This window comes from Microbulbifer maximicatervae (SeqCode) (assembly GCF_056232625.1).
Map to the genome: position 1 here is coordinate 3,748,872 of NZ_CP174324.1, position 57,671 is coordinate 3,806,542.

Consider the following 57,671-nt stretch of genomic DNA (forward strand, 5'->3'; position numbering starts at 1 on the left):
TGCGCCTTCACTGCCTCTGCAAACTGAGGCAGACGGCCATTTCAGCCGTTGGCTACACCAGCAAGGGGAGAAATCATTGTGATTGATTTCTTGATACCCGGCCTGTGCCTGTTGGCCTGCTTAGCATCACTCGTACTATTGCGCCGCCGAGGCGCCAAGCCGTTCGACTATGGCCTGCAACTGGCGATTTGGTTGAGTGCCTGGATGCTCTGGCAGCCGCCGGCAATCATTCCCGCCGAGCGCAATATCTCTATCGACAGCAAACAGCTGGCGAGCTCACAACCAATAAATCTCAATGGTGTGGAAAATATCTCTCTCAATGGGGAGCCACTCGGCCGCGACAAACTTCGGGACCTGGCACCGGTACGTCTGGAGTTATCGAAGATCCTGGAATCTGATGGCCGCTGGGAATTGGACTGGCAGCGGCAAATTACCTTGGGTGATTCTTTAAAGTTAAAGGTTCACAACAGCCAGCCACTGACTGAAAACGTAAAAATTAGTCTGCTCAATCCCTACGGCCATATTGAAGACAGTCTTGAGCTAAAAGTGGGAGAAACAATTCAGGCACAACTCACTGCCACTCCAAAACTCGCAGGCCCCCAGCTATACCGAGTACGGACGGAAAGCGAAGCCGGCGAAACCCATACAGATCCTTTACCCATCCTGGTGCGTGAACCGCTCCAACCCAAATTGTTACTGTGGCTGGCACGCCCCTCTTTTGAGACGGCCGCCCTCTCTCGCTGGCTGCGCCAATCCGGTGTAACAGCACAAGTGATGACCCAGTTGGCACCTGAAATTAGTAGAAAAGAAACTCTCAACGGCCTTCCACTTACCGAGTCTGCGGATTTATTCACGAATGAAAGTCCCTTCGATTTAGTGATACTCGACAGCAGTTTGTGGCCACAATTTTCTGCTCTGCAAAAGCGTCAGCTCAACGAACTGGCCACTACAAAGTCACTGTTATGGTTAGTCAGTGACGATAGCTCTGAAGAGTTTCTCCAATACGCTGCTGCCCAATCCATGCCTCTACAAAAGGAAGAAGCCACCCACTTACATTCCGGCTTTGGCTACCAAAAAGCGGACAATCCGGAGATTCCCCCACTGCGTAATCTTGGCTTCAAAGTCACACAGCCCGGCTCCTACGACTTTTTACTGGGCAATGGAGAGCCCCCACTTTTCTGGGGGCGTTCGACTGAGACACAACACCTCGGGTTTATCCTATTTAGTGACAGCCATCGCTGGCTAACCAGTGGCTTTACTACTGAATTCGCCAGCCTGTGGAAGTCCATTATTGATTACCAACTCAAGCATTTGGGTAGTCAGCAGCCAGTAATCCTCTCCAATGAGTTACCGCGTACACAAGAACGCATCACCCTATGCAGCCCACTTTTTTCTGATCAGAGTCCATTCTTATCAGAGTTTCAAGATAGCTCCCGCTCTACCAAAGGAATCGCCGCAAGCAGAAGTTCCCGGGGTCAGTGCTACAGCTTCTGGCCCCAAAATTCAAGTTGGCACCAGCTTTGGACTGAATTGGAAGGGGAGTCGGTACTAGACTTCTATATCTTTGCCAAAGAGGACTGGCCTCTATGGCAGCAGTCCCTGAATGCCAGGGAAACCCAACTAATGGCTGCCGCACGTTTGGGGCCAGAAGCAAATAATCACGCAAACAGGGTTTTGTTGGGGCGCCAATGGCCGGCCCTTATATTGCTGTTACTAGTGTGTATAAGCTGGTGGCGGGAACGCAGGCTTTTGAATAGATCACGACCCTGAGGGCTTCGCCGTAGGTTTATTTCCCGGCTTAGCCTCTTGCTTGGGAAATATCATCTGGTCGACGGGATACCCCAAAGCTTTGGCCTTCTGTAAAAACTGCTCCAACACATCCTTGGGCATGGTTGGGGTGCGGGACAATATCCACAGATAGGATTTATCGTAGCCAGATACCATCGCGTATTGGTAGTCATCCGATAGAGCAATCACGATATAGGATGAGTAAAAGGGGCCAAGAAAAGAGACTTTCAAATGGCCCACATTTTTCGGGCCGACAAACTCGGCCCTCCCCTCCGCCATTTGCCAGGCATCACGCGCTTTTGAATAGCCGGTATTGATCACCGCGACAGAACCATCATGGTTGAGACTGTAGTCGGCAGTTACCTGGGTCAGGCCGCGCTCGAATGAGTGATCCAATCGAGCAATCTCATACCAGTGACCTAAATATCGCTGTAGCTGGAAGTTTTGGACAGGCTCAACCCCCTCCGGCACCCGGGTACAGGCACCCAGCCAGAAAAAGGAAAGCAGTAATACACCCAGTGAAAACAGCTTCATCTACCCACTCCCAGCAAGCTCCCCTCAAGTCAGAATAGAAGGCAGGGGTTTCACAAGATCAGGATAGTTTCGGGAATCTGTATTTCACCCATAAAAAAACCACCGCGAGGGTGGTTTTTTTATCGCTGGACTGACCAACTTATTTTTCGACGAAAGCGCGCTCAATCACATACTCGTGAGGTACACCTGCGCGGGTCTCCTTGAATCCCCAGTCATCGAGGATATTGGTGAGATCCTTCAGCATTGCCGGGCTGCCGCACAGCATAAAGCGATCTTCCTCAACACTCGGCTTGGGCACACCCAGATCGGTGAAAAGCTTTCCGGACAGCATGAGATCAGTCAGGCGGCCAGTATTCCGATAGGGCTCACGGGTCACGGTTGGGTAGTAAAGCAGTTGCTCGCGTACCATCTCGCCAAAGTACTCATGTTCCGGCAATACGTTCTCGATCTGCTCCTGGTAAGCCAGCTCAGAAACATAGCGAACACCGTGAGTAAGGATTACCTGGTCAAAACGCTCGTAGACCGTGGGATCTTTGATGATGCTCATGAAAGGTGCCAAGCCAGTACCCGTGGACAGCAACCACAGGCGTTTGCCCGGCAGCAGGTGGTCCGCCACCAGAGTACCGGTGGGTTTTTGGCTCACGTAGATCTCATCGCCCGGCTTAATCTTCTGCAGGCGGGAGGTCAGGGGGCCATCGGGAACCTTGATACTGAAGAATTCCAACTCGTCTTCGTAGTTGGCACTAGCAATAGAGTAGGCGCGCAGCAGTGGACGGCCATTGTCCTGCTGCAAACCAATCATCGTGAAATGTCCGTTCTCAAAGCGAAAACCCGAATCCCGGGTGGTCTTGAAGCTAAACAGTGTGTCGTTCCAGTGATGGACTTCCAACACCTTCTCTATATTCAATTTGGACATAAACTTAAAACCGGTTATTCCACGAGTCTCTTGATAGTTGAATTTTAGCCCTAGAAGATCTATTGGCAAAGTGGGATATTTCGATATTCCTTATCTATTTTAACGATCAACTGGAGATATCCCTTTGCGCTACACGCTCCGCCAGTTAGAGGTGTTCCTTGCCTGTGCCCATCACGAGAATGTCAGTCGTGCTGCGGAGAGCCTGAGTATGTCCCAGTCCGCAGCCTCCACAGCGCTGAAAGAGTTTGAACAGCAGTTTGAGTTGCGCCTGTTCGAGCGCACCGGTAAGCGATTGCGTCTCAATGAACTGGGACGGCAATTGTGGCCAAGGGCGGAAGAACTCCTGGAGCGAGCCCAGGAACTTGAGCAGACACTGGCCACTCACCGGGAACTGGGAAGCCTGAAGATCGGAGCCACCCTGACCATTGGCAATTACCTGACAGCCAGCGTGATGGCTCGTTATATGGAAGAGCAGCCCGGTACTCAAGTACAACTGGAAGTTGCCAATACCGCAGCGATTGCCGAGAGGGTGCTCAATTTTGAATTAGACCTGGGATTAATTGAAGGAGAGATCAATCACCCGGATTTGGAAATCATTCCCTGGCGCCATGATGAGCTGGTTGTTTTCTGTGCGCCCAACCACCCTCTGGCAAGCCGCAAGCGCCTCGCCGATAAAGACCTGATCGGTGCGACCTGGATCACCCGGGAATCGGGCTCTGGAACACGACAGACTTTTGAAAGAGCCATGGCTGGCATACTCCCCAAGCTTCACATTTTACTTGAGTTACAACATACGGAAGCCATAAAACGAGCTGTAGAGACCGGACTTGGTATTAGCTGCTTATCCAGGGTTTCATTAGCTGAGGCGTTTAAGAGAAACTCCTTAATTGAGCTCCCTGTACCACAGAGAAATTTTCAGCGAGAGTTTTATTTTGCCCTACAGCGGCAAAAATATAGAAGTGCAGGAATTGAACGATGGATTGAGCTGTGTAAACAAGCTTAATTAAAAAAAAGCCACCTCAAGGGTGGCTTCCTAACAACTGGCAACGATATTACTTAATTCGTACCAACTGTGATTTAGCCTCTTCCGGCACTTCGTCAATAGAAGCTATATTTAACCCACCGATCGGAGCAACAGCGGTATTTGACTGCAGAGTAACATGCGCAGACTCTGGCAGTTTCCACATTGCACCAGTTGCTGGGTCAACGATCAACCAGCCAATTAAACCACCAAAAAGAATATTACCGATGTACCAGCCATCCATACCCGCTTCAATCAAAAAGCTCTGTTCATTGTAACCAGCCATTTGGTATTTCACCGTATAGCTTGCAGAAGAAAAGAACCCATTAGATGCAGGCAGGGTAATTGTGTCAGGGGTTACACCACTATGAACATCCAAGCCCGCTTCATTAATGATAGTGAAGTTTGCACCGTTCGGAGTGCTGTTGATAGTTACCGGGTAGGAACTTTCACTCACGATACTTGCACAGCCAGTTACTGTCACCAATCCAGCAACAACAGCCCCCAAAGCGTATTTCTTAAACATATTTACTCCTAGTGTTATATATTTTAATTATCGGTAACTAGCCGATAGGTTGCGCAATTTAACATAGACCTATATTCATCTTACAAAAATTACGCACAATTCTTTCACAATTGAACTGTTAGTCGCTAATATCTAATTAGTACCAAATAGTTCTCCAAAAAAATCCCCTTCATACCAATATGGCCTAGCTTCAGAGTCAGCCACTTCCCTGGCAATCAGGTAGTTCACCTCGGTAAACTGTTTGGCCGCTTCATAGCTAATCTGCTCGTCAGCAGCATCTCCTGGCTTGTGGTATCGCTCACGTAAGAAAGCCATCTGTGCAGCAGTACCATCGATGCTGGAATCTTTGGCCTCCCTTCCAGTAATCAAGTAAATAGAAGGAACTCCGCGACGAACGAAATTATAGTGGTCACTGCGCACGAAGATAACTTCCTCAGGCATGGGGTCGGGACTGAGTTTTAGCCCGGAGCGATTTGCAGCCTGCTCCGCAATTTTCCCCAAAGATGAATGTTCAGCACCGAAAGCAATAATGTCTCGGAATGGATAGAGTAACATGGGCATGTCAAGGTTGATGTTGGCTACGATAGACGCCCGTGGCACTGTGGGGTACTCAGCGAAGTAATCCGATCCCAGCAAACCTTTCTCTTCAGCGGTAACAGCAACGAACAGCAGTGATCTGCGAGGACTCTGACCAGATTCAACAAATAAGCGTGCAGTTTCCAACATAACGGCAATACCGGCCGCATTATCCTGAGCGCCGTAATGAATTTTGCCATCTTCTTTTTTTCCAACATGATCCAGATGTGCGGAGAAAACAACATATTCATCTTTAAGGTGTGGATCATTCCCTGGCAACACCGCCACCACATTGGGGCTGGTTAGGTGCTCATGCTTAGAGCTGCTGATTAATTCTGCACGGTACTCAAGCGTGAAGCCTTTCGGGATCTTTCCTTGCTCAATATCGCTAAAAATACTTTCTAAGCTGCGCTCTGCGCCGTTAAACAGCTTGCTGCCCGCAGCGATACTCAGCATAACTCCCGGGTGCATGCCCGGGATTGCACTACCCGGTATATTGTTCTTTCTCACCCAGTCAAAAGTATCATCAAGGCGATGCTTAGCGTAGTAATCAAATGGGCGGCGCTTCTCCCGCTCAGGCGTATACAGGCGAACATAACCTACAGCACCATGTTTTGCTGCGACTTGACGCTTGGTGCGCGGAGAGGAGTAGTGAGCCCCCACTTCACTGGGCAAGCTCTGCGGGCGCCCGGCAAGTGCAACCACAATCTTTCCCTGCACATCTAGATCGGCATAATCATTAATATCGTAGTCAGGGGCCTCGATACCGTAACCGACAAATATCAACTCAGCGTTGAGTCCCGAGTGTTCACTCAACGTAGAGGGGGATGCGAGGAAGTCCTCACCAAATTGCATGGAGATTTCACTGTCTGAGCCTATCAGGACAAATTTAGGTTCATCCCCGTTCCAGCTGGCGCTACGAAAAGGTACTTCCTGAAAATAGCCTCGCTCTCCCGCTGGGATCAGTCCCATTTTTTTATACTGATCTGCCACATACTGTGCTGCTTGGCGATAACCCTCACTGCCAGTATCACGCCCCTCAAGCTCCGCTGACGCAAGGAAATTGATATCCTGGCGAATGTAATCACTATCTGCTGTGGGACCAGTGTTTTCAAAGCTTGAGGTGGTGCAAGCCACCAGAAGTGCCATAGCCAAGGCACCCAATAGACTCTTTATTCTCATGGGGAGTGTTACTTCTCAGGAAAAAAGCGTGATTGTTGATACGGACAGGTCGAATAGAATTGCGCCACAAACGTTAACATTGAGGTGCCTGCGAACCGTCGAGCAATTACCTATCTTACCACGATCTAGGGCAAACTTAGCCGAGCTATCTAAACAGTATCCTTATAGCAGTTGCTAATTTCGCCTATGCGGCTTTCTCAAAACCGGGGAACACCCGCCCCACCGCACATGCTACTTTTTCGTAGGCATTATCCGCACAAAAATCTCCATGAGCGGCAAGAAAATGCAAAAAAGGCCGTCTTAAGATTTGCTCGAAATCATTCCGCATCCAACACCTTGGATCTTTATCACTTGGTGTCATTCTCGCCCGCCAAGAGGGAGCTATCTGCATGCCCTGACGTATACCTGAAAACCTCAATAGGTTTTTACCAAGCCAATTGCACCCATGCCATGACTGCCAATACTGCAAGGCATCACAACTGACCAGTAGTCCGCCACTAAACGGGAGCCACAATACGGCCTCTGGAAACTGACTTTGGGAAAAGACAATAAATTGCCCCCCCGGTATTGGACAAACACCCTCCTGTCGCAACACCTTATCTGCTTTCGGCGGATAAAAATCTGAGCCGCGCTGTGTCCAAAAGGTAAGATCAAAGTGGTCTCTGTAGTAGAGATCATCACGTCCATGGTGATAGCCAAGCCGTATCGCGTGACTCACACGCCCGAGATCTTTTAACTTTTCCTCCTGCTGTGGACGCAATCTGATGGGATTAATCAAGGTAAGGTGATCCTGCCAGCGAGCGATTCCCATATTGCGATTGATAGTGACCCCCGGCGCTAGTTTGATAGTTCCGGGAACATAAAAAAAATTAGGCAACAGTTGGCGAATCTCACCATGAGGCTCTGTGGGGGGGTAGTTGATACGCACTGGCAGGCTACATATCAGCTATATTGAACTCGATTTCGAATACCGCGCAGAATTTTTACTGCAAATTCCGCGCGCTCATCAGGGACAAAAATGTGGTCACGGTGTAGTGTGGATACCACGCTGGTATCTATTCCAGCCTCCATTAATTCCTGGGCGACCACAGGAATAACCCGCACCGCATCAAGACCAGCCAGGATCTGCAAAGTGATTTGGCGAAAGGGGGCGCTTGCGGCAATATCTAATTGCCGAGCCGAACGTTGAGGCAGTATCACACTCATTCCCTCACCTTCTCGGAAGAAACACAAACTCTCTGACAAAATATCTGTAAACCGACTATCTGAAACCTGACAAAACACATAGATTTCATCGTGCAGCTTGGGATACAAAGTTCTCAATGCTCTCACTACGGATAGATCAGCTTTCATGCTTTCTTTGCCGTCTGGAAGTTTTCTCCAACCTGATTAATACGACCGGTTTCTACACGGTCGCACTGCTTTTGGATCAATCTTTCTGATTAATACCTGTTTTCAGGTGAAAATAGTCCAACTCTAAAACTACTTTTTGTGGGCTCTCTATTACCCGGCAGAGTATTTTAATTTGGAAAAAATAAGATCACGCATTTTTTTAGAATTATTTTCCTAACAGAGCTGGCAGTTTAATAACTAAATATTTTTAAGAGTTTTCCTGAAGCTTAGAGAAGTCGGATTTTAGCTGGTGGAAAGTTAAAAATATATTGATGGGATTAATTCTTATTGAGAGAAGTTGACCCAATGACTGTGAGAAGTTACGGATTTCTCAGCTCTTCACCATCAAATTCCGGTTCATTGGGTGCCGGAGTTGTATCCACTTCCGACGAATCCTGTTCAACCTCCCAGCTCTTCAGCACCGCATCAATATCCTTTTCCAGTCGCACACGGGGAAATTTGGGGCAGGGTGAATCTCTATCTGGATCATGCCATGCGGATAGGGGGGCTACAAAAACTACGTAGGATTTATGCAGGCGATTTCGCCCAATACTCACTTCTGTCCATGTTGTTTGCCAGGCAAACTTTCCCCTTACCGCATAGTCGCTTTCGTAGGATTTTAAAGTGAGAAAATAGGGGTAAATCTTCCCTCGCTTGCAAATAATTCTGCGTCCGGTCTTTATATTGGCCATTTGAGTAAATGGATCAAAATACCAATTAATATCGTATCCAAATACGAATTGCATCTCTCCATTTTGCCTTAAAAAAGCGTAGGATCTCCCAGTGCCATCGGGCTTGAGACTCCAGACATGCCGCGCTTCACCATCGCGGGAAATCAGCCAGGCCCCAACCCATTGACTGGCATCGTAGCGTGATTTTGCATGCCAGCCTTCATTGAGTGTTTTTCGTTTCTCTTCACTGGCATTTGCACTTACGGCAAAAATTAGCAGTGGCAGGAAGAGATAGAATTTTATCCATTCCCACCCACTACTCATCTTTTCCACGCACGGATTAAACAGCGTTCGCACGGAAGTAAACTGCTAGCGACTGACAATATCCGGGCAACTTGCACCGGCCTTGGGGGTTCGCCAATCAGCCAACCGACGCTGAAAGCTCAGAAGTCCACCGCCCGCCTGCAGCCAATGACGGCCATCAATCACTGCAAATAGGAGGGTGGCACGGCTCCAATCTCGAAATGCGACAGAAACAACCCCGCCCTTACAGCGCACCGAGGTTCCCGTTTTAACTCGCACCCGGTCACCATCCAATTGCCAGTTAATGGCAAAACCATGGGTCAATAGGCCTTTGGCATTAAATCCATAGGCATATCCGGAGCCATCGGCATGCAGTTGCCACACTAATTGATCATCGCCTTCACTTACAACCAGCCAATTTCCCGCCCACTTTTGCTGGGCGGACTCCGCCGAGGCCCACATTGGTATCGCTAGGAAAATTGCTGTGACAAATGGAACAACCGGCTTGATAAAATGCCGCTTTGGTAAAAGACGCAAAAACTTCATGCGCTGCCCTACGGTATCGGCCCCAGTGCATTACAGGGGGCGGGTTATTCAAAAGACGACTGGGGAAGTCGCCAATTTTCCTTTCCGATTACGGGGCTAAAGCCTCACTTATCGGCGTGAAAAAACGCTTCGGCGCTATTTTTCACATCCCTCGAAAAGTAAGGCTAGACGCAATTTACAACGGTGGCAGGTTAAACGTTAAAAATATTCAAATTTACGACAAATTCACAAAAAGAATGCCAAGTCATTTTTACCGGTAGTCCAACTATCTGGATTTTGCTTCGGAAAAATTCTTGTCTGCTCTCCACACCCGATACTTTAACTGCACGCCCTGAGGCAGATATATAACCATTGGCAACTTACTGCTATAAGGCAGCATCAAGCCATCACCGCGCACGGTGATAAATCGCCGGGATTCACTGCCTTGGGCACAGACCTTTTGCGTATCTGTGGTCGGGGTCAGGTCGGACAGGACATAGAAGGGGTAACCCCAGCCTGGGAGTATGTCCTTGCGCAATGGGGCGCTAAAGCTTTGCAAGTTGCATTCCGCGACTTGGCTTTTTCCCGGTATCAACTCAACCCTAAAGCGACTTTCATCGACAACCTTGGGCAGCTTGATAACGTGACGTAACTTGCCATCAACCTCCTCTGGAAATGCATCCAGAGGCTCAGAACTGTGGCAATCCAGGGCCAGTAACAACATGAAGGCAGTGGCAACTAATTTTGACATGGTATGGCCTCACTACTGCGCCGGGAAATGGCGGACAAAACTTTTTAAAGTCTAGTTCGCTTTTGTCTTCGCAGTCCCCACCAGAGCAGCGCCCCCAAACCGATTGCCAAAGCAAACAGAGCGGCAGTCCATAGGTATCGCCCCTCCCCCATCGCTGGTGGCTCCAACTTGGAGTGGGCCAGATTGAGATCCGCCCGCAGATTTTGAAACGCGGCAATAACTTCTGTGGAACTGGCACCACCAATCAAGTCACCCCGCAATTGCTGCCACTGGACCTGAAGCTGCTCCACCAGTACCTTGTCACGAACCAGCAGCTCCTGGCGTAACGGCCTATACCCATCACGATAAGCCAGCATTAACTTACCGTATGCCGCTGTTATATCTCCTCCTCGATAGTCCGTCTCCGCCAGCTGCAGCAAGCCAATTGCGCTGATAAGAGGGGGGATCAAAGTGCGTACAAGGTGGGGATTTCCGCGCCACCACATCAATGCTTGTTGCAGAGTTGGATCAAGTTCCGCCGGTTTAGTGGTCGCCATTCCCGGGAGTCCCAGTAAGCCGGGGTAACGGGTCGCCAAGTCGGAAGAGGGTGGTAACTGATTCGCCACTGGAAAAGCAGCGACAGTCACCGCTAATGCCCAGCGCTGTAGGCCGGTCAGATCTCCATCAATGTCGACTGTGTGAATAGAGTCAGTTTCTGGGTCCAGGGTGTTATAAAGATCATAAAGACTGAACCCCGCCATTCTCTCAAGATCATTGAGGGCTGGGCCTTCATTACTACCCTCACCGTCGACACCGTGACAGATGGCACACCGCTGCTGATAAACAGGCATCATAAAACCCGGCGAGGGCAAAGAGTAACTGGGTGACCGCTGCAGCTGATACAAAGCAGCAAGGCGATCGGCGATTGCATTGGCTCGACGGCGCACCTCTGCGCTGGAATCCTTATCCTCAATCGCCTTACGCAAGTCCGAGAGGCTTTTCTGCAAACCCTGCCGACCAGGCCGATCGGGGAGTTGAGTGACCAGACGCAGTACTTCTTCTACCTGTTGCTTCTGTAGCTCATACAGAGGAGTGTCCAGTCGCTGCCCGTTCTCTACAGCGTCGCCGTAGTCTACCGCTATATAGGAGAGAAGATTGCTGGCCTGAGCGGCCACAGTATTGCTGCTTGAAGTGTCCTGGGCTGAAACAGGTGCGATTAAGCCAGCTAGGAGGGTAAACAGTAAAATCCATTTGAATCCCATTAGTGGCTTCCGGATCGGGCAAGGTTGATCGATGTTAGGAGCCTCTCGACAGATTGCGGGGCACCTTTCTTAGGGTAGAAATAAAAAACCCCGCTCGAGGCGGGGTTTCTTCAATCGGAAAGCTTAGCCGCGATCCGCTCGCTCTTTGGCAATCAGGTAATCCGCCACTTGCAGCATCAGCTCCTGGCCATTGCTCTTACCTTTATATCCGGGGAAGGAGGAACTGATGCGGTATTTACCCGCAACAACAACTTCCGGGGTACCAGTCATTTTGTAAGCGCGCTGATTGGCCATACCTTGCTTAACTTTGCTGTTGATAGCGAAGGAATTCATCAGCTTCGCAGCTTTGGCACCATCTTCACCATGCTTGTTAAACAGAGCCTCGATAGCCTTTAAGTCAGGCACCCAGTTGCGACCTTCGCGGACAGCCAGCATCTGGCGCTGAGTGTAGATGGTGTTAAAGATAGGCGTGTGCATCTTTTCCAGAACACCCATGGAATCTGCTACGTAGTAAAGACGAGCGTGTACATCCATAACCGGCTGCCAAATTGCTGGCAATTTCAGCAGCGCAACATCGCTGGGCATCTTTTCTTTCCAGCGCTCCAGAGTTGGCTCAAAAGTGAAGCAGTGGGCACAGCCGTACCAGAACATCTCAGTCACTTCGATCTTGTCGTTGCTCTTTTGTGGTACAGCCTGCGGCAATACTTCATAGTGCTGGCCCGCTTTGAACTCGCCACTTTCCTGGGCGCAGGCAACGAGGCTGAACATTACAGCAAAAACCATCGTGATCGGGGCGAGAAATGCTCTCATAAGTCTTCTCCAACTTTTATTTAGTGGTGCGAACGCCATCTAGCGGCGGGCTGTCGAGCCACTGAGGACACAATAGACAACGCAGATTATTTAAGTTCCCGGACCCTCGTGCAAGGAAACACTGCAAAAACTGCCTAGTACGTCTATGGAAAGCGGCTTTATGCTCAGGCGACAGGCACAAAAAAGGCCGGTTACAGACCGGCCTCAGTGTACTCAAACCCTGTGACTATTAGTCAGTCAGGCCTGCGATATAGTTGGCCAGCGCCTTGATCTCTGCATCGGAGAGTTGCTTGGCCACGGTGCGCATAGTGCGAACTTCACCGTCATTGTTGCGGGTACCCGCACGGAATGCTTTCAGCTGGGCTTCAATGTACTCTGGATACTGACCGCCCAGACGAGGGTAACCGGCCGGCGCATTGCCCAGTCCAGCTGGTGAGTGGCATCCCATACAGGCAGGAACACCAGTCTCCATATTGCCACCACGGTAGATTTTACGTCCAAGCATCAGGCCGTCAACGTTCTCACCGTTGTTTAGCATCACGGAAATAGCCTCAGATCCGGTCAGCTGCATTGGCTGCGAGGCAAAGTAAGCGGCGATATCCTGCAGGTCCTGATCGTTGAAGTTGTCCAACTGACCGATCATTTGCGGCACATCGCGGGCCTTTTTACCGTCAGGTGTACCTTTAATATCTTTAAGCTGCTTATACAGATATTTTTCGCCGAGTCCGGCAATCTTTGGAAAAGCTGGAGCAATACTGTTACCGTCTGCACCGTGGCAGGCTGCACATTGAGCGGCTTTTGCCTTGCCCGCAGCAGCGTCGCCCGCAGCCAGCGCCAAGGGCACGGCGCCCAAGCCGAAAACTAAACCGAGTGCCAGAGCAGTGTTCTTGATAATGCTGTTCATACGTCGTCCCGTTGCGCGCTGAGAGATGGCGTTTCGCACCGCCCCCGATAGTCCTGCGACGCGAAAACGGCGGCATTATATACTTGCGCGCCAAGCGAGTGTACCGAATAAACAGACTTATACGATGTCAAATTCAGAATTTAAAGCCCAACCACCAAAACTGAACTACCGTTCCATACAATTTCTCACCAGTGCCCCCACCCTGACTGAGTGTCCGGAGGACTTTGGTGCCGAGGTGGCCTTTGCCGGTCGCTCCAATGCGGGGAAGTCCAGTGCCATCAATGCGCTCACGGAAAACAACAAGTTGGCGCGTACCTCTAAAACACCGGGACGCACCCAGTTGATCAACTTCTTTCGCCTCTCCGACCAGCAGCGCCTGGTGGATCTGCCTGGCTATGGCTTTGCCAAGGTCGCCCGCAGTATGAAAGATGAGTGGCAGCGCCATCTGGCCACCTACCTTGAGAAGCGAGAGTGCCTGCGTGGACTCGTGTTACTAATGGACATTCGCCAACCCCTCAAGGAGTTCGATCTACATATGCTCACCTGGGCAGTAGAGGCCGAGCTCCCAGTGCACATCCTACTAACCAAGGCCGACAAGTTGAAGAACGGTCCAGCCAACAACACTCGCTTTGCCGTAGAGAAGACCCTCAAGGAGCAGGGACTCAATCACGGGGTCACTCTGCAGATCTTCTCATCGACCAAAAAAACAGGCCTGGACAAACTCGAGCGCAAGCTCAATGAGTGGCTGGAAATCCCAGAGGAAGCCGCACCCACCGACGATTGAACGAGCTGGGAGCCCGGGGGCAGCGCCCCCCGAGCAACACAAGCACTTCAATTTTTCTCACACCGGAGAAAATTCCTAAAAGTGAACTCCGGGCACACCAGTTGCCGCTGCTTTGCGCTTCTGTTCGGGGATCAGGGAGCGAAGCAGTACCCGGTGCAGCCGTCGGCGTGCCCCCGGAGTTAAACAATGCAATTCCTCTGCATGTAAGTACCTCTGCGCGAGAAGAGCGGCAAGGGTTTCTTCGTGTATGGCAATCGTCAGCAGACGGGAATTGCCATTGGCATTCATCTTTTCATTCCCCTCAGTGCACTCTGTTTCCGCCATTGATACAGGCGGATATTCTGGCTGTGGAGAACTCGCGTACCTGCTGCTGTGTCTCTCCGGGGTAGAGTGAACTGATGCAATCCGCCGCAACCCTTTGCTTATGGCTATCGCCCAACTCGCGGGCGAGTACTGAGCTGGCGCCGGCAAGTATGTAGTTTCGAAGTTTTTCATCACCCAGCTCCCGGTAGGCAGCCATTAACCAGATAGCGCTTTCACTAAAACGCGTTGCCGAAATGGCATAAGTTGGCCACTGCTTTTCCAGAAGAAAGCTGGCCAGATCGAAGGCGCATCCCAAATAAGGTATTGCTTCGGCGTAATTGCACTCTTCAAGCAAAAGCTTGCCGCGCTCAATCCAATCGAGCCACGCCTTTTCCGCACGATCCGTGTCAGCGGTCAACCATTGGCGATGGTTGGCACACAAGTAACGTAAATTCACCGATAACCCCCCATATTTGATTTAACTTAAAGATAATGCGAACCATTATCATTTGCAAGCGCATTAACAGCCAACTTTTGCTTTCTGCTGTGATGGCGTCATTTACTGAAATAAAAAAAGCCGGCAGATGGGGGCTGCCGGCTAGGGGACAGTGCCCTTGGGGTGGGGCACTTGTCAGACGCACCCAGGGGGACGGGTACGCCTGAGGGTTCTTTTCATCCCAATATTTCTTTACCTGCTTCGATATTAGGCTGAACTTTCATGCTTCCCAAGCGCATGTTTGAGCCTTTAGGTTAGCCCTACGCCATGCCCCCAAAATCGATTATGCCGGAAGTGGATAACAGGCAATGTAACCGTGGGACCCAGGGGTAACTGTGAAAAACCTCTGCGGGAGTCTTGGGGAGATCCAATCTAAGGGCCTGCTCGCCGCATACGAAAACTTAAACTAGCTGAGCGGCTCACCAAACGATTTAAGCGCTTAATTCAAAAAGGAAAGGACAGGTGCCCCGATGGATGAAATTACATAAATTCACGAAAGACATAAAAAAACCCCGGAGTTGGGGACCATCCGGGGTAGAAAAAGCTAAACGCTTTGGGGTTAGGGAGCAACAATGAACTGATTACTTGGATAGGCTCTCAAGCCCGATGGTTCCCGCTCCTTTGGTAAATAAGTGTAAACAAAATACGTGTTTTGGCGCCTCATACGTTCTTCTAAGTAAAGGCGGTCGATTTTTATCAAATTGTTAACTCAGCCACTGGCCCATTGCTGTGCAGGCGGCGAATACAATCTGCAATCAACGGCGCACAATCTATCCACTCACAGTTTCCTCGCAGCTGCGACTGAGGTAGAGAATTAGTCACCACAATTGATTCCACCGGCAAGCGCGCCATTGCTGTATGGGCATCGCGACTAAATTGTCCGTGGACACAAAACACCAAAATCCGCCTCGCTCCCGCTTTTATCACCGCGTCCACTGCCCGTGTAACTGTGTGGCCAGTAGCAAGTAAGTCATCGACGATAATGACCGTGGCATCCTTAACTTCCCCAATCAAAGTTCCCCCACTCAACAGAGCACCGCTGCGATACTTCTCCACAAATGCGCTAGCCACCGGCACCCCCAACTGATCCCCAAGGGCCAAACGGAATTTTTCCGCACGCTTTATCCCTCCTTCATCTGGAGACAAAACAACCAGGGGACCGGGGTCTCCGGACAGACGCATTCGCGCCACTTCAATCAACAGGGGGTTGGAAACCAGGTGAACGGTGCGACAGCGGAATGCGTTCTCAAAGGCCGCCAGGGAGTGAACATCCATAGTCACGACTACATCCACTCCGGCGGCTTCCAGAAAACTGGCCAGATAGCGACTCGGCAGGGGGTCGCGCAATTTGGTTCGCCGCTCTTTTCGTGCATAGCAAAGGTAGGGGATGACCGCAGTCACTCTCGCGGCACCGGCATCGCGAAGCGCCCCAATGAAAAACAGGCAGCGCATAAGTTTCTGGTCAACACAGCTGCTGGTATCGGTGTAAAGGGATTGGACCAGAAAAACATCCGCCCCTTCCACATCATCCAGTGGCCGAACTTTGTGTTCGCCATCATCGAATTGACGCTCTTCATGGCGAGATACCGGTTCACCGAGACTCGCGGCGACACGTCCTGCGAAGTCTGCTCCCACATCGAGACTGAATAACTTAATGCGGCTCATAAGCTCAGTACCCTGCCTGGCGCCTCACACTCGCTAAGCGCCTTGCCCACGTTTTAATAGAAGTATGGACAGTGGAATTTAGGATCTGGAGTACTGCGGGTGTTGCAGTTGTTGCGGCTTGGGTAGATAGGGAGGGTCAGGGCTGAAAGACAGGCAAAAAAATGCCCCGGACTTGGGGGAGTACCGGGGCAAACATCTGACTTCCTTGGGGGATGATGACGCATTCCAACGATCTTGCCTTTTTAGAGGGGCTGTCGCCGGAACAGTTCCACGGAATTTCAAAAAGATTGTAAAAACGCCTAACAAAACACAAAAATTGGCATTTTATTCATCCGTACCAACAAGAGTGCGCCAAATCATTCCGAGCAGCGCGCCCTACCCTCAATTCTTAGATGGTTTCTTCAGTCAAATTAGTGCGCCTGATCCCAATCTCGGCCCTGTCCCAGATCCACAATCAGGGGAACGTGGAGTTCTGCCGCGCCTTGCATCAATTCAATAATGCCATCGGCCACAATTTCGACCTCACCCTTGGGTACTTCAAGAACCAATTCATCGTGTACTTGCATAATCATCCGGGTCGCCAGCTTCTTCTCCCTGAGCCAGCTGTCTACAGCGATCATGGCCCGCTTGATAATATCGGCGGCAGTGCCCTGCATTGGCGCATTAATTGCGGTCCGCTCTGCTGCTTGGCGCTGCATGCCATTGCGTGAGTTAATTTCCGGCAGATAGAGACGGCGTCCAAACAGGGTTTCCACATAGCCCTTTTCTGCGGCCTGTGCACGGGTATCCTCCATATAGCGCAATACACCCGGGTAGCGCTCAAAGTAACGGTCGATATAAGTTTGGGCGTCAGCCCGGGGGATATCCAACTGCTTGGCCAGGCCAAAAGCCGACATGCCGTAAATCAAACCAAAGTTGATCGCTTTGGCCCGCCGGCGCTGCTCATCAGTCACCTTCTCCTGAGCTACTTCAAAGACTTCTGCCGCCGTCGCGCGGTGAATATCTGCGCCTTGAGCAAATGCATCCACCAACCCTTTGTCCCCAGACAGGTGAGCCATAATACGCAGCTCAATTTGGGAGTAGTCCGCAGCGATGATCTCACTGCCACCATTGATTCTTGGGTCAACGGTGAAGGCCCGACGAATACGGCGCCCCTCCTCTGTACGAATAGGAATGTTCTGTAAGTTAGGGTCACTGGAGGACAGGCGCCCGGTAGCCGCTACTGCCTGGTGATAAGAGGTATGTACACGACCGCTACCCGGGTCGATCATCTTTGGCAGTTTATCGGTGTAGGTATTCTTCAGTTTGGCCAGGCCGCGATACTGCATTATCAGTGCGGGCAGCTCGTGGTTGTGGGCCAATTCCTGCAATACAGCCTCAGCGGTAGAGGGCGCACCTTTGGGGGTCTTCTTGATCACTGGAATCTGCAGCTTTTCAAACAGGATCGCCCCCAGCTGCTTGGTGGAGCCCAGATTGAACTCTTCGCCGGCTACTTCGTAAGACTGCTGTTCCAGCTCTCGCATTCGCTGCTCAAGTTCAGCACTCTGCTCCGCCAACATCTTGGCATCGATATAAGCACCGTTACGCTCCATACGGGCCAGAACTGGTAGCAGGGGCATCTCAATTTCATCGAGTACTTTTACCAGAGTTGGCTCTCGCTCCAGACGCGCACTCAACTCATTGTGGAGACGCAGGGTGATATCTGCATCTTCAGCCGCATAGGGGCCCGCTTTGTCCAGCTCGATCTGGTTAAAAGTCAGCTGTTTGGCGCCTTTACCGGCAATATCCTCGAAGTGAACCGTGTTCTCCCCCAGATACTTGAGTGCGAGACTGTCCATATCGTGGCGACTGCCAGTGCTGTCCAGAACATAGGACTCCAACATGGTATCCCGTGCAATGCCGCGCAATTCAATATCGTAGTTGGCCAGGATATGACTGTCGTACTTCAGGTTCTGCCCCACCTTCTTCTGCTGTGGATCTTCCAGCAGGGGTTTGAGTTTGGCCAGTACTTCGTCAAACGGCAGTTGCTCTGGTGCACCCATATAGTCGTGGGCCAGGGGAACATAGGCTGCACGATAGGGCTCCACCGCGAAGGACACCCCCACTAATTTTGCCTGCATATAATTGAGGCTGGTGGTTTCCGTGTCGAAGGCAAAGATGTCTGAACTCTTCAGTTGTTCCAGCCAGGCATCGAACTCCGACATTTCTGTGATGATGACGTAATCGCGCTCAACGGCTTCCGCCATGGCTTCTTCAGCCTCTTCACTGGTTAGCTCTTCTAACCAGCCGCGAAATTCATTCTGCGTGAATAGCTCAACCAGTGCCTCTGTATTGGGCTCTGAATTGTGCAGTTCCTGGGGGTGATAAGGCATCTCCACATCGGTTTTGATAGTGGCGAGCTTATAGGAGAGTTCTGCCGCCTCGCGGTGCTCCGCCATCTTTTTGCCGAGGGTTTTTGAGCCACGGAACCCCAGCGGTGCAATGGCATCCAGGTCGGAATAAATGGTCTCCAAGCCTCCCAGATTCTGTAACAGTGCCAGAGCGGTTTTCTCGCCCACACCAGGAACTCCGGGAATATTGTCTGATTTATCTCCCATCAGGGCGAGAAAATCGATAATCAGTTCTGGACCTACACCAAATTTCTTAGTCACGCCCTCGCTGTCCATTTCGGTATTGGACATGGTGTTAACCAAGGTAACGCCCGGACGCACCAGCTGCGCCATGTCTTTGTCGCCGGTGGAGATTATGACTTGCTGCCCCTGACTCTGGGCCTCCAGCGCCAGGGTGCCAATCACATCATCAGCTTCAACACCGTCGACCACCAAGCGCGGCAATCCCATAGCGTCGATGATGTCGTGAATGGGCTGAATCTGCTCACGCAAGTCATCTGGCATAGGAGGGCGGTGGGATTTGTATTCGGCAAACATCTCATCGCGAAAAGTCTTGCCCTTGGCATCAAAAACAACCACTACAGGACTGCCTGGATGCTCCTTGAGGTGGCGGCGCAGCATACTAATCACACCGCGCACCGCACCAGTAGGCTTACCCTGGCTGGTGGTCAATGGCGGCAGCGCATGAAAAGCGCGATAAAGGTAGGAGGAACCATCCACCAAAATCAACGGGGCGGCTGAGGTGTTTTGTTTACTCATAGACGATGAATTCTTGCTTGCTTAGTTTGGCGTTCAGGACGCGCGGCAGGCCGATAGGATAACGCCCTTCGCTCTGTTTTTCCGCTTACTGATTCTTTCCCGCCAGACACCGTAGGCAACCTCTGCACAAAAGCCCACTCGACTTACCCCGCCGATTAAAACTATCGGCGCATCGATCTCACCAAATCCCCAGGCTTGGCTAGTCTTGCCGGTAGCGACCTTATGCGTTCGCTACTCCCCGGAAATCAAATTGTCGCAGGCTGCCCCCAGGCAGTCAGGGATCTTTTATTTCCAAAAAACTGTGCCACCCGATGTTGAAGGAAGGATTCGAAAGATGAGAGGAGTGATGCGTGCCACCCTGTTGTTTGCCGCAAGTATCTTTGCCATTTCGGCAAGTGCCGGCTCGGATTGCAGTGGAGAGCATACCGCTGAAGCCGAGGCGACTGATGAAATACACTCACAGCAGACTGAGGTAGAAGGCCATGAGTTAATACTCAGGCAGGCTATCCGCGAGAGAGAAAATGATTTGCTGGAGAGGCAAAAACAGCAGCTGGAGAAACTGCAAAAACAAGCGGAAAGAGATGCTGCCCGGGTAGAGAAATTACAGCAAATAACCAATCGTTCCTAGAAGCCACCCTACCAGATCCCGCCCCCTCCCTGGGTAGGCGGGATACTTGGTGCCCTCAAGGAGCCTCTGATTTATCCTTGTTGCGGTCGGGAACCTGACTCAAGCAAGTGCGGGCTTGAGACAAGAGGGACTCTATCAATTCCTTGTAATCAGCATTTTCACTCAACTGATCTCCCAGCAGATCCAAAGCGGCGTAACGCAGCCCCAAATTTTCTGCCAACTGTTGATCTCGTTCATTAGCCGGCATGTCTCCAAATAGACAGCCGTCGCCAATCTGTGACAAATCCAGCATTGCCTTGGCACCATAGCCCCCGCCACTGCCGTCGCCCAGGGCGTGGGTTTTCACTCCTGCAGAACCAAAAAAGTGACCATAGGCATCGTGCGTAACAACGATGGGAACTTCACGATACCCGTACAAGGCCCGATCGAGTACTTTCTGCAAGTTGGCCATCGAACTGGAAAACTGCCGTGCACGCCCCATAAACAATTCCGCCTGCTGCGGCTGTAATTGCGCCAGGCGCTCAGCGATCTGCGCCGCAGCTATTGCCGCATTGCGGGGACGCAACCAGAGATGGGGGTCGGTAACACTGGCACCCTCATATTCAAGGGTCTCTATATCCAGCAGCTGCATTTGCCGGCCTGCTGGTAACAGCGCTGCCTGTTTTGCCAACACCCCCTCCATTTGCGGCCCCAGCCACACCAATAGTAGGGCGCGCTCAAGTGCAGCCCGATCGGAAACCGTAGGGGCATAATGGTGAGGATCTGCTCCCTCAACTAGCACCCGAACAGGAATATCCTCACCGGTTATTTCCCGGGCGATCAGGGCTAAAGGGCGCACGCTGACGACCAGCTCTCCACCACTGTCGGATTCCGGTTTGCTACAAGCCGGGAGAAAGAGCCCGAATAGAAGCACCGTGGAGATTGTAAAAAGACGTTTGAAGGGATACATCAGAGACATTAGGCGGCGAAAAATTGCGATATAATCACAACCAGCGCCAAGCTGCCAGCCTGGTTGTCCATATCCGGTAAAGAAGGTATGGAAGCAAACATCTTAAAGACTTCCCTGCGGAGATTGAATTCTGAATCCACCCCAGCCGCTTATCACAGCTGACAATATCGCCCTTCAGGTGGGCGGCAGGCAGTTACTTAAAGATATTACAGTCGAATTGTCCCAGGGGGAGATTGTCACCTTAATAGGCCCAAATGGAGCCGGCAAAACCACTCTCCTGCGCCTTCTGCTGGGGCTCAGCCAGCCGACCCAGGGCCGCGTGTGGCGACAAACTGGGTTACGTATTGGCTATATGCCCCAGCGGCTTCATATCGATAGCTCAATGCCCATGTCAGTTGAACGCTTCTTGCAACTTGGCCAACCGGCCATAAAGCCCGAGCAAGCGCAGTCGGCATTGGACAGGGTGGGCGCAGGGCAGCTTAGAGGCGCCTCTCTGGCAAATCTATCCGGTGGAGAAATGCAGCGGGTCTTACTCGCTCGTGCCGCATCGCGCAAACCTCAGCTGCTGGTCCTCGATGAACCCACTCAGGGAGTCGATATCGGTGGTCAAAGTGAGTTGTACCAGTTAATTGCCACTCTGCGCGACGAGCTCGGCTGCGGTGTGTTACTGGTTTCCCACGACCTTCATTTAGTTATGGCTGCAACCGACCGGGTCCTTTGTTTGAACCAGCATATCTGTTGTCACGGACACCCGGAGCAAGTAAGCCGCCACCCTGCCTATCTGGAATTATTTGGGGACAAGGTCGCCCCCTATACCCACCAACATAACCACCAACATAAATTAAGTGGAGATATTGCGCCCGCAAGCAGCTGCAATCATCAACACACTCACACAAATACTAAAAACAAAGAGCAAAAATAAGTGGTTGATTTCGGCGAATTACTGCACAGCCAATTTCTCTGGTACGCCCTCGCCGCCGGCCTTATGGTCGCTATTGTCAGCGGCCCTTTGGGCTGCTTCGCCGTGTGGCGACGCATGGCCTATTTCGGCGACACCCTGGCTCACTCAGCCCTTCTTGGAGTGACGCTGGGTTTTGTACTACAGATTATGCCAACGGTGGCCGTCGGTATTACTTGCTGTGTACTGGCACTGCTGCTGATGTATTTACAGCAGCGCCAAAAGCTCGCTGTAGATACCTTGCTGGGCATATTGTCCCACTCCATGCTGGCACTGGGGATTGTCACCGTCAGTTTCTTTAAGATTAAGGTGGATCTCTTATCTCTGTTGCTGGGAGATTTACTCGCGGTCAGTGGCCAGGATCTGGTACTAATGGCCATTGCCGCCGCCACAATCCTGGGACTGCTTTATTTCCTGTGGGAACAGTTACTGGCTTTCACCCTGCATGAGGAATTAGCTTCAGTGGAAGGTGTCCCTATCGAGCGATTACGAATCGCTCTGATGTTGATGCTGGCAATACTGATCGCGATTGCAATGAAAGTTGTCGGGGTTCTGTTAATTACCGCCCTGCTGATTATTCCCGCAGCTACCGCGCGAAAACTGTCGCATACTCCGGAGCGTATGGCAGTACTGGCCTCATTGCTGGGATGCTTAGCGGTAGCACTCGGCCTTCTTGCCTCTATCTTGTGGAATACACCCGCGGGTCCGTCCATTGTTCTGGCCGCAGCACTGTTTTTCCTCACTTCACAACTGCGAGCCAGCTAAAGGTGGGCCGCAGGTTAATTTCATCCTAATTTGTTGTTCGATACCTACATTTGTCGCAAAATGTCGCTTAAATACACCTATTAATGGGATTTCTGTCACCGTTCATCGCAATAAGCTGATGGTTAGCCTCTAGCCAATTGTGTCAGTTTTCTGTCGTTGCTAGTGTTGCCCGACGACCAGCCGTATTAGGCCAGTCACGGATAATGACAAGAAAATGGACGCACAACGATATGGAAAAATTCACTCTCCGTCGCAATCTGTTGGCCTCTGCCATTTTGGCCGCGGCCGCTTCAACAACTCCACAGGCTCTCTTCGCTGCCGAGGAAGGTGCTATTGAAGAGATCACCGTTGTCGGCTCCCGCATTAGCCGCAACTCTGAATTTGAAAATGCTACCCCGATCCAGGTAATGGACCGCGAAAGCATCGAGAGATCCGGTTATACCAATCTGCAGCAGTTGTTTGAGAAAAATCCCGCCGCCGGTAACGGCACCTTCTCCACCCGCGGCAACAACCAGGATTCCACCGCCAACGGCGCAGCTGCGGTGAGTTTGCGCGGTATGGGTGCCGATGCCACGCTGGTATTGGTTAATGGCCGCCGTGTTGCTATCAGTTCCTTTGCCGAGGGGGTAACCACCAACTTCGTGGATATCAACAGTGTTCCGTTGGCCGCTGTTGAACGTGTGGAAGTTTTGAAGGATGGTGCCTCCGCCATTTACGGCTCTGATGCGGTAGCCGGTGTGGTCAATCTGGTACTGCGCAAAGATTTCGAAGGCACTGAAGTTTCTATGGACTACGGCAGTGCAGATGGCTATGACGAGCAGTCTTTCTCGGCTGTTTGGGGCATCAATGGGGAAAACTCCAATTTCACCGTTATTTTTGATCATCATAAAAATAGCCGCCTAGCAAGCACCGAACGTAGCGGCTTGGGTACGGCCAACCAGTCCGGTAATGGCGGCCTGGACCTTCGTTCAGGTCGTGGTTTTCCGGGAAGTTTCATCCTGCCAGGGGCCTCTAAAACAATTGAAGATCCTAACTGTCCAGAAGATCGCATAAAAGTAACCGATAATGGCAATGTATGTGTTTACGATTACGGTCCTTGGACACTACTTACTCCCGAAGCGGAACGTACCGGGTTAATTATGCTTGGTCATAAGCAGTTAAATGAGGACATAGAGTTTTTCAGTGAGATCGCTGTGCAACATAATACTTCTGTAGCCCAAGGTGCCCCAACACCCCTAGATGCTGATGCAGGGCTTTATGTACTGGCCGATCACCCCAACAATCCCTTTGGCGAAGATGTCGATATCGCCTTTTACCGCACTGTAGATGCTGGGGCACGCCAATGGGATATAGAAACCGACAACCTACGTGGTGTTTTCGGCCTGCGAGGTTCTATCGCCGATTGGGATTGGGAGACATCCATTCAACGCTCACGTAGCGAATCAGAACAAACCGGCAATAAATCCCAAGGTTGGGTACGCACCGACCTATTGCAAGAACAGATTAATGCTGGCAATTACAATCCCTTTGGCGGCGTACAAAATCCGGACTCTGTGATTGATGCCATCACCACCAATCTGGTCCGCCAGGGTAAGTCTGATCTAACAAGCTACAATTTCTCAATCAATGGTGATTTATTTGATACCTCCAATGGCACCATTGCTATGGCTGCTGGCTTGGAATACCGTGAGGAAAAAGCCTCCGATATCCCCGACGATCAATTCCAGCGTGGCCTCATTTTTGGTACTGAGTCTGTATCAGCCAGCGCCAGCCGTGATATCTCTTCGGCTTATGTCGAAGTAGCCATCCCTCTTCCCGCTAAGTTCGACCTCACATTGGCCGCTCGCTACGACGATTACAGCGATTTTGGCAGCACCACTAATCCCATGGCCAAGCTGTTGTGGACTGCCACTGAGCAACTATCCTTACGCGCCTCCTGGGGCACCGGTTTTCGTGCGCCATCATTGGCGCAAATAGGGCTTGGCGACTCACAAGAATCAAAATTTTTGACAGACTATTATGGCTGTGAAGCCAATGGCATAGATATTAAAGATTGCACTAAGCTCGATTACACAATTATTTACTCTCAAAACCCGGATTTAGAGGCAGAGGAATCTGAGTCCTTCAACGTAGGTGCCGTTTACGAGCCTATTGAGAACCTGCGTCTTTCCCTCGACTACTGGAATATCACCCAGGAAGGAAAGATCGATGACATTCCATATACCGGCATCTATAGTCTTCATTGTAACGATCAAGACAGCACCGTCTGCCGACGCAATGAACCACTTGCAGGCCAATCTTTAGGACAGCTGCAATCCCTGCTTAGTAGCTACACCAATATTGGCGAACAAGACGTGTCTGGTGTCGACCTTAGCGCTGTATACAGTGGGTTGGAACTAGCCAGTGGAGAGTTAAACCTACGTTTGGATTATTCCTATTTAACTGAGTTTGAGCGTGTGGAACTCAACTTAAACGGTGATGCACTTATGACCCATGATTTAGCAGGGAAATACGAGTATCCACAGCACCGTTGGAATGCCACAGCTGATTGGAGCTTTGATACCTTCGGTATAAGTGCCTTGCTCAGCTATATCGGTGAATTTGAGGATACCCCAAATATCTATGGAAACCTCGATTATGGTGATAATGCTTATCGCACAGTGGATTCATTCCTCACTTTAGGTATACAGGCTCGATATACCGGCTTTGAAAATATGGTTTTAAGTCTCGGCGCCGACAATGTCTTCGACGAAGAGCCACCTTTCGCTGTCGGTGACCAGGATGGAGACCTTTATGGTTATGTTCAGTCACAACACGACCCTCGTGGTCGCTTTATCTATGGCAAGATGACTTATAGCTTCTAATCACTATAAGTAGATCAGCACATAAAAAAGGGGAAGCGGTAAGCTTCCCCTTTTCAATTTTCGCCGCTTTGCTTTTTCAGCCGCTATTTATTTGTTCTCTATATTCTGTCTAGCCTTCTTTGCAGCAGCCTCTAGGGAAATTCTCTGTTTAGCCAATTCCAGTCCCGCTTTACGAAACTCATGGATACCCAGCATAATACCGATCAATTCAAACAGTGAGACTGCTATCCCAATAAAAAGCAAGTAAGACTCTGGCACAGTTAGTTCCTGCGGGCCAATAGAGCCGTCACTTTGAAATAGATACCCAAAGTGAGCACGGTTGGAACCCAAAGGGCGGTAAATATGCCCTGCTCCTTATAGCCGCTAAACCATAAACCGGCGGATAATACCAGTGAAACTAAAACTGCCAACAAGATAAAGAAATCTGACGCCTTCAACACCTAGCAAGCCCTCTAATCTTCATCGAACTCCCAAAATCCTATTGCAGCCATCAGTAATCCAAGCACGGTGAGGGCCGCAGGAATTCGCAATCCCAATACGCCAAAAATATCTAACATTGAGGGAATAAAGGGAATAAAACCCAAAATTCCCCACAGAAAGAATACACCGGCAATCGACAACCCAGTCCAACCCACCATCAATCGTACTTTCTTAGATCGAAAATAACCGGCCAAAAGCATTTTCTGCATTAATAATACAAAACAAACGGGCTTTGCCCGTTTGAACATTATTGACAGAATAGTGCAGCCTCAGCTGGTTAGAGGAGTGTGAGTCTCATCCTTTATTGCGCTTGGCGTAATCTTCATTAGCTTGCCAAACTCTAACTAAATTTCCGCCTAGAATTTTTTTAATGTCCTGCTTGCTATACCCACGCTTTAGCAGGCCTTCAACCAAATTAGGATATTGAGAGACGTCTTTTAAGCCGACGGGCAAGCTATCTCCGACACCGTCAAAATCCGATCCAATGCCTATATGATCCACTCCCACTAAATCACGAATATGGTCGAAATGATCAAGAACATCTTCCAAATCTGCATAAATGAACTTCTCAGTTGAAAGCTTATCGGAGTACTCCTCAACTTCTTTACTATCTTTGGATAGACCCTTTTCTTTAGCAAATTTCTCAACCTGATCAGTTATTTCACGATATGAATTCAGTGAATCACCACTAATAAAAGTAGAGCCAAAATTCACCATGATGATACCGCCGTTGTCAGCCAACGCCTTTATCATTTCATCATTCATATTTCGTTCAAATCCCGGCGTAAAATGCCTTGCCGAAGAGTGTGAAGCGATAACAGGAACAGCGGATAAATCAACAACTTGCCAAAAAGCTGCATCTGATACGTGGGAAATATCGATCATTACTCCCATCCGATTCATCTCTCGTACCAAGCGCTTTCCGAATGCACTCAAGCCTTCCCAGGGCCTGTTTTTATCATACGAGGAATCAGAGATATGATTGCTCTTTGAGTGGGCTAAGGTAATGTACTTCACCCCTCTATCAGAGAAATACTTTAAATTGGCAAGATCTCCCTCAATAGGAGCTCCGTTCTCTATACCCAAAGGTAAGGAAATTAAGCCGGCATCGACTTGCTTTTGTAGATCATTTATTGACTTAGGTATTGCAAACTTATCCGGGTGCTGTTTGACCATTGCCTCCACTTTATCAATCAAAGTATCTGCATACGATTTGGCAATACCCTCGTCCTCCTTTTCTGCAGGGACATAAATAGACATAAAGGGGGCATTTAGTCCACCTGCTTTAGCTCGAGGGTAATCAAAGTCTCCCTTATCCGTGCTAAGTCCAACATCTTCTTCAGCTTGTTCGAGACGATAGGGAACATCTACATGTCCATCAACAATCAAATACTCTTGAACCAGCTCTTGAGCCAGATCTTTACCTTCACCTGCAAATACAGGGTTGCAAGTTAGTGCACATAATGTCCCAACTAAAAAATAATTTTTCAAATGACAATCTCCCTATTTGTATGAATATATCTGCAAAATTCACGATAGATGATGTTCATCTAGAGCCACATTTCTTAAATACATTAATTTAATTCGTTAATCCACAAAGATTAAATCGTTGTCTTTCTTATAGCTGCAGATTGGCTGGATCTTAGGGGTAACATTAAAACAATGACCGAAATTAGATGATGTATAGCTTAGCCGGGTAACGGGTAAGGTAGCAAAAGCATATGCAAAAGATTTACCCCCCAATGCGCCATTACGCATATCCAAAAATTCTGTCGCAATGTCCAAATCAATGCATAACAGATTGAAGCGACTATCAATAATAGCACTGCGGAGATATCTGTTGACCACCCTCCATGTAGAAGCACAAATACCGTAGCTACAACTGGTACGGACAACCAGCGCCAGCGCCCTAGTAGCTCTTCGGTACCCCGCTGTAATATCCACCGGAAGAAGCCCTCCTCAGAAATGCAAACAATTACTAAGTTAATCATTGCTGCAACGGCGATAGTGCCAGTAAATTTTATCGAAGGCGTATACAGGAGTAGACCCAATGCAACGGGGGTAAATATAGCCAATAAAAGATAGGGTAAGTCCGTAACACGGAAGGTCTGCTTCATACGCAACATAAAAGCCAATAAGGCAATAGCAATAACTGCTTTACCGCTGTTTATACTGGCATAGATAAGATTACCACTTGCATCTGTATAGGGTGGCAATACCTGGATATGTTCACTACCGGGAAGCAAATTTAACCCCGATACCAGCATTAAAACTGCTACAGAAAGAAAAGACAGCGCTCTCGGCCAACTGCTAGTAGACTCTATTGCTCGCAGGAAAATCCAGATTAAAGGGGCTATAAGCCCACTCCAGCCAAAAGGAATTATACAAAGTGATAGCAAGATAGGTGCAGCCCAAGGACTAACCATACTAGATGGTGTCTGATCTCCTCTTCTCCTTAAAGCAGCAACTTCATTTTGCATCGATTGGCCCAGAATTAATATCTTATTTGATAACAATGACTCATGCGATTCTTTCACTATCCATTAAAGGTCGCTCGTATTGAACGATAGGTCAACTTCATTTTTGCAGGATCTAAAGGTGCCTTAAAAAAAGCGTGATAATGCCCTCTAGGATTAATTAATACAACTTGAGACCCATGATCGATAGTATAACCGCCCTCAGCAAGAGAAACTTTATTAAAAGGTACATTTAGCTGAGTGGCAAATTTCTTCAGCTTAAAAAAATCACCGGTAATACCACGGAATTCAGAATTAAAATAACGGACATACTGCCCCAACTGCTCCGGCTTGTCCCTGCTTGGGTCAACCGATACGAGTACTACGTCTGTCGATGCTCTGGTACTTTCGTCTAAAGTTTTATAAAAATTATTAAGTGTAGATAGAGTTGTTGGACAGATATCTGGACAGTGGGTAAACCCAAAAAATACCAAAGTCCACTTACCTTGAAAGTCTTTGGTATAGAAATCTCTACTGTCATCAGACAATAATTGTATATCTTCTATGATTCTTGGTCTCTGCAGTTTTACAGTGCCATTAATTCTAAGTTCCTCATCAGTAATAATACGAGGCTGTCCGAGCTTATGTATAAATCCTGCAAGCACAGCAAGAATCAATACTAAAAGAACAATAACCGTAATTCTAATTCCACGTTTCTGTTTATCGATGGCAGAATATTTATTTTCCACTTTTCCCTCACACCTCAATTAAATAATGATCTAATAGCATGATGAAAAATAGTGCCATTAAATAAATTATTGAATATTTGAAAGTCTCCATGCCAGCATTGGGATCTTTTCCAATGAGCATTACAAGGCTCCAATAAACAAAACCAAATCCAAGTACGACAGCTCCCAGCAAATATAACCACCCAAACATCGCGGTGGCAAAGGGCAATAGGCTAACGGCCAATAAAATAAAGGTATACAAAACTATATTTAGGTTTGTATAGGGTATTCCATGTGTAACCGGCAACATAGGAACATCAGCTTTTGCATACTCTTCTTTTCTATGTACGGCAAGGGCCCAAAAGTGTGGAGGAGTCCAAGCAAAAATAATCAATACTAACAACAATGCATGCCCATGCACTTCCCCAGTAACCGCAGTCCATCCCAGTAGGGGCGGAGCGGCTCCTGCAAGCCCGCCAATAACAATGTTTTGTGGTGTGGCGCGTTTCAGGAACATGGTGTAAATCACCGCATATCCGAGAAGAGATATTAAGGTTAGCCAAGCGGTAAGGGCATTTACAAAAACCAACAGGATAAACATTCCTGTCACACCCAAGATAAGAGCAAAAGCAACCGCTTTAACTGGCTCAACCCGTCCTTTCGCAATCGGGCGATTACTGGTACGAGCCATTTTTGTATCAATATGACGATCAACTAAATGATTTACTGCCGCAGCACTACCCGCACAAAATGCAATTCCCAAATTACCAAATACTAAAATATCTAGCGGCACCATTCCTGGAACAGCTAAAAACATTCCAATAACAGAAGTTAACAGCATAAGCATGACTACTCGAGGCTTAGTAAGCTCATAGTAGTCCCGCCATTGAATTTGATGTATTCCCGTGGAGTTTATGGCCATATTCGCACCTATTTTTATATTTATATACGCTTAGTATCTAATTAAGATTGGATACGGTAGTTAAACCTTCTCCCCGCTCTATTACTTCCACATCGACTACCTCTTGTTTATTTATAATGACGGCATTCATTGTGTATATTCGATAACAAAAAGTTAGCAAACTAAGAAGTAGAAGAGCTGCACCAGCATTGTGTGCCACAGCAATCCCTAATGGTAGAGACATAACAACATTTGCTATTCCCAAGCTGACTTGAAGAAGTAGTACCCCAGTAAGCCATAATGACCAACCTCTCAATCCATATCTCCAAGCTAAAACTGAAAGAATCAGTACAATTGCTGTTGTAATCAGTGCTCCAATACGATGGGCAAGATGTATGGCTGTACGTGCATCATTCTCTAATGCACCACCTAAATAATTTGGGCCAATTTGTTGAAAAATATTAAATCCTTCTACAAAGTTTGCCTGTGGCCACCATTGGTTATGACAAGTTGGAAAATCTGGACAGGCTAAAGCTGCGTAATTAGAGCTGGTCCAACCGCCGAGTCCAATCTGTAGAATTACTATTGCAACTGCAGTCAGAGCAAGTAGCCGTAATCGCCTTATTCCCGGTAAATACCTCCCATGTAATTGTCTAGGTTTATCAGCCAACCTTTCACAGAGAATCCACAACATAGATAATGTTGCCATTCCACCTAATAGATGAGCAGTAACTACCTGCGGCCAAAGCTTCAAGGTTACCGTCCACATCCCAAAAGCAGCTTGTAGTATAATAATAATTAAAAGAATATGTGTTTGCTTAAAGGTTGGAGCTTGCCGATCTCTCCAAGCAAGATAAGTGAGTAATACAACGAATAAAAGTAAAGTTCCTGCAAAGTATCGATGAACCATTTCCGGCCAAGTTTTACTAACATCTACCGGAGAGTCCGGAAAAATCATATTGGCCGTTTTAATTTCTTTTATATCGTTCGGCCAGGTGAGATGACCATAACAACCAGGCCAGTCTGGACAGCCCAAACCGGCATCCACCAATCTAGTAAATGCACCTAGAACAACAACTACGACAGCTAGTATACAGGCCGCCCAGGTAATGATATGTCGCCAATTCTTAGGGGTTTCTTGTTTAGACACTACTGAAAATCTCCGAATACTAATCTTATTGCTCGTAGGAGTACTTCAATAATCTTTTTATATCTTTAAGTAATTGGTTTCCGCTATGCTGCCGATCATAGGCCATCATTGCATAACCCTCCTGATCAACCAGCAATGCCTTGGTTGAAGTCACACCGTCATGATCAGTTTTCTGTACCAACTGCTTAAAGTTTTCATCATCCAAATTCACTATTTTTAGTTTCGGATGCTCAGTTTGTATTTGTTCTTGTCGTTTTTCATCCAAACTATCACCAACCACCAGTAGCCTCTCAACCCTATGAGCTTTTTCCCCCAGCCGAATATGAACCTGCCTACTTATATACAAGAGATCTTCACAATCTTTACCACAATCACTGTCACTTAATATTAGATAGCGCCATTTTGATTCTCCCTCTTGTGCCAGGGATTGCTGTTGTCCTTGAAAGGTGATTTTTATTTCAGTGATATCAAATGGGGGCTGCAATAATTCACCTTGATTAATCGTCTCTTTAGGCATGCCTAAGCCCGTATAGTAAACGATATAGGCAGCCGTAATTGGGAGTACGACGGATGCTAGCACTGAGAGTCCTTGAATGAGCTTATTCGCTGGCTTCCTTTTACTCAGATCTCTTTCAGATGAAACTGGCTGACTATTTGATTTCATTTTGAAACTCCTTTTTCAAACTTCTATTCAATCTACGACGTAATCTAAAAACAATATTTGTGGCTGAATAACCCCATAAAAGCCAGACGGCTATTGCCATCGTGAACCACTGGAAAGCATACGCTTGATGTTTTTCTGGGCCACTATTGAAAAAATTCCAATCAGTAATTAAAGCTGCATCTGAATCCGCAAACAAACGGATCGACCATCCATTGTTAACTAATCCTATAGTCTCAATGAAATTTGAATTTATTTGTTGAATTCTATTATTAAAAACCGGGTCTAGACTAACACTCGAGGAGGTTTCAGTATCGATAGGGTATAAGTAGCCCTGAAGTGATTTCACATCAAGTGAAGCTGTTACTTCAGGTAAGCTATCTCGGTCGCCAGTAGAGGGAATCCAACCTCTATTGATAAGCCAATCAGTACTTTCTGTTGAAAATACTTGTAGCACTTCATAGCCAACACGACCGTTTCTTGTTCTGTTATCCAGAAAATATATTTCCTTCTGGAAAACTCCCGCTAAAGTTACAGACGCATACTCTTGATAAGAACTTAGATTTGAGATTTCCTGCGGTTGCAGAGAGAGCCTACTCTCTACCTTTTGTATAAGTTCGACTTTCTGCTTTGCTCTATCAAGCTGCCACAATCCTAAAAAGATAAAAAGGATGAATGCACCCAGAGAAAATATCGTGATGGGCCAATTGCGAATCAGTGGTAAACTGATATCTTTCGCAGAAGCTGATGGAATATCTACTATCATGCGCAACTACATAAGTAATGGAAAATAATAAAATGTGGCTAAAGATTGTTATTGTTGTCCTATTCCTTTCCGTGCTTGCCAGTCTGTCAAGTGCACTTTTTTTTCTACTTAGAGATATGGGAACACCTCAATCCAAGCGCACACTCTACGCATTAGGTATTAGAATACTCCTAGCGTCACTCTTACTTCTTGCCATTTGGTACGGCTTTGAAAGTGGCATTTTGGCAAAAACGGCACCTTGGGCTGATAAATATTAAGAAAACAAAGGCTTTCTATTAATACGATAGAAAGCCTTGCCCACATTAAGCACCTAGAACATATACAAATATAAACAGCCCGACCCAAACTACATCGACAAAATGCCAATACCAACTTGCTGCTTCAAAGCCAAAGTGATCATCAGGTCTAAAATGATTGGCTATCACAGACCTTAACAACATGATCAACAACATAATTGTACCGAGTGTGACATGGGCACCATGAAATCCGGTCAGCATAAAGAATGTTGTACCATAGATTCCTGACTCAAGTGTTAACCCCAAGTGTTGATAGGCTTCGTAGTATTCTTTACCTTGTAGAAAAATAAACGCCCCACCCAATGCCACAGTGATTGCCAGTAATATATTGAAATTTTTTCTTTGATTCTTTTTCAGGAAAACATGTGCGAAGTGTACAGTTACACTGGAGGTGAGAAGTATGATGGTGTTCCATAGTGGCAAGTGCCATGGGTCTATCACATCTTTAGGCCCCATAAATTTTGCCGTTTCTCCGTTTGCTGCGGCGTCAGGAGTCACATATAGGGGCCAGCTACTTTCGAACCCCTCCCAAAGCATATTGGAAATTCCACGATCACCTTCACCACCTAGCCAGGGAACTGTGAAATTGCGTATGTAGTAAAGTGCTCCAAAGAATGCAGCAAAAAACATCACCTCAGAAAATATAAACCAGCCCATCCCCCAAACATATGATCTCTTTAACTGTTCACTGTTGAGCCCTGCCATATTCTCTTTGATTACGGCAGCAAACCAAAACCACAAAACTGCGGCCATCGCTAACGCACCGGTGAAGAAAATATAAGAGCTTCCTCCATTAATCCAATTTGCTGCGCCGAACGCTATTAGGAATAAACCTATCGTCGCAAAAATTGGCAGCCTGGATTGTTCGGGCACGTAATAACTGCTTTCACTAGCCATAATTTTTATCCCTCTCGCTCGGGGTCGATATCATTCTTATCGGTTTTATTGGCAAACCTTTCCGTTACATCAAACAACGTATAGGAAAGCGTTACAGTATTAACACTTGCGGGAAGATCTGGATCCACAATAAAACGTAGTGGTAATTCTGCAGTCTCTCCCGCTTTTAATTCTTGCTGGTTGAAGCAAAAACACTCTGTTTTATGAAAGTACTCAGCAGCTTTGAAAGGAACCATACTGGGAATTGCCTGACCAACCATATCCCTAGATGTCTTATTTTCTGCAATAAAAACAGTATCTTTAATTTCTCCAGGGTGTACTTTCAAAGACATCACACTCGGGCGAAATTCCCATGGCATATTTTCATTATTGTTTGCCACAAATTGCACTGTGACCAGCCTATTTTTATCAACCGCAGCTGGCACAGCTTCATAACGACCACCGGTTTTACCATTGAGTCCTGTGATTTCACAGAAGACATCGTAAATAGGCGGCATAATGAAAATTGCAAATACCAGCATGCTGGTCGCCATGGCCAGCAGCTTGATAGTTACCTTTGCATTTGCTCCAACTTTCATAGGTTAGCGTACAACCGGTGGCGTACTAAACGTGTGATATGGGGCAGGGGAAGCAACCGTCCATTCCAGTCCCTCAGGATCATCCCAAACCTGATCGGATGCTTTTTTCCCGCCCATTACAGTTCGTACCACATTAAACAAAAATACTATTTGTGCAGCGCCAAACAGAAAGGCACCGATACTGGATATTTGATTGAAATCCGCAAATTGCAGTGCGTAATCAGGTATCCGACGTGGCATGCCGGCCAGACCAACAAAGTGCATTGGGAAGAAAGTTACATTGAGACCAATAAATGCCAGCCAGAAATGTACCTTGCCCATGACTTCGCTATACATATGGCCAGTCCATTTGGGCAACCAATAGTAAACACCAGCAGTAATTGAGAAGATTGCACCAGGAACCAGCACATAGTGGAAATGGGCAACCACAAAGTACGTATCGTGATATTGGAAGTCTGCAGGCGCAATCGCTAGCATCAGACCAGAGAATCCACCGATGGCGAAAAGAATGATGAATGCAATTGCAAAAAGCATCGGGGTTTCAAATGTCATGGATCCCCGGAACATGGTGGATACCCAGTTAAAGATCTTCACTCCTGTAGGTACAGCGATCAGCATTGTGGCGTACATAAAGAACAGCTCACCAGCAATCGGCATTCCCACGGTAAACATATGGTGCGCCCATACGATAAAGCTCAGGAATGCAATTGCTGCGGTGGCATATACCATGGAGCTGTATCCAAAAAGAGGCTTACGAGCGAAAGTAGGAATAATCGCAGAGATAATGCCAAAGGCCGGCAAAATCATAATGTAGACTTCCGGGTGTCCAAAGAACCAGAACACATGCTGGAATAAAACCGGATCACCGCCACCGGCCGCACTGAAGAAACTTGTGCCAAAATGAATGTCCATCAACATCATGGTCACTACTCCGGCTAACACTGGCATTACAGCAATCAAAAGGTAAGCAGTGATCAGCCAGGTCCATACAAACAACGGCATTTTCATCAAGGTCATACCAGGAGCACGCATATTCAAAATGGTAGCGATAATGTTGATCGCACCCATGATGGACGAGGCACCCATAATATGAATGGCAAAAATGAAGAAGGTTACGCTGGGTGGCGCATATTCCGTTGAAAGTGGCGCATAAAATGTCCAGCCGAAATTAGGCGCTCCCCCTTCCATAAATAAGGTCGATGCCAACATTGCGAAAGCAAAGGGCAAAATCCAAAAACTCCAGTTATTCATTCTTGGCAGTGCCATATCTGGCGCACCAATCATCATTGGTATCATCCAGTTAGCCAACCCCACAAAAGCCGGCATAACTGCACCAAATACCATGATCAGACCATGCATAGTGGTCATTTGATTGAAAAATTCCGGCTGTACAATTTGCAAACCGGGCTCGAATAATTCAGCGCGTATAACCAATGCCATACATCCGCCGAGCAGGAACATCGCAAAACTAAACCACAAATACATAGAGCCTATATCTTTGTGGTTGGTCGTATAGAGCCAACGCTTTATACCGGGCTGAGGACCATGTGCCATTCTTAAATTCCTCCGGGCGCTTACTGCTTATTCTTAAAGTTGAGGATATCTACGGGTTGGACGGTATCACCCATCTCGTTGCCGAAAGCGTTTCGCTGGTAAGTAATTACCGCAGCCAGATCCACTTCTGATAGCTGCTCACCAAAAGCCTGCATTGCGGGGTTTACCGTAGAACCATCGATAACGATATCTAAGTGGCCATTGAGGGGACCGGTAGCAATTTTTGAGCCAGCAATTGCCGGGAATACTCCGGGTACTCCCTGCCCGTTCGGCTGGTGGCAGGCGGCACATGTGCGTGTATAGACTTTTTCACCCTGAGCAAAAAGCTCTTCGAAGGTAAATGTCTTCGCTGTAAGTTCACGCATTTTTATGGCTTCTGCTGCACGAGAACTCAACCAGGCATCGTATTCAGCCTGTGGTACTGCTTTCACAACAATAGGCATAAATCCATGGTCTTTTCCGCACAATTCAGCACACTGTCCGCGATATATTCCCGGCTCCTCAATACGCGTCCAGGCATCATTGATAAAACCGGGGATAGCATCTTTTTTAACGGCTAGATCTGGGACCCACCACGCATGTATCACATCATTGGCAGTAATCAGGAAGCGGATTTTTTTCTTGATAGGAACAACCAGGGGCTCATCGACTTCTAGGAGGTAGTTAGCACCCTTAGGCTGGAGGTTATCAATTTGAGCTTTGGGAGTGGACAAGCTGGAAAAGAATGAAACATCAGTGCCCCGATATTCATATTTCCACTTCCATTGATAACCGGTGATTACGATATTGAGATCTTCTTCCTCAGTATCGTAAATATCATAGAGCGTTTTGGTGGCCGGAATCGCCATCAGAATCAGGATGACGGTGGGAATAATAGTCCACACCAATTCCACAACCGTGCTCTCATGAAATTGGGCCGCTTGGTATCCCTTACTTTTGCGGTGACGCCACATGCTGTAGAACATGATGCTGAACACCAATGCCCCTATAGCCACACAAATCCAAAAGATCAGCATGTGTAGCTCGTAGGTGGTCTGGGCGACTTCTGTCACCCCCTGGGGCATATTAACCCCCCAGCGCTCAACGTCCTGCTCATTCGCTAACACCGCTTGTGCAGATAGCGAAGTAGCCAGCAAGGCGAACAGCCGATCAAAGCCTTTCAACATCGCCTACAGATCTCCGTGGTTGCGGGTCTCTCAGGGAAACCCGTAATTTTTATTTTGGCCGCTGGCCTTCACGGATAAGCGAATTTTACCTGTATCAACTGCCTAACAGGATTAATTCCACACAAAATTTGTGGACATACTGTAGTAACACAAGACTACATACACTGGGCGAGGAGACCACCTCGCGTTACTGCCGTCAGTGCAACTTGTTATTCTTAGTAAAAGATTTTTTACTCCAGATGTCGTCGTCCGGAAAGGTACAACCAACAACCAGTTTCTTTATTTGTCGCAACTACTGCAGGTACAAAAGGAACACATCGACACGAAAAAGTCAATCGGGATCATTTTTGAATAACGTTGCTGCTTTATGAAAAAATTCGGTGATTAACAAATAAATTTAACCTCTTTGATAGGATACTTTTCCACAAGTAGAAAAAATATCGCTCCAAATAGAGACATGGCAATTTATTTGGTGAAAGATGACAACTAATCAAGCATTAATAATGCTGCCAAGAGAAGTATAAACCCTCTGGTTCAAGTGTCCCTGATTGCTTTTACACAGATTGACAACGATTTTTAATCCCTAATACTAAATTCTGACTGCTTCACACAACCAAGGCAGATTAGTTTCAATAAGCTTGAGGATTATCAGGCAGATCAATACAGAATCCTGTACTATCTACACTCAATCGAAATGATTTTTCCGCCAAATATTTCGTTTCGATTTTGTAAGCGTTACGAAATGAATTGCAAATAGCAGTATTGGGAGTCCGATTTAGGAAAAGGGTCTTATCAGCTCTGTACTGTTACCATTGGTAGAATCCGCCTGCACAGCTTTTCTTTTTCCGATTTCGGCTAGAAGCCAATCTATCCGTTAGTTGTTATGACTTATGCCTTCTTCTACAAAACTTGAATCCCAACCCATGTCTCGCGTCTGGAATCTGGCTTGGCCAATGATACTGAGTAATATTTCAGTGCCCTTACTCGGGATAGTAGATACCGCAATTCTTGGTCACCTCCCATCTGCAGAGTACCTATCCGGTGTAGCTATCGGGGCTAGCGTAATGTCGATGCTTTTATGGGCATTTGGGTTTCTGCGCATGGGTACTACCGGACTGGTGGCTCGGAGTACAGATCTTGGGATTCAATGGTTAGTACGTGCACTAGTATTAGCCATGGGGCTGGGAATCACTCTGTTTATTGTTGCCTCTCCTTTAATCTACTATATCGTTGAGTGGATGAATGCCAGTCAGGAAGCACAACCCCACGCACTGGCCTACCTACAAATACGTCTGTTATCTGCCCCCCTGGCTCTGGCAAACTTTGCCATTCTGGGTTTTTTTATTGGTCGACAAGATAGCCGTGCGCCTCTATATATACTTTTCGCTGCCAATCTTCTGAACATAGCCCTCGATTTCCTATTTATCCTTGGCCTGGGCCTAGGGGCAAAAGGTGCAGCAGCGGCAACGGTACTCGCTGATATTTTTGCATTTCTACTGGGTCTATATCTTCTTTCCAGGGTTCATGTTGATATCTGGTCCTATATACGCAAAGAAATTGGGCAGAAGAAACTTCTCCCCTGGATCGATTCATCCCCGTGGATCAATCTTTTAAAGATAAATACAGACTTATTTATAAGAACCTGTTTGCTCTTGCTAACACTCACTTTTTTTACTGCACAAGGGGCAGCCCAAGGTGATAATGTACTTGCTGCAAATGCTATTCTTATACAGTTATTAATGATGACTTCCTATGCCCTGGATGGTTTTGCTCATGCTACCGAGGCCTTGGTTGGGGAATCTATGGCAAAGAGATCAACGGCTCTATTCAGAAATACCGTTCGCAGTGCAGGTTTGTGGGCCCTGGGAAGCGCTGTCCTGATTACGCTGGTTCTAGTTTCAGGGAAACCCTTCATTCTATCCTTATTTACAGATATCAAACCAGTAATTCTCCAAGCGGAACAGGTATATTGGTGGCTCTGTGCACTACCTTTATTAGCGGTTTGGAGCTATCAGCTAGATGGTGTTTTTATCGGTGCAGGGAAAAGTCGCGATATGCGTAATACTATGTTTATAGCCTCATTACTGGTTTTCTTTCCCGCCTGGTGGTTTACAAGGGATTGGGGGAATACAGGCATATGGTTCAGCTTATTTTTATGGATTGGAGCACGATCTTTAGGGCTCATAGTATATTTTCAATACTACACTGCAACCAACTCCTGGCTACGTAAATTACAGTAAAGCGCAGCAGGGTATTTAGAGTTATTTTTTAATGTAAAAAAATATGACATATTTTGCGATTGGGAAATTAACTATCTAAGTCAAGGTTACTGCCTATAAAAATAGTAAATCTCTTACGATGCTATAAACACATTTAAAAATATAATCTCAGGATGGTAAATACTGAGCGGGCAAAGCAACAAATAATAAAGCCCGCTCATATTTTTAATAGCTTGAAGACTGCACCTGTTTTTGCACTAGAATTTGCTTAAAATTTCCATAAAACGCTCCTTCTCCCTGGATAACAGCATTATATAAGTCTTCAACCTTCTGCTTTAATTCTTGGCTATAAAAATATAGGCTGCCGTTTCGGACACTGTAGGACTTTGGATTCTCGGCCATAGTTCTATAAAAAAGGGACACTCTTTCCAGATAGGTATCTGCCTGCTTTTTGGAAAAGTTACCTTGTTGGTAATTATCTAAAACCTGAGAACTGATTCTTTGAAGAGTTAATTCGCGCTCTTCATCTGAAAAACGAAAGGCATTTAATTGCGTGTTGATATCACGCTTTAGGTCTTTCATATAGCGAGCAGCAGCTTCTGCTGATTCATACAGTGCGTGAATGGTCTTTTCCCGCTTCCGCAGAGCACCGCGATCTTTCAAAGTATATATATTGGAGAGCTCCTTTTCGGAGAAATCGCCCAGAGGGCGAAAAATAGTGACATGTTGCAAATTACTATTCCTTGTGAGCTTGTCACAAATCTTTATTGCATGTCTCCACTTTTCAAAAGACTCCCCTTTAAGGATTTGATCGGGTAGGGCTTTTACCGCAGCTCCCAGTCTATTTTCCTCTTCAATGTAATAATCTGGATGGGTCTTCCAGTCATTAGCTTGTAAACGAAATAACGTAAGTATCCCCTGATTCACACAGCTCGTTAGTAAATAGGCAACTTGCTCTCTCTGCCGTTCTGTGTTTTTTCGATGGCGATCAAGGCCATAGAGACCTATGATCGCAACCGCAATAAAAACCACCAGTATAAAAAATATTTTTTTCACTTTTTACGGCTACTTGTGGGTTGGATAAGTTTCACCGGTTTCTCGTGAATATCTTTCTCTGTATCTTGGGTAACACGAGTAGACAGTTCTGTTGGCGCTGACTGCAATCGAATTTCATCCTTAAACCCACAGGCAACACATTCCCTATAATTTTTTCCATCCTTGTGATAGTTAATAATTTTATCCATTTCGCTACAGCGGGGGCACACAGCCCCTGCAATAAAGCGTTTTTTAACGATCTTACCAGACTCAGCCGAATCTTCTTTCTTCATCATGACTACTACTCAATATTTCATGACTGACTTATCCGTTACACAGGACTGATTTCAGCTCTTGCTGCTCGATACCAGAGTGACGCAATAGGGCATCAATTTGCGGCTCTCGTCCACGGAATTGAACAAACAGCTCCAACGCATCACGGCTACCACCCTGTTCCAAAATACTGTGCAGAAATTTATTTCCCGTCTCTCTATTAAAGATACCATCTTCCTCAAATAGAGAAAAAGCATCTGCCGAAAGCACTTCTGCCCATTTATAGCTGTAATATCCTGCGGCATAACCACCAGCAAAAATATGGCTAAAAGCATTTTGGAAGCGGTTTTCTGCGGCGATAGGCACAACAGCAACCTCTGCTCGTACCTGATCCAGTAAAACCTGAACTTTATCGGCGGTCAATGCCTCTTCGCAGGCATGGAGGCGAAAATCAAAAAGTGCAAACTCCAACTGGCGTACTGTAAACATGGCAGACTGGAAATTTTTCGCTGCCAGCATTTTATTCAGTAAAGCTTCGGGAAGGGCCTCTCCAGTTTCGAAATGTGCAGAAATTATGGAAATAGCCTGGGGTTGCCAACACCAATTTTCCAGAAATTGGCTGGGCATTTCCACCGCATCCCAAGCAACACCATTAATACCAGAAACTGCTGCCACATCAATCTGTGTCAGCATATGGTGGAGGCCATGGCCGAATTCATGGAATAAAGTGGTTACTTCCGTGTGGGTTAAAAGTGAGGGGATATCACCTGCAGCCGGACTGAAATTACATACTAGATAAGCTATAGGCAACTGGAGTCCGTTGAGCGTGTGGCGACGACTACTTACTGTATCCATCCAGGCCCCGCCACGTTTTTTCTCACGCGCGAACGCATCCAAATAGAAACCAGCTATCTTTTCGCCATCTCTCAGCAGCCAAAAGAACTGCACGTCGGCATGCCAAGTAGCAACGCTGGTATCTTCTTCAACTGTGATTCCGAATAGTTTGTCCACCACAGTAAAGAGGCCCTCAACGACTTTGGCGTAAGGGAAATATGGCCTCAATTCCTCTTGGCTGATGGCGTATCGCTTCTGTTTGAGCTTTTCTGCGGCCCAGGCCACATCCCATGGTTGCAACTCTTCAATACTGAGTTGGTCTGCAGCAAACGCTTTCAGCTCAGCCATTTCTCGTTGGGCAGCTGGCCTGGCTCGTTCAGCCAGATCCTGTAGAAATTCCAAAACCCGCTCTGTATTTGGAGCCATTTTGCTGGCCAATGACAGCTCCGCATAGCTGTTCATTCCCAGTAAACTGGCCTGTTCAGCGCGCAATGCGAGAATTGCCTCCATCACTTCGGAGTTATCGTATTCACCTGCCTGGGGACCAACTTCGGATGCTCGACTAACAAAAGCCAAATGGACATCCCGACGCAGAGATCTATTTTCAGCGTGGGTCATAACAGCGAGAAAGCTGGGCCCCTCTAAGGTAATCAACCACCCATCGAGGCCTTTTGCCTCAGCTGCATTCCGTGCAGCGGCAAGAGCAGTTTGAGGAAGCCCCTGAAGCTGAACTTCATCATTCGTATGCCAGGTCCAGGCATTAGTTGCATCGAGGACATTGTTGGCAAATTGGCTGGATAACTCCGCCAAACGCTGACTGTTAGCGGCAAACTTTTCACGGGCCTCTCCTTCAAGGCCTACACCACCAAGTTCAAAGTCTCTGACTCCCAGCTCCAAAGACTTCTTGCGTGCCTGTGGCCAGTTTGCAAATTCGGGCGACTGCATTAATTGGAGGTACAGGTCGTAAAGTTCGCGATTTTGCCCCTGCTTTGTCCAGTAAGCCGTCACTTTGGCTAAAGCGGCCTCATAGGGCGCCCGCCAGGGGCCACTTAGAACGCTATTCAGGTGACTGACTGGGGAGAAGGCTCGATTTAGCTGGTCTTCCGCCTGCTCCAGAGGCACCAGTGTATTATCCCAGCTGGGGGTCTCCAATCCCTGTTGAAGGGTTTGCTCACACGTTTTAATCAGTTCGGCGATGGCGGGTTCCACCTGCTCGGGCTCGAGATTATCAAAAGGCGGCAGCAGCGGGATATTCAACAGTGGATTGGACATATAAGACTCTGTGCTCGAATTAGGATAAAGCTATGATAGAGGATTCATTGTACAGGAGCTTATTTATGTCCCCACTGCGCAGCCACGATGATTCCCAAGGCGAGAAGTTTCCAGAACTTGGCGACAGCGTATATATCGATCCGCAATCCGCAGTCATTGGTGACGTTACCCTGGGGGATGATTGCTCCGTATGGCCCATGGCCGTTGTGCGCGGTGATATGCATAAAATCCGCATCGGCGCGCGAACCAGTGTACAGGATGGGGCTGTTCTCCATATCACCCATGCGGGACCATTCAACGCCGACGGTTGGCCGCTGACCATTGGCGAAGATGTCACTATCGGTCATAAAGCCTGCCTGCACGGTTGTACCATCGGCAACCGGATCTTAATTGGTATCGGATCTATTGTTCTCGACGGAGCCATTATTGAGGACGATGTCGTACTGGCAGCCGGAGCACTGGTTCCGCCCGGTAAAACCCTGGAGAGTGGTTATCTCTACGTAGGCGCCCCCTGCAAAAAGGCGCGCCCCCTGTCTGACAAGGAAAAGGCTTTCTTTAAGTATTCCGCTGAAAACTACGTGAAACTGAAAGATCAGTATCTCCTTAAGCAGCAACCATAGTCACAGCCAGCTCCCCGCTATGCTTAACCTAAATATGGACCAGCTGCATATTTTTGTGCGCTCCTGTGAAGTCGGATCTTTTTCGGCGGTTGCTCGCGAAGTGGGCCGGGCTCAGTCTTCTGTAAGCAGCTTGATTCAAAATCTTGAGCTCGACCTGGGGCTGACTCTATTTAACCGCGAAGGGAAATATCCACAACCCACCGCCGCCGCTTTGGCATTACTGCCATTAGCACGTCAATCGTTGGGGCAGTTGCAGCGCTTCCAACAGGCGGCAAATTCCTTCCAGCGGGGAGAAGAGCCCCAGCTCAATATATTATTTGAAGAGCTGGTAATGCCGGATCGACTCAACGATATGCTGGTAACTTTCAGCGAGCGCTTCCCGCATACTGAGCTTCAGCTCGGCAGTGTTACTGGGGAGGAAGCGGTCCAGCAGGTGACACAGGGTGAAGCCGATTTTGCCTTTGTCACCTCAAGGGATTCCTATCCCAGCTCGCTGGATACCAGTAACCTGGGACAACAGCGGGTACTTAGCCTGGCCTGTCCGGAACATCCCCTGGCCCAGAAAAAACAATCCTCATTGAATGAAGCGGCCCAGCACCGACAGATCACCACAGCACCAGAATCCCAAAGGTACCGTTGGCAGCTCTCTGCACAGACCTGGCGAAGTGATTCTCTGCTACAGGCCCTAGATCTGGCATGTAAGGGGGTTGGGTGGGTCAATGCGCCCTACGAACTGGCCCGCCCCTTTTTAAAAAGCGGCAGGTTGGTTGAGCTCAACTTAACCGGTTCTCTCAATACCTGGAGCCTCGGTGTGGATCTGCTCTGGTCCAAGCAGACGCCACAAGGCTTAGCTGCGCAATGGTTTGCCCGAGAGGCCCGGCGACTCTACGGTAACTTTTACAGCCCACCTATCGAAATATCCGATAGAAACTAATTTTTACCTATCAGGTTTTTACATAAGACTTGGCGTTGTAGGCCGATGGTCTGTGACTCAATCCGACTTGATTAGGAGCCAAACTATGTCCAAACAGCAATATCTCCAGGAAATGGAGGCCTTCTCCCAAAAATACCGCTATGACATGGACTACTTGCGCGAGTTTCTTCAGGGCTCTCCTGAAGGCTTTGAAAAATTTAGAAATTTTCAGCCCCTATCCATGCACAGGGAGTTTTTACCTATTGATGTTTTTTGGGTGAGTAAGATAGCGGCAATGCAAGTAGCTGATTGCGGCATGTGCCTGCAACTGAATGTGCGTATGGCCTTAGAGGCTGGTGTTGAACCCCACTTGGTGAAAGCTTGTATCCAAGGCGGCAGCGGCCTGCCTGAGAACTTGCAGGACATTTTTGATTTTGCAACAGCCGTGGCCAGCTACAAAACGATCGATCCTGTTCTCAATGAACGGATAGGTGCACAACTGGATAACCGACAGAGAATCGAGCTGGGGGTCAGCGTCGCTACCGCGTCAGTCTTCCCCACAATCAAGCGGGCTATGGGATATACCCAAAGCTGCAGCCTGGTTGAGATCGAATTTAAACAGTGATGTGGTAGGCCTTGGCAACCAAGGCCTCCTCACTATTTACCCTGTAGCCGCAGCAGTGCCGATGCACCTATGCCGCCAATGGCACAAGCTAGAACTATAACCAGGGGCGTCATTTGTCCCAGTACCAGAGCACCGTAGTCATAACCTCTCTGCGGCAGAAGATACAACAGCATCAACCCTGCCGGCACCAGGGATAAGAGGAAGCCCCGTATTAACCAAGCGTTGCGCAAAGGCAACAAAAACAGCAACCCGAAAACTCCACCCCAAACTACGCGCTGGTACAGGTAGGCATTGCTCAGGGATGGCGCCAAATCTACCCCTAGAAACTGGGTGAAACCATACCGCCCCATCGCCCATAGCCCCACGGCATAGCAAAGCCCACCGAAACACCCCACAGCAAAACAAATCGACAGGTTTCGCACAATATCACGCACAACGCTTTCTCTCTTTTAATTATCGGTTGTCTGGTTGAGGTCCCGGCGCAGCTTAGCCATGACTGGCGCTGTTTCTGGACGAATATTCCGCCACAGCAAAAATGATTCAGCGGCCTGCTCTACCAACATGCCTAGACCGTCAGCAGTCTCTGCCCCCTGCCCACGGGCCCATTGTGTAAAAGGCGTTGGCTTAGCTCCATACATCATGTCGTATGCTTTGCCATGACTCGCAACGCAACCTTCAGGCAATGGAGGTAGCACACCGCCTAGGCTTGCAGAACTCGCATTGATAATCAGGTCGTAGCAGCCTCTCAACTCCTCCAGGCCACCACCGCTCAACTCTCCCAACTGGGAAAATTCTGCCGCAAGCTGCACCGCCTTTTCTGCGGTGCGGTTGGCAATATGCAAATGCGCGGGTTGCTTTGCCAGAATTGGAAGCAGTGCTCCCCGAGCAGCACCACCGGCACCAAGCAAGAGAACTTTTCTATCCCTGATTTCCCAACCCAAGTTGCTGTTAATATCAAATACCAAGCCAGCCCCGTCGGTGTTATCGCCGAGAATCTTCCCGTTTTTCGCTAGAGCCAGAGTGTTAACTGCGCCAGCGGAAGCTCCCCGTTCAGTCAGAGTATCTGCCAGTTCGAAGGCCTGTAGTTTAAAGGGCACCGTCACATTGAGGCCACAACCACCCCCAGCAAAGAAAGCCCGTACGAAGCCGCTAAAGCCATCCAGGGGAGCAAGCTGCTTACTGTACTCAACACCCTCTCCCGTTTGTGCCGCAAAAGCGCTGTGTATCTCCGGTGAGAGAGAGTGTTTTATGGGATTGCCCACTACTGCGTAGCGGTCACTCATGACCCCGCCCTCTTACGCGCTCTGACCGCCTCTCGAATTTTGGCACTTTCATCGACAATTATCAGGCCATCTATTTTGAGGCCGTCGGCAGCTTCAGTAACCAAATAGCGGGTGTGGGAACTATACAGCTCTACCGCCTTTTCCTCCCCCAGTGAATGAAGCAGGGTCCAACGCAAGCTCGCAAGGGTGCTGTATTCGTTTAACTCTATCACCTCGGTGACAGTGCCAAGAATCTGACAGACTCCCAGTCGGCGGTAAGCGTTGAGCAATTTAACCACTTGCTGGATAAACTCATCCCTCGCCACAGCGAGCTTTACGCCATCCTCTCGATAGTAATGCAGAGGGAAGCGATAAAAATCAGCTATCTGTTCCACATCTCCCGTTTCAAAATGCCGTCTGTAATCGAGAAACAGGGAATTAATGCCTTCCAATCGCGATGGGTGCACAGCAAATCTCCATTGTGACAAATTGGCTGCCTATACCCAGTCCCTGTGCGGCAGAAAATCGGTGTAGAGTTTTTCTTCCTCAGAGCCCGGCTCCGGTTGCCAGTCGTATTTCCAGCTCACCAACGAAGGCAGGGACATCAGTATGGACTCAGTTCGCCCGCCACTTTGCAAGCCAAACAGGGTGCCACGGTCAAATACCAAATTGAATTCTACGTAGCGCCCGCGACGATAGAGCTGAAATTCACGCTCGCGCTCACCGTAAGGAGTCTCTTTGCGCTTCTGCACGATTGGCAAATAGGCCTCCAGATAACTATCGCCAACTGCGCGCATAAGCGCAAAAGCGTTGTCGTAGCCGCCTTCATTAAAATCATCAAAAAAGAGCCCGCCAACTCCCCGTGCTTCATCCCGATGCTTCAGGTAAAAGTATTTATCACACCACTGCTTAAAGCGGGGATAGATCTCACTGCCAAAAGGCTCACAGGCCTGCTTGGCTGTTTGGTGCCAATGTACGACATCCTCGTGATAGCCGTAATACGGGGTAAGGTCATAGCCACCACCAAACCACCAGATGGGCTCAGCTCCAGGCTTTTTAGCCACAAATAGACGCACGTTTGCATGGCTAGTGGGCACGTAGGGGTTGCGCGGGTGAATTACGAGAGAGACGCCCATCGCCTCAAAAGAGCAACCGGCCAGTTCGGGGCGATTAGCTGTGGCTGACGGAGGAAGTCCATCCCCATAGACATGGGAAAAGTTCACGCCCCCCTTTTCAATCAGGTTGCCCTCTTCCAGTACCCGGGTTCGACCACCACCGCCACCGGGCCTTTCCCAATTATCTTCGCGAAATGGTTGGCCGTCTTCTTCACTCAGGGCATTACAAATGCGGTCTTGTAGGCCGAGGAGATAGGCCTTTACTTCCTTGGTATCGATATCACTCATAGGCGAAAACTACGTCACTGTTTTGAAATTAAGCACCCGCCCTCAGCACGCGGCCACTTTGCAGATCGCGTATTTCACTGGGGGCGCTGCGGCCACCGGTTGAGCCGCCACCGACAAAGTCGAGATCGCGGCCGAAATAGCGCAGTACCTGGTATTTATTACGGGCGGGTTGAGACCCGGCCGGGTTTGCTGAAGTGGATACGATAGCACCGCCAAAGGCGCGTGTTAACGCAGCGGTAAACGGATGATCGGTGCAGCGCAGGGCTACAGATTTATGCACCCCACAGACCCAGGAAGGAATCTGGTCCCGATGGGGTACAAGCCAGGTAACCGGGCCCGGCCAGCTGTGATCCAACTGTTCTTTTTGTCCATCACTGAGATCGCTGAGGAGGGGGGCAAAATGTGTTCTATCACCGGAGACCAGGATCAAACCCTTTTCAAGCGGACGATGCTTGAGTTGTAGCAGGCGCCTAACAGCCAACAGGTTATTGGGATCGCAAGCCAAGCCCCATACAGATTCAGTGGGATGGGCAATAACACCACCCGCCGCCAGGGCGCGGGCAGCCTGTTTTACGGAAAGTGGTGAGTACTTCATCTTAATGCCGGTTTTACTTCATCTTTACGCTGCTGCAAATCTTGCTGCAAGGGAATATGGAACGGACACCAAAGGCAACTTCCACTACAGGCACATCAAAGTCAAAACCCGTCAGGATCGCTACAAAAGGCTTTCTCATTTCGACTCGCCTGAATATCAAGCGAGGTGAACCGAGGCAATCTAGCGGATTGCCCAACTGTGTACAAGTTGTAACCGCCTTGCTCAGCCCAGCTTTCTATTTCAGACAAAGGCTGTGGCAATTTATATAAAACCGGGCCAGAAATCCGCTCTTCAAAGCGCCATTTTTACCCCTGACGCATAGCTGGGATGTACTTTGTGGAACTCAGCCAATTGTCGCTGAATTATTTCATCCGGTACACCCGCCATCGCTTCTGCAATATTGTTATATAAGCGCTGTTTTTGTTCATCGTTGAACAAGTCAAAGAGCGCTCGAACCTGACTGTAATCATCATTGCCTTTGCGGTGGTCATATCTATCTGCCGCACCGGATATTGGTAACGGGGGTTCTTTCGCTTTTGGGTCCTCCTCTGCTCCAGAAAAACTATTCGGCTCATAAAAGGCATCCGGATTGCCACTGCGGATACCCGTGCTATTCATTTCACCATCCCGATAGTAATTATGGACAGGACAGCGCGGTACATTCACTGGAAGACTCTCATAGTGAGTTCCCAAGCGGTGACGATGTGCATCGGCATAAGAGAATATACGCGCCTGCAGCATCTTATCCGGTGAGAAACTGATACCTGGCACGATATTGGATGGAGAGAAAGCTGCCTGCTCGATTTCTGCAAAATAGTCTTGCGGGTTGCGATTCAACTCCATGGTTCCCACCTCGATAGGTGGATAATCACCATGAGGCCATACCTTGGTGAGGTCAAAGGGGTTGTAGTTTGTTTTGCCGAGGTCTGCTGCGGGCATGACTTGAATCTGGAATGTCCACTTCGGGCATTCTCCGTTTTCTATTGCGCTGTACATCGCCTCCTGGTAACTCTCCCGGGAGCGCCCAATCACAGTTTCAGCTTCCGAATTGGTGAAGTACCTATGTCCCTGCTGGGTCTTGAAATGGAATTTCACCCAGAAACGCTCCCCATTGTGATTCCACAGGGAGAAGGTATGGGAGCCATAACCATTCATATGCAACGGAGATATGGGCAAACCGCGATCGGAGAACAGTATGGTCACCTGGTGGAGGCTTTCAGGGCTCAACGACCAGAAATCCCACATGGCTGTGGGGGAGCGCAAGTGAGTTCGTGGATGCCGTTTTTGTGTGTGGATAAAGTCTGGAAATTTGTAGGGGTCTCGTACAAAAAAGACTGGCGTATTGTTGCCGACCAAATCCCAATTGCCCTCCTCCGTATAAAACTTCAGTGCAAAACCACGCACATCCCGCTCCGCATCAGCTGCACCCAACTCACCGGCCACAGTTGAAAAACGGGCCAACAGTGGGGTCTCTGCCCCCGGCTGCAAAACCCGGGCACAGGTGTAGTTAGAAATATCACCAGTTACCCTCAAAACCCCATAGGCGCCCCAACCTTTGGCATGTACCGCCCGCTCAGGTATGCGCTCACGATTTTGATGCGCCAGTTTTTCGATAAGTTGATAATCTTGAATCAAAAGGGGGCCATCTGGCCCCGCTGAAAGGCTATTTTGATTATCGGGAACCGGAGCGCCGGCATCAGTGGTGAGTTTGGGTTTATCCGCCATAATTAGACTCCACTTTTGGAATCCACTGAGTATTAGCGCTGTCCCAGAACTGCGCGAATTGATCGGCGGCTACACCATCAAACAAGGGGACTCTTACTAATTCTTTCCGTAATTTCCGAGCAAGACCTTTAGAGACTCACTGGCTCCGCAGGGGTTTTAGCCAGTTTTTTCCCTTCCGTATAACGGCTGCTCTTCATTGTTAGCTGGTAAGACCCTGTGAGTTGCTCCACCAAGCCCTCTAACTCCAACTCCATCAATGCAGCCATCAATTCACCCGCCGCAACCCCGGTATCACGAGACAATAGCTCGATACTCCGAGGCCCTCCGACAAGCGCTCTGATGATATGTTGCTGAAGCTCGGGCAGTGGTTTAGCAGGGGGGAGATCACTGGATGTGGGCTCTGCAAGTAAACCGCCCAGCTGGCGAGCTACATCTGCGCTGGTTTCAACCAGTGTCGCACCTTCTTTAATCAGGTGGTGGCAACCCCTGGCCATTGGGTTGTGAATAGAACCTGGAATCGCAAAAACCTCACGATTCTGCTCCAGTGCTAAACGCGCCGTAATCAGAGAGCCTGAGCGCATCGCTGCTTCTACCAGTAATACCCCCATTGAAAGGCCACTGATAATCCGGTTCCTCCGCGGGAAGTTCTTCGCTTCAGCACTGCTGCCTATGGGCAATTCGCTGACCAAAGCACCGCCTGCAGCAAGAATGTCCTCCGCCAGGGGGCGATTATGTTTTGGATAAATACAGTCGACTCCACTACCCAAAACTGCGACCGTGGAGCCCGCTACCTGCAGCGCCCCTCTGTGAGCAGCGGCATCTACGCCCAGAGCCAGCCCGGAAGTGATAGCAAATCCGGAACCGGCCAATTCCGCGGCGAAGGCCCGGGCATTATCCAGACCCGCCACTGTGGCCCGACGGGCACCCACCATCGCTACCTGCGGTAGATTTAGAGCGCTTCTTTCACCACGAATATAGAGCACAGGCGGGGGGCGTGAAGTCTCCGATAACAGGGCGGGATAATCGGGATCGCTGTGACAAATCAGCTGCACGCCCAGGTCTGCGCAGCGGGCCTGCTCGCACTTAACCCAATCGATGAGTTCACTGGCGGCAGATCGGCTGGAAAACCCCCGCCACTGGGTTTGGGCCCGCGGTGATAACTTTTCCAGAAGAGGTTGAGGAAACTGGTGGAGAGCCTCTTCGGCAGTGGCAAAGTACTCCAGTAATTGCCAGTAGCGAGCTGGGCCAATTCCCTCAAGACGCAGCAACGCCATAGTAGCGGTCAATGCATCCATGCGACTTACCATTTTCTGTTTTGAAGGTTGTGCGGCAGGGCAAACAGCAACACCTGCCGCGAGATTTTCTGGGATCGCTTAGGGGTTGCGCACCATATCCATCACTGCCAGCGGGCGACGGGCATCCAGTACCAGGGCTAGGCTCATTTTTTCAAAGGTGCGGAATACCATCAACTCACCAGCGCGGGTATCTGGGAGCTTCACCACGTCACCAGCAATACGGTCGCGTACTGTTGAACCCGCTTTGTATATCGCTAGGACGTTGCCGGGTTGCAAGCCGTCTCTGTCTCCCGAATTCAAGATAACAACATCAAACTTACCAATTTGGTTTACCCCTTCATCAACACCTACAATCACCCCATCAACCGTGACACCCGGTGCGCTAGGGTGGAACAGCGCATCAATTGAGCGCTCTTCTACGGGCATCAACCGATCTTCAAGACGAACCTCACGAGAAGTGTTACGCACGCCCATTGTCGCTATAGAAAAATTCGAGTTGTTATCCGGATTGCTATCTGGGTCCAGCTGCAACAGGTCTAAAGTACCTATGCCAAGTGCCTGACGCCCGAGGACTTCACCAGATACTGGGTCAGTATAAATAGGACCAGGGCGATAGAGCCCGTACGAAGGTAAAGGCGCCGCAAAATCACCGCGAGCGTAGAGGATATCTCCAGCACCCATCAAAATATGATTTTCTGACCCAGAAACTACATAGGGAGTCCCCTCAAAAGCACCGGGCTCTACAATACGAGTCCGCGATAAAAAAGCATTGATCGCATCCAGCGGAATCGCCGGAATTGCATCCTCAACTGCCTGGCGGCGGATCGAGGGCGACAGGCGGTTGCCATCAACCCCCGGCGACAGTTGATACGCCCGGGGGCCGCGTTGCAGCTGTAGCTGTGGTTGGCCGTCTATATAAACAAGGCGCAGGCTATCTCCTGGATAAATCAGGTGGGGGTTTTCCACCTGTGGGTTCACTTGCCAAATCTCCGGCCAGTACCAGGGTTGCACCAGGAACTGACTGGAAATATCCCAGAGCGTATCGCCCTTTTGCACCACATAAGCGTCGGGGTGACTGGGGTTCAGGCGAACCTGATCCTGTGCTTCGACACCAAGGGCAACCGCTAACATCGAGATCGCGGCCAGGATAATTTTTTTCATGGAAGCATTCCTATGCTCTTTATCGCTATAATTCTCAGCGCCGGGCCACTCCCGTGAAGGGAGCGAGACCGGACCCGGGCGCATAGCGCCAGCAAAAACAGGGGTCCACTCGGTAAATTTTGAGCGCGATCATAATGTTATCAGCGCACGTTCAACGAATACTAGAAGTTTGTCACAGGTGTTATGGCTAAACTCGAGATACTGGAATTTCCCGATCCGCGCCTGCGCGAGGTCGCTAAACCCGTCGCTGAAGTGACCGACGCCCACCGCCAATTGCTCGACGACATGTTTGAAACCATGTACGCCGCGCCCGGCATCGGCCTCGCCGCCATCCAAGTCAATGTGCAGGAGCGCATTGTGGTGGTGGATATCTCTGAAGACGGCAATGAACCGCTCGGGTTTATCAACCCCGAGATCGAAGTGCTGGACCCGGAGATCCACCAGTACGACGAGGGCTGCCTGTCAGTTCCCGGTTTCTACGAAACGGTGGAGCGCCCGCGCAAAGTGCGTGTTAAAGCCCTGGACCGCAATGGCGAACCTTTTGCCCTTGAGGCCGAGGGATTGCTGGCGGTCTGTATCCAACATGAAGTCGATCATTTGGACGGCAAGCTGTTCGTGGATTACGTCTCGCCACTGAAGCGCAACCGCATCCGCTCTAAGCTGGAAAAATCCCAGCGCCGCCGCGCCTGATCTGCGCCAGCCGCAGGAGCTCGGAGCTGCCGACTGACGGCAGCTCTCCCACCCCCCATTACCTGAGAGCAAGTCAGTGAATATTATTTTTGCCGGCACGCCGGACTTTGCCGCTGTGCACCTGCAAGCGCTGCTCGACAGCGAGCACAATGTCATTGCCGTTTACACCCAACCGGATAGGCCGGCTGGGCGCGGTAAGAAATTGCTCGCCAGCCCAGTGAAACAGCTGGCACTCTCCCACAATATCCCGGTGTACCAACCCCTGAGCCTGCGCGATGAGACGGCCCAGGCTGAACTCGCTGCCCTTGAAGCGGATATTATGGTGGTGGTGGCCTACGGCCTGATACTGCCGCAGGTAGTGCTGGATACCCCGCGTCTGGGCTGTATCAATGTGCATGCCTCCCTGTTGCCGCGCTGGCGCGGTGCCGCACCGATCCAACGCGCGGTGGAAGCGGGTGACAATGAAAGTGGCGTCGCCATTATGCAAATGGAGGCGGGCCTGGATACTGGCCCTGTTTTAGTCGAGAGCCGCTGCGCCATTACCGAGTCCGATAGCGGTGGCAGTTTGCACGACAAGCTGGCGGAACTCGGCGGCCCATCCCTCCTCCAGGCCTTGGCTCTACTGGAAAGTGGCAGTGCCAACCCTCAGGTACAAGACGATACGCAGGCTAACTACGCCAACAAAATTACCAAGGAAGAGGCGCAGATTGACTGGCAGCGCCCCGCTGCTGAACTGCATCGATTGATACGCGCTTTTAACCCCTTCCCAGTGTGCTGGAGCACTTATCGGGACAAGAAGGGCGAGCAGCGCCTGCGTATCTATAGCGCAGCCATCGAACAGGGCTGCCACAGTGATCAGCCCGGTACCATTATCTCCAGTGACGACGAAGGTATTTTAGTGGCCTGCGGCCGCGAGGCCCTGCGCCTCCAATTAATACAGCTACCGGGTAAAAAAGCGCTTCCCGCAGCAGAAATTTTGAAAGGCTACCGGGAGCAGTTCGCCCCGGGTACCAAACTGGGATAATTATGAGCAGAGATGTACGCGCCGAGGCCGCCCGAGTTATCGCCTCACTGCTGGAAGAACGTGGCTCGTTGGCAAGACTTCTGCCTGCCGCCGAGGACAAAGTCGAGGAGCGCGACCGCCCTCTGTTGCGGGAGCTCTGTTACGGCAGTGCCCGCACGGCACCGCGCCTGCAATTGATCGCCGCCAAGTTGCTGCGTAAAAAAGTCTCGGATATTGAGATCAATGCACTGATCCTGCTGGGCATTTACCAGCTCGAGTACACTCGCATACCCGATCACGCCGCCATATCTGCAACCGTCAATGCCGCACGCAGCCTCGGTCTGGACAGAGCGACCGGGCTGATCAATGGGGTGCTGCGCAACGCCCTGCGCAACAGTGAGCAGCTTCAGCGCAAACTGTCCGGCAATCCACAGTTCAGCTCTATGCACCCGGCCTGGTTACAGCAGCGGATTAAAGCCGCCTGGCCTGAGAAGGCGTCAGACATCTTCCGCGCCAACAATGCCAACCCACCCATGACCTTGCGGGTAAATACTGCCAAGATCTCGCGCGCGGACTATTTACAACAGCTCGATGAAGCCGGCCTCTCCGCCGAGCCCTGTACTATTTCCCCGGTCGGTATCACGCTGGTTGAGCCGGTTTCAGTCACAGTGCTACCGGGCTTTGCCGAGGGCTTGGCCAGTGTGCAAGATGAGTCCGCGCAACTAGCGGCGCTGCTGTTACAGCCGAAGGAAAATGCCCGGGTGTTGGACGCGTGTGCGGCACCTGGAGGCAAGAGTTGCCACTTATTGGAGCAGGAATCCAGCATTCAGTTGAGCGCGTTGGATATTGAGGAGGACCGCCTGGTGCGGGTCGAGGAAAACCTCGAGCGCAACGGGCAGAGTGCCGAGCTTATCTGTGCCGATGCCACGTCTCCGAATGAGTGGTGGGACGGGCAGCAATACGACCAGATACTACTGGACGCACCCTGTTCGGCAACCGGGGTAATTCGCCGCAACCCGGATATCAAACTTTTGCGCCGGGAAGAAGACATTGCCGAGTTAGTGGCTTTGCAGGGCAAGATCCTGCGCGCTCTGTGGCCCCTGGTTAAACCGGGTGGGCAGTTGCTTTACGCCACCTGTTCCAGCCTGCCGACGGAAAACAGCGAAGTCGTCGCAGCGTTCATTGCGGAGACAGAGGATGCGAGCGACAATACCCCTGAACTGCTAAACGATAAGCCCTGGGGCGAGAAACAAGTTGCCGGTATGCAGCTTCTACCCCAAACCGGCGGCGGTGACGGTTTCTACTACGCTCTGCTGAGCAAAGCTGAATAACGACGTCGCTAGTCGCGAGTCTCATCCGATATGAAAATTGTCATTCTCGGCGCCGGCCAGGTGGGCGGCTCTCTAGCGGAGGCCCTGGCCTCCGAGCGCAATGATATTGTCCTGGTGGACAGCGACGAGAAAACCCTGCGCGAACTGCGCGACCGCATCGATATCGGCGTGGTACTGGGCCACGCCTCTCACCCGGATATTCTGATGGAAGCCGGGATTGAGGATGCGGATATCCTGGTTGCAGTCACCAATAACGATGAGACCAATATGGCGGCCTGCCAGATTGCGCACTCTCTTTTTCGCGTACCCACCAAAATCGCCCGGGTACGGGCCTCTTCCTACCTGCAATACCCGGAATTATTCGATACCCAGGCCATCCCTATCGATGTACTGATCAGCCCGGAGCAACTGGTTTCAGAGTATATCTCCCGCCTGATGGAACACCCCGGAGCCTTGCAGGTGTTGGATTTTGCCGGTGGTCGGGTACAGCTGGTAACGGTTTTAGCCGTTCAGGGCGGGCCTCTGGTTGGGCACCAACTGCGCTATTTGCGCGAGCATATGCCCAAGGTAGATACCCGGGTTGCTGCGATTTATCGTCGCAACCGGCCAATTATTCCCCAGGGTGATACGGTGATTGAAGCCGGCGATGAGGTGTTCTTTATTGCCGCACGAGCAGATATTCGCGCGGTAATGAGCGAACTGCGTCGACTGGAACACGGTTATAAACGAGTAGTGATCGCCGGCGGTGGCAATATTGGTTTGCGCCTGGCCACTCGGCTTGAGAATCGCTATTCGGTAAAAATTATTGAGCAGAGCCACGAGCGCTGTGTCTTTCTATCCGAGGAGCTGTCTCACACCATTATCCTGCACGGCAGCGCCTCCGATCAGGAGCTGCTGCTGGAAGAGAGCATCGAAGATACCGATGTTTTTCTTGCCCTTACCAATGACGACGAGGCTAATATCATGTCGTCACTATTGGCCAAACGTCTGGGCGCACGCAAAGTGATGACCCTGATCAATAACCGCGCTTATGTGGACCTGGTACAGGGCGGTGAAATCGATATTGCCATCTCACCGCAGCAAAATACGATTGGCAGCCTGCTCACCCATGTGCGCCGAGGAGATATGGTCAACGTCCACTCCCTGCGTCGAGGTGCAGCTGAAGCCATTGAGGTTATCGCCCACGGTGACGAGCGCACTTCCAAGGTAGTGGGGCGCAAGATCGAAGATATCGACTTGCCCGAGGGCGCCTCGATTGGCGCCATCGTACGGGAAACGGAAAATGGCAGCGAAGTTTTGATGGCACACGATGATGTCATTGTGCAGAGCGATGACCACGTGATTGTCTTCCTTATCGACCGCCGCCAGACTCGCCATGTTGAACAACTGTTCCAAGTTGGTTTTGGCTTTTTCTGAGCAAATAATATTTTCGTTTTCCGGCGATAACGGTCTCCGCCGTCCAGATAACATTGCAACAAATAACGATAGGCTGATAGGCGCCAATGCGAATTGCGGTAATTGCGCGAGTTTTTGGAATTCTCTTGACGGTGTTCAGCCTGACTCTGCTGCCGCCGATTGGCGTATCCCTGTGGTATGAAGATGGTACTCACAGCGCATTTGTCGCAGCCTTTGTCATCACTCTGATCACCGGCCTGTTCATGTGGCTGCCAGTGCACGATTTGCGCGAAGACCTGCGCACCCGGGACGGGTTCGTAGTGACATCTTTGTTCTGGCTGGTACTGGGCAGCTTCGGTGCCCTGCCCTTTATTATCAGCCCACAGCCTGACTTGAGTATCACCGACTCTATTTTTGAATCCATCTCGGGGCTAACAACCACCGGCGCCACGGTGATTACCGGGTTGGACTCACTGCCTCCTGCCATTCTCTACTACCGCCAGCAGTTGCAGTGGTTTGGCGGTATCGGCGTAATTGTTATCGCCCTGGCCATCCTGCCGATGCTGGGTATCGGTGGTATGCAGCTGTATAAGGCAGAAATTCCCGGCCCGGTAAAAGATACCAAATTGACTCCGCGTATTGCCGAGACAGCACGGGCACTAATTGTTATTTATGTGATTCTTACA

The 57,671-nt window shown here is 49.4% G+C and carries 60 protein-coding genes (2 of these 60 cut by a window edge); 18 read left to right on the plus strand and 42 right to left on the minus strand.

Annotated elements, in window-relative coordinates:
• Positions 1–82, plus strand: partial view of a hypothetical protein gene (locus tag ACJJI6_RS16300; RefSeq protein ID WP_475711259.1) — the 3' end only. It extends 2,138 nt beyond the left edge of the window; the window shows 82 of its 2,220 coding nt (coding positions 2,139–2,220); the start codon falls outside the window, past its left edge; its stop codon occupies positions 80–82.
• A complete protein-coding gene (locus ACJJI6_RS16305; RefSeq protein ID WP_475711261.1) occupies positions 79–1,770 on the plus strand; it encodes a hypothetical protein in 1,692 nt (563 codons plus the stop codon). Before ACJJI6_RS16300 ends, ACJJI6_RS16305 begins: the two co-directional genes overlap by 4 nt.
• On the opposite strand, the gene ACJJI6_RS16310 is transcribed toward ACJJI6_RS16305, so the two are convergent.
• Both ACJJI6_RS16310 and ACJJI6_RS16315 read right to left on the minus strand, forming a co-directional pair.
• Positions 1,759–2,322, minus strand: a complete 564-nt coding sequence (locus ACJJI6_RS16310; protein WP_445359248.1) for a lipocalin family protein — start codon at positions 2,320–2,322, stop codon at positions 1,759–1,761. The two genes, ACJJI6_RS16305 and ACJJI6_RS16310, sit on opposite strands and share 12 nt — an antisense overlap.
• A gap of 139 nt (positions 2,323–2,461) precedes the next feature.
• Positions 2,462–3,238, minus strand: a complete 777-nt coding sequence (locus tag ACJJI6_RS16315) for a ferredoxin--NADP reductase (RefSeq protein ID WP_445359247.1) — start codon at positions 3,236–3,238, stop codon at positions 2,462–2,464.
• 124 nt (positions 3,239–3,362) lie between these two features.
• On the opposite strand from ACJJI6_RS16315, the gene ACJJI6_RS16320 reads away from it, so the two are divergent.
• Entirely contained in the window at positions 3,363–4,241 is an 879-nt protein-coding gene (locus ACJJI6_RS16320) for a LysR family transcriptional regulator (protein WP_445355314.1), read from the plus strand.
• Between the two features lie 49 nt (positions 4,242–4,290).
• On the opposite strand, the gene ACJJI6_RS16325 is transcribed toward ACJJI6_RS16320, so the two are convergent.
• The 10 genes from ACJJI6_RS16325 to ACJJI6_RS16370 all read right to left on the minus strand — a co-directional run bounded on the left by ACJJI6_RS16325 (position 4,291) and on the right by ACJJI6_RS16370 (position 13,140).
• Complete coding sequence (locus ACJJI6_RS16325; protein WP_444895551.1) at positions 4,291–4,785, minus strand: hypothetical protein; 495 nt, start codon at positions 4,783–4,785, stop codon at positions 4,291–4,293.
• A 132-nt stretch (positions 4,786–4,917) separates the two neighbouring features.
• The gene (locus ACJJI6_RS16330) at positions 4,918–6,543 is read right to left on the minus strand and encodes a M28 family metallopeptidase (RefSeq protein WP_445359245.1); all 1,626 of its coding nucleotides are present in this window, start codon (positions 6,541–6,543) and stop codon (positions 4,918–4,920) included.
• Between the two features lie 184 nt (positions 6,544–6,727).
• Entirely contained in the window at positions 6,728–7,471 is a 744-nt protein-coding gene (locus tag ACJJI6_RS16335; protein ID WP_445359244.1) for a hypothetical protein, read from the minus strand.
• 14 nt (positions 7,472–7,485) lie between these two features.
• Positions 7,486–7,896: an ACT domain-containing protein gene (locus ACJJI6_RS16340; protein WP_444911866.1), complete on the minus strand. Its 411-nt coding sequence runs from the start codon at positions 7,894–7,896 to the stop codon at positions 7,486–7,488.
• 359 nt (positions 7,897–8,255) lie between these two features.
• Entirely contained in the window at positions 8,256–8,930 is a 675-nt protein-coding gene (locus tag ACJJI6_RS16345) for a hypothetical protein (RefSeq protein WP_445362921.1), read from the minus strand.
• A 45-nt stretch (positions 8,931–8,975) separates the two neighbouring features.
• A complete protein-coding gene (locus ACJJI6_RS16350; protein WP_282930498.1) occupies positions 8,976–9,455 on the minus strand; it encodes a hypothetical protein in 480 nt (159 codons plus the stop codon).
• A gap of 265 nt (positions 9,456–9,720) precedes the next feature.
• Entirely contained in the window at positions 9,721–10,185 is a 465-nt protein-coding gene (locus ACJJI6_RS16355) for an ecotin family protein (protein ID WP_282930499.1), read from the minus strand.
• 44 nt (positions 10,186–10,229) lie between these two features.
• Positions 10,230–11,426: a biotin/lipoyl attachment domain-containing protein gene (locus tag ACJJI6_RS16360; RefSeq protein ID WP_475711264.1), complete on the minus strand. Its 1,197-nt coding sequence runs from the start codon at positions 11,424–11,426 to the stop codon at positions 10,230–10,232.
• 123 nt (positions 11,427–11,549) lie between these two features.
• Positions 11,550–12,236 (minus strand): thiol:disulfide interchange protein DsbA/DsbL, encoded by a 687-nt coding sequence (locus tag ACJJI6_RS16365; RefSeq protein ID WP_413663932.1) that lies wholly within the window; start codon positions 12,234–12,236, stop codon positions 11,550–11,552.
• 229 nt (positions 12,237–12,465) lie between these two features.
• Positions 12,466–13,140, minus strand: a complete 675-nt coding sequence (locus ACJJI6_RS16370; RefSeq protein ID WP_282930502.1) for a c-type cytochrome — start codon at positions 13,138–13,140, stop codon at positions 12,466–12,468.
• A gap of 124 nt (positions 13,141–13,264) precedes the next feature.
• Between ACJJI6_RS16370 and yihA the strand changes: the two genes are divergently transcribed.
• On the plus strand, positions 13,265–13,924 hold the full coding sequence (yihA, locus tag ACJJI6_RS16375) for a ribosome biogenesis GTP-binding protein YihA/YsxC (protein ID WP_444895556.1): 660 nt from the start codon (positions 13,265–13,267) through the stop codon (positions 13,922–13,924).
• Between the two features lie 75 nt (positions 13,925–13,999).
• Here the strand turns inward: yihA and ACJJI6_RS16380 are convergent, their stop codons facing one another.
• The 4 genes from ACJJI6_RS16380 to polA form a co-directional block, all read right to left on the minus strand.
• Entirely contained in the window at positions 14,000–14,212 is a 213-nt protein-coding gene (locus tag ACJJI6_RS16380) for a hypothetical protein (RefSeq protein WP_444911863.1), read from the minus strand.
• A gap of 13 nt (positions 14,213–14,225) precedes the next feature.
• Positions 14,226–14,684, minus strand: coding sequence for a hypothetical protein (locus ACJJI6_RS16385; RefSeq protein WP_413663928.1), 459 nt, complete (start codon positions 14,682–14,684; stop codon positions 14,226–14,228).
• Between the two features lie 735 nt (positions 14,685–15,419).
• The gene (locus ACJJI6_RS16390; RefSeq protein ID WP_413663927.1) at positions 15,420–16,388 is read right to left on the minus strand and encodes a ribose-phosphate diphosphokinase; all 969 of its coding nucleotides are present in this window, start codon (positions 16,386–16,388) and stop codon (positions 15,420–15,422) included.
• Positions 16,389–16,798: 410 nt separating this feature from the next.
• Positions 16,799–19,537, minus strand: a complete 2,739-nt coding sequence (gene polA, locus ACJJI6_RS16395) for a DNA polymerase I (RefSeq protein WP_475711266.1) — start codon at positions 19,535–19,537, stop codon at positions 16,799–16,801.
• Between the two features lie 334 nt (positions 19,538–19,871).
• On the opposite strand from polA, the gene ACJJI6_RS16400 reads away from it, so the two are divergent.
• Entirely contained in the window at positions 19,872–20,165 is a 294-nt protein-coding gene (locus tag ACJJI6_RS16400) for a hypothetical protein (protein ID WP_444911862.1), read from the plus strand.
• A 55-nt stretch (positions 20,166–20,220) separates the two neighbouring features.
• On the opposite strand, the gene ACJJI6_RS16405 is transcribed toward ACJJI6_RS16400, so the two are convergent.
• Positions 20,221–21,123: a metal ABC transporter substrate-binding protein gene (locus tag ACJJI6_RS16405; RefSeq protein ID WP_475711267.1), complete on the minus strand. Its 903-nt coding sequence runs from the start codon at positions 21,121–21,123 to the stop codon at positions 20,221–20,223.
• A 121-nt stretch (positions 21,124–21,244) separates the two neighbouring features.
• Between ACJJI6_RS16405 and znuC the strand changes: the two genes are divergently transcribed.
• The 3 genes from znuC to ACJJI6_RS16420 all read left to right on the plus strand — a co-directional run bounded on the left by znuC (position 21,245) and on the right by ACJJI6_RS16420 (position 25,701).
• Positions 21,245–22,036, plus strand: a complete 792-nt coding sequence (gene znuC, locus ACJJI6_RS16410; RefSeq protein ID WP_445362025.1) for a zinc ABC transporter ATP-binding protein ZnuC — start codon at positions 21,245–21,247, stop codon at positions 22,034–22,036.
• A complete protein-coding gene (locus ACJJI6_RS16415; RefSeq protein WP_475711269.1) occupies positions 22,037–22,837 on the plus strand; it encodes an iron chelate uptake ABC transporter family permease subunit in 801 nt (266 codons plus the stop codon).
• Between the two features lie 230 nt (positions 22,838–23,067).
• Entirely contained in the window at positions 23,068–25,701 is a 2,634-nt protein-coding gene (locus ACJJI6_RS16420; RefSeq protein WP_475711271.1) for a TonB-dependent receptor, read from the plus strand.
• Between the two features lie 87 nt (positions 25,702–25,788).
• Here ACJJI6_RS16420 and ACJJI6_RS16425 read toward each other — a convergent pair whose 3' ends face one another.
• From ACJJI6_RS16425 to ACJJI6_RS16465, 9 genes are all read right to left on the minus strand, one after another.
• On the minus strand, positions 25,789–25,959 hold the full coding sequence (locus ACJJI6_RS16425) for a hypothetical protein (RefSeq protein ID WP_444895562.1): 171 nt from the start codon (positions 25,957–25,959) through the stop codon (positions 25,789–25,791).
• Positions 25,960–26,153: 194 nt separating this feature from the next.
• Positions 26,154–26,390, minus strand: coding sequence for a hypothetical protein (locus tag ACJJI6_RS16430; protein WP_444895563.1), 237 nt, complete (start codon positions 26,388–26,390; stop codon positions 26,154–26,156).
• Between the two features lie 85 nt (positions 26,391–26,475).
• On the minus strand, positions 26,476–27,672 hold the full coding sequence (locus ACJJI6_RS16435) for a dipeptidase (RefSeq protein WP_475711273.1): 1,197 nt from the start codon (positions 27,670–27,672) through the stop codon (positions 26,476–26,478).
• Between the two features lie 197 nt (positions 27,673–27,869).
• Complete coding sequence (locus ACJJI6_RS16440) at positions 27,870–28,448, minus strand: CPBP family intramembrane glutamic endopeptidase (protein WP_475711275.1); 579 nt, start codon at positions 28,446–28,448, stop codon at positions 27,870–27,872.
• A gap of 269 nt (positions 28,449–28,717) precedes the next feature.
• A complete protein-coding gene (locus ACJJI6_RS16445) occupies positions 28,718–29,386 on the minus strand; it encodes an SCO family protein (protein ID WP_444895566.1) in 669 nt (222 codons plus the stop codon).
• 7 nt (positions 29,387–29,393) lie between these two features.
• The gene (gene cyoE, locus ACJJI6_RS16450; RefSeq protein ID WP_444911858.1) at positions 29,394–30,287 is read right to left on the minus strand and encodes a heme o synthase; all 894 of its coding nucleotides are present in this window, start codon (positions 30,285–30,287) and stop codon (positions 29,394–29,396) included.
• 37 nt (positions 30,288–30,324) lie between these two features.
• Positions 30,325–31,416: a COX15/CtaA family protein gene (locus tag ACJJI6_RS16455; protein WP_444936911.1), complete on the minus strand. Its 1,092-nt coding sequence runs from the start codon at positions 31,414–31,416 to the stop codon at positions 30,325–30,327.
• A gap of 25 nt (positions 31,417–31,441) precedes the next feature.
• Entirely contained in the window at positions 31,442–32,080 is a 639-nt protein-coding gene (locus ACJJI6_RS16460) for a redox-active disulfide-containing membrane protein (RefSeq protein ID WP_475711278.1), read from the minus strand.
• Positions 32,067–32,843, minus strand: coding sequence for an SURF1 family protein (locus ACJJI6_RS16465; protein ID WP_475711280.1), 777 nt, complete (start codon positions 32,841–32,843; stop codon positions 32,067–32,069). Before ACJJI6_RS16465 ends, ACJJI6_RS16460 begins: the two co-directional genes overlap by 14 nt.
• A gap of 32 nt (positions 32,844–32,875) precedes the next feature.
• Between ACJJI6_RS16465 and ACJJI6_RS16470 the strand changes: the two genes are divergently transcribed.
• Positions 32,876–33,100 (plus strand): DUF2909 domain-containing protein, encoded by a 225-nt coding sequence (locus ACJJI6_RS16470; RefSeq protein WP_413663912.1) that lies wholly within the window; start codon positions 32,876–32,878, stop codon positions 33,098–33,100.
• Positions 33,101–33,145: 45 nt separating this feature from the next.
• Here ACJJI6_RS16470 and ACJJI6_RS16475 read toward each other — a convergent pair whose 3' ends face one another.
• Genes ACJJI6_RS16475 through coxB form a run of 4 tightly spaced genes read right to left on the minus strand, consistent with a single transcriptional unit; the run spans position 33,146 to position 37,334 of the window.
• A complete protein-coding gene (locus ACJJI6_RS16475) occupies positions 33,146–34,036 on the minus strand; it encodes a cytochrome c oxidase subunit 3 (RefSeq protein WP_282930522.1) in 891 nt (296 codons plus the stop codon).
• A gap of 5 nt (positions 34,037–34,041) precedes the next feature.
• Complete coding sequence (locus ACJJI6_RS16480; protein WP_475711282.1) at positions 34,042–34,614, minus strand: cytochrome c oxidase assembly protein; 573 nt, start codon at positions 34,612–34,614, stop codon at positions 34,042–34,044.
• A gap of 3 nt (positions 34,615–34,617) precedes the next feature.
• Entirely contained in the window at positions 34,618–36,168 is a 1,551-nt protein-coding gene (ctaD, locus tag ACJJI6_RS16485) for a cytochrome c oxidase subunit I (RefSeq protein WP_282930524.1), read from the minus strand.
• A gap of 20 nt (positions 36,169–36,188) precedes the next feature.
• Positions 36,189–37,334, minus strand: coding sequence for a cytochrome c oxidase subunit II (coxB, locus tag ACJJI6_RS16490; RefSeq protein WP_413663910.1), 1,146 nt, complete (start codon positions 37,332–37,334; stop codon positions 36,189–36,191).
• Positions 37,335–38,287: 953 nt separating this feature from the next.
• Here coxB and ACJJI6_RS16495 point away from each other — a divergent pair.
• Positions 38,288–39,574 carry an MATE family efflux transporter gene (locus ACJJI6_RS16495; protein ID WP_444895572.1) on the plus strand — a complete coding sequence of 429 codons (1,287 nt, stop codon included), beginning with the start codon at positions 38,288–38,290 and terminating at the stop codon, positions 39,572–39,574.
• Between the two features lie 204 nt (positions 39,575–39,778).
• On the opposite strand, the gene ACJJI6_RS16500 is transcribed toward ACJJI6_RS16495, so the two are convergent.
• Genes ACJJI6_RS16500 through ACJJI6_RS16510 form a run of 3 tightly spaced genes read right to left on the minus strand, consistent with a single transcriptional unit; the run spans position 39,779 to position 42,967 of the window.
• Positions 39,779–40,609: a hypothetical protein gene (locus ACJJI6_RS16500; protein WP_444895573.1), complete on the minus strand. Its 831-nt coding sequence runs from the start codon at positions 40,607–40,609 to the stop codon at positions 39,779–39,781.
• On the minus strand, positions 40,606–40,881 hold the full coding sequence (locus ACJJI6_RS16505; RefSeq protein ID WP_475711285.1) for a YheV family putative zinc ribbon protein: 276 nt from the start codon (positions 40,879–40,881) through the stop codon (positions 40,606–40,608). Before ACJJI6_RS16505 ends, ACJJI6_RS16500 begins: the two co-directional genes overlap by 4 nt.
• Before the next feature lie 31 nt (positions 40,882–40,912).
• Positions 40,913–42,967 carry a M3 family metallopeptidase gene (locus ACJJI6_RS16510; RefSeq protein ID WP_475711286.1) on the minus strand — a complete coding sequence of 685 codons (2,055 nt, stop codon included), beginning with the start codon at positions 42,965–42,967 and terminating at the stop codon, positions 40,913–40,915.
• Positions 42,968–43,032: 65 nt separating this feature from the next.
• Between ACJJI6_RS16510 and ACJJI6_RS16515 the strand changes: the two genes are divergently transcribed.
• The 3 genes from ACJJI6_RS16515 (at position 43,033) to ACJJI6_RS16525 (ending at position 45,125) form a co-directional block, all read left to right on the plus strand.
• On the plus strand, positions 43,033–43,587 hold the full coding sequence (locus tag ACJJI6_RS16515; protein ID WP_475711288.1) for a gamma carbonic anhydrase family protein: 555 nt from the start codon (positions 43,033–43,035) through the stop codon (positions 43,585–43,587).
• 19 nt (positions 43,588–43,606) lie between these two features.
• Positions 43,607–44,521, plus strand: coding sequence for a LysR family transcriptional regulator (locus tag ACJJI6_RS16520; protein WP_475711290.1), 915 nt, complete (start codon positions 43,607–43,609; stop codon positions 44,519–44,521).
• 85 nt (positions 44,522–44,606) lie between these two features.
• On the plus strand, positions 44,607–45,125 hold the full coding sequence (locus ACJJI6_RS16525) for a carboxymuconolactone decarboxylase family protein (protein ID WP_413663903.1): 519 nt from the start codon (positions 44,607–44,609) through the stop codon (positions 45,123–45,125).
• A gap of 32 nt (positions 45,126–45,157) precedes the next feature.
• On the opposite strand, the gene ACJJI6_RS16530 is transcribed toward ACJJI6_RS16525, so the two are convergent.
• The 9 genes from ACJJI6_RS16530 to ACJJI6_RS16570 all read right to left on the minus strand — a co-directional run bounded on the left by ACJJI6_RS16530 (position 45,158) and on the right by ACJJI6_RS16570 (position 52,566).
• On the minus strand, positions 45,158–45,559 hold the full coding sequence (locus tag ACJJI6_RS16530; RefSeq protein ID WP_282930533.1) for a hypothetical protein: 402 nt from the start codon (positions 45,557–45,559) through the stop codon (positions 45,158–45,160).
• Positions 45,560–45,574: 15 nt separating this feature from the next.
• Positions 45,575–46,408, minus strand: a complete 834-nt coding sequence (gene aroE, locus ACJJI6_RS16535) for a shikimate dehydrogenase (protein ID WP_444892453.1) — start codon at positions 46,406–46,408, stop codon at positions 45,575–45,577.
• Positions 46,405–46,854, minus strand: a complete 450-nt coding sequence (locus ACJJI6_RS16540; protein ID WP_475711292.1) for a DUF6841 family protein — start codon at positions 46,852–46,854, stop codon at positions 46,405–46,407. Before ACJJI6_RS16540 ends, aroE begins: the two co-directional genes overlap by 4 nt.
• A gap of 30 nt (positions 46,855–46,884) precedes the next feature.
• Positions 46,885–47,790, minus strand: coding sequence for an oxygen-dependent coproporphyrinogen oxidase (gene hemF, locus ACJJI6_RS16545; RefSeq protein ID WP_475711294.1), 906 nt, complete (start codon positions 47,788–47,790; stop codon positions 46,885–46,887).
• A gap of 28 nt (positions 47,791–47,818) precedes the next feature.
• Positions 47,819–48,385, minus strand: a complete 567-nt coding sequence (gene tsaC, locus ACJJI6_RS16550; RefSeq protein ID WP_475711296.1) for an L-threonylcarbamoyladenylate synthase type 1 TsaC — start codon at positions 48,383–48,385, stop codon at positions 47,819–47,821.
• Positions 48,386–48,398: 13 nt separating this feature from the next.
• Positions 48,399–48,524, minus strand: coding sequence for a hypothetical protein (locus ACJJI6_RS16555; protein ID WP_282930538.1), 126 nt, complete (start codon positions 48,522–48,524; stop codon positions 48,399–48,401).
• A 152-nt stretch (positions 48,525–48,676) separates the two neighbouring features.
• Positions 48,677–50,110, minus strand: coding sequence for a catalase (locus ACJJI6_RS16560; RefSeq protein WP_475711298.1), 1,434 nt, complete (start codon positions 50,108–50,110; stop codon positions 48,677–48,679).
• Positions 50,111–50,238: 128 nt separating this feature from the next.
• Positions 50,239–51,405 (minus strand): DNA-processing protein DprA, encoded by a 1,167-nt coding sequence (dprA, locus tag ACJJI6_RS16565; RefSeq protein ID WP_475711300.1) that lies wholly within the window; start codon positions 51,403–51,405, stop codon positions 50,239–50,241.
• 78 nt (positions 51,406–51,483) lie between these two features.
• A complete protein-coding gene (locus tag ACJJI6_RS16570) occupies positions 51,484–52,566 on the minus strand; it encodes a LysM peptidoglycan-binding domain-containing protein (RefSeq protein WP_475711301.1) in 1,083 nt (360 codons plus the stop codon).
• A 183-nt stretch (positions 52,567–52,749) separates the two neighbouring features.
• On the opposite strand from ACJJI6_RS16570, the gene def reads away from it, so the two are divergent.
• From def to ACJJI6_RS16595, 5 genes are all read left to right on the plus strand, one after another.
• Complete coding sequence (gene def, locus ACJJI6_RS16575) at positions 52,750–53,256, plus strand: peptide deformylase (RefSeq protein WP_282930542.1); 507 nt, start codon at positions 52,750–52,752, stop codon at positions 53,254–53,256.
• Positions 53,257–53,332: 76 nt separating this feature from the next.
• Positions 53,333–54,280: a methionyl-tRNA formyltransferase gene (fmt, locus tag ACJJI6_RS16580; protein ID WP_445355332.1), complete on the plus strand. Its 948-nt coding sequence runs from the start codon at positions 53,333–53,335 to the stop codon at positions 54,278–54,280.
• A gap of 2 nt (positions 54,281–54,282) precedes the next feature.
• On the plus strand, positions 54,283–55,590 hold the full coding sequence (gene rsmB, locus ACJJI6_RS16585) for a 16S rRNA (cytosine(967)-C(5))-methyltransferase RsmB (protein WP_445355333.1): 1,308 nt from the start codon (positions 54,283–54,285) through the stop codon (positions 55,588–55,590).
• A gap of 30 nt (positions 55,591–55,620) precedes the next feature.
• The gene (trkA, locus tag ACJJI6_RS16590) at positions 55,621–57,006 is read left to right on the plus strand and encodes a Trk system potassium transporter TrkA (protein WP_282930545.1); all 1,386 of its coding nucleotides are present in this window, start codon (positions 55,621–55,623) and stop codon (positions 57,004–57,006) included.
• 86 nt (positions 57,007–57,092) lie between these two features.
• Positions 57,093–57,671 carry the 5' portion of a TrkH family potassium uptake protein gene (locus tag ACJJI6_RS16595; RefSeq protein ID WP_282930546.1) on the plus strand. The gene runs 873 nt beyond the window's last position, so only the first 579 of its 1,452 coding nucleotides appear in the window; the start codon lies at positions 57,093–57,095; the stop codon falls past the right edge of the window.

Excerpts from the sequence above, each read along its gene's own strand:
- dprA (WP_475711300.1), bottom strand. The coding sequence starts at position 51,405 with ATGGATGCATTGACCGCTACTATGGCGTTGCTGCGTCTTGAGGGAATT.
- ACJJI6_RS16465 (WP_475711280.1), bottom strand. The coding sequence starts at position 32,843 with ATGATAGTAGATATTCCATCAGCTTCTGCGAAAGATATCAGTTTACCA.
- ACJJI6_RS16505 (WP_475711285.1), bottom strand. The coding sequence starts at position 40,881 with ATGAAGAAAGAAGATTCGGCTGAGTCTGGTAAGATCGTTAAAAAACGC.
- ACJJI6_RS16340 (WP_444911866.1), bottom strand. The coding sequence starts at position 7,896 with ATGAAAGCTGATCTATCCGTAGTGAGAGCATTGAGAACTTTGTATCCC.
- tsaC (WP_475711296.1), bottom strand. The coding sequence starts at position 48,385 with ATGAAGTACTCACCACTTTCCGTAAAACAGGCTGCCCGCGCCCTGGCG.
- ACJJI6_RS16430 (WP_444895563.1), bottom strand. The coding sequence starts at position 26,390 with ATGCAGAAAATGCTTTTGGCCGGTTATTTTCGATCTAAGAAAGTACGA.
- ACJJI6_RS16475 (WP_282930522.1), bottom strand. The coding sequence starts at position 34,036 with ATGGCTAGTGAAAGCAGTTATTACGTGCCCGAACAATCCAGGCTGCCA.
- trkA (WP_282930545.1), top strand. The coding sequence starts at position 55,621 with ATGAAAATTGTCATTCTCGGCGCCGGCCAGGTGGGCGGCTCTCTAGCG.
- ACJJI6_RS16315 (WP_445359247.1), bottom strand. The coding sequence starts at position 3,238 with ATGTCCAAATTGAATATAGAGAAGGTGTTGGAAGTCCATCACTGGAAC.
- ACJJI6_RS16460 (WP_475711278.1), bottom strand. The coding sequence starts at position 32,080 with ATGAAATCAAATAGTCAGCCAGTTTCATCTGAAAGAGATCTGAGTAAA.
- ACJJI6_RS16515 (WP_475711288.1), top strand. The coding sequence starts at position 43,033 with ATGTCCCCACTGCGCAGCCACGATGATTCCCAAGGCGAGAAGTTTCCA.
- cyoE (WP_444911858.1), bottom strand. The coding sequence starts at position 30,287 with ATGGCCATAAACTCCACGGGAATACATCAAATTCAATGGCGGGACTAC.
- ACJJI6_RS16355 (WP_282930499.1), bottom strand. The coding sequence starts at position 10,185 with ATGTCAAAATTAGTTGCCACTGCCTTCATGTTGTTACTGGCCCTGGAT.
- ACJJI6_RS16360 (WP_475711264.1), bottom strand. The coding sequence starts at position 11,426 with ATGGGATTCAAATGGATTTTACTGTTTACCCTCCTAGCTGGCTTAATC.
- ACJJI6_RS16405 (WP_475711267.1), bottom strand. The coding sequence starts at position 21,123 with ATGTCTCTGATGTATCCCTTCAAACGTCTTTTTACAATCTCCACGGTG.
- ACJJI6_RS16440 (WP_475711275.1), bottom strand. The coding sequence starts at position 28,448 with ATGCTGGTATCGGGGTTAAATTTGCTTCCCGGTAGTGAACATATCCAG.
- ACJJI6_RS16365 (WP_413663932.1), bottom strand. The coding sequence starts at position 12,236 with ATGAGAGCATTTCTCGCCCCGATCACGATGGTTTTTGCTGTAATGTTC.
- polA (WP_475711266.1), bottom strand. The coding sequence starts at position 19,537 with ATGAGTAAACAAAACACCTCAGCCGCCCCGTTGATTTTGGTGGATGGT.
- ACJJI6_RS16570 (WP_475711301.1), bottom strand. The coding sequence starts at position 52,566 with ATGAAAAAAATTATCCTGGCCGCGATCTCGATGTTAGCGGTTGCCCTT.
- ACJJI6_RS16310 (WP_445359248.1), bottom strand. The coding sequence starts at position 2,322 with ATGAAGCTGTTTTCACTGGGTGTATTACTGCTTTCCTTTTTCTGGCTG.
- ACJJI6_RS16495 (WP_444895572.1), top strand. The coding sequence starts at position 38,288 with ATGATACTGAGTAATATTTCAGTGCCCTTACTCGGGATAGTAGATACC.
- def (WP_282930542.1), top strand. The coding sequence starts at position 52,750 with ATGGCTAAACTCGAGATACTGGAATTTCCCGATCCGCGCCTGCGCGAG.
- ACJJI6_RS16420 (WP_475711271.1), top strand. The coding sequence starts at position 23,068 with ATGGAAAAATTCACTCTCCGTCGCAATCTGTTGGCCTCTGCCATTTTG.
- ACJJI6_RS16520 (WP_475711290.1), top strand. The coding sequence starts at position 43,607 with ATGCTTAACCTAAATATGGACCAGCTGCATATTTTTGTGCGCTCCTGT.
- ACJJI6_RS16380 (WP_444911863.1), bottom strand. The coding sequence starts at position 14,212 with ATGAATGCCAATGGCAATTCCCGTCTGCTGACGATTGCCATACACGAA.
- yihA (WP_444895556.1), top strand. The coding sequence starts at position 13,265 with ATGTCAAATTCAGAATTTAAAGCCCAACCACCAAAACTGAACTACCGT.
- ACJJI6_RS16390 (WP_413663927.1), bottom strand. The coding sequence starts at position 16,388 with ATGAGCCGCATTAAGTTATTCAGTCTCGATGTGGGAGCAGACTTCGCA.
- hemF (WP_475711294.1), bottom strand. The coding sequence starts at position 47,790 with ATGAGTGATATCGATACCAAGGAAGTAAAGGCCTATCTCCTCGGCCTA.
- ACJJI6_RS16480 (WP_475711282.1), bottom strand. The coding sequence starts at position 34,614 with ATGAAAGTTGGAGCAAATGCAAAGGTAACTATCAAGCTGCTGGCCATG.
- ACJJI6_RS16510 (WP_475711286.1), bottom strand. The coding sequence starts at position 42,967 with ATGTCCAATCCACTGTTGAATATCCCGCTGCTGCCGCCTTTTGATAAT.
- ACJJI6_RS16470 (WP_413663912.1), top strand. The coding sequence starts at position 32,876 with ATGTGGCTAAAGATTGTTATTGTTGTCCTATTCCTTTCCGTGCTTGCC.
- coxB (WP_413663910.1), bottom strand. The coding sequence starts at position 37,334 with ATGTTGAAAGGCTTTGATCGGCTGTTCGCCTTGCTGGCTACTTCGCTA.
- ACJJI6_RS16555 (WP_282930538.1), bottom strand. The coding sequence starts at position 48,524 with ATGAGAAAGCCTTTTGTAGCGATCCTGACGGGTTTTGACTTTGATGTG.
- ACJJI6_RS16345 (WP_445362921.1), bottom strand. The coding sequence starts at position 8,930 with ATGAGTAGTGGGTGGGAATGGATAAAATTCTATCTCTTCCTGCCACTG.
- ACJJI6_RS16325 (WP_444895551.1), bottom strand. The coding sequence starts at position 4,785 with ATGTTTAAGAAATACGCTTTGGGGGCTGTTGTTGCTGGATTGGTGACA.
- ACJJI6_RS16350 (WP_282930498.1), bottom strand. The coding sequence starts at position 9,455 with ATGAAGTTTTTGCGTCTTTTACCAAAGCGGCATTTTATCAAGCCGGTT.
- ACJJI6_RS16400 (WP_444911862.1), top strand. The coding sequence starts at position 19,872 with ATGAGAGGAGTGATGCGTGCCACCCTGTTGTTTGCCGCAAGTATCTTT.
- aroE (WP_444892453.1), bottom strand. The coding sequence starts at position 46,408 with ATGAGTGACCGCTACGCAGTAGTGGGCAATCCCATAAAACACTCTCTC.
- ctaD (WP_282930524.1), bottom strand. The coding sequence starts at position 36,168 with ATGGCACATGGTCCTCAGCCCGGTATAAAGCGTTGGCTCTATACGACC.
- ACJJI6_RS16370 (WP_282930502.1), bottom strand. The coding sequence starts at position 13,140 with ATGAACAGCATTATCAAGAACACTGCTCTGGCACTCGGTTTAGTTTTC.
- ACJJI6_RS16560 (WP_475711298.1), bottom strand. The coding sequence starts at position 50,110 with ATGGCGGATAAACCCAAACTCACCACTGATGCCGGCGCTCCGGTTCCC.
- rsmB (WP_445355333.1), top strand. The coding sequence starts at position 54,283 with ATGAGCAGAGATGTACGCGCCGAGGCCGCCCGAGTTATCGCCTCACTG.
- ACJJI6_RS16330 (WP_445359245.1), bottom strand. The coding sequence starts at position 6,543 with ATGAGAATAAAGAGTCTATTGGGTGCCTTGGCTATGGCACTTCTGGTG.
- ACJJI6_RS16525 (WP_413663903.1), top strand. The coding sequence starts at position 44,607 with ATGTCCAAACAGCAATATCTCCAGGAAATGGAGGCCTTCTCCCAAAAA.